General features: G+C 70.6%; 53 protein-coding genes and 2 tRNA genes. 19 read left to right on the top strand and 36 right to left on the bottom strand.

Annotated elements, in window-relative coordinates:
- Positions 1 to 213 precede the first annotated feature (213 nt).
- Positions 214 to 298, top strand: a tRNA-Leu gene (locus Hbl1158_RS12700).
- Positions 299 to 609: 311 nt separating this feature from the next.
- Here Hbl1158_RS12700 and Hbl1158_RS12705 read toward each other — a convergent pair.
- From Hbl1158_RS12705 to Hbl1158_RS12720, 4 genes are all read right to left on the bottom strand, one after another.
- Complete coding sequence (locus tag Hbl1158_RS12705; protein ID WP_234297625.1) at positions 610 to 1,119, bottom strand: cytochrome b N-terminal domain-containing protein; 510 nt, start codon at positions 1,117 to 1,119, stop codon at positions 610 to 612.
- Positions 1,120 to 1,504: 385 nt separating this feature from the next.
- Positions 1,505 to 2,857, bottom strand: a complete 1,353-nt coding sequence (locus tag Hbl1158_RS12710; RefSeq protein WP_234297626.1) for an LLM class flavin-dependent oxidoreductase — start codon at positions 2,855 to 2,857, stop codon at positions 1,505 to 1,507.
- 271 nt (positions 2,858 to 3,128) lie between these two features.
- A complete protein-coding gene (locus Hbl1158_RS12715) occupies positions 3,129 to 4,037 on the bottom strand; it encodes an FAD-dependent oxidoreductase (RefSeq protein ID WP_234297627.1) in 909 nt (302 codons plus the stop codon).
- Positions 4,027 to 5,172: an ABC transporter substrate-binding protein gene (locus tag Hbl1158_RS12720; RefSeq protein WP_234297628.1), complete on the bottom strand. Its 1,146-nt coding sequence runs from the start codon at positions 5,170 to 5,172 to the stop codon at positions 4,027 to 4,029. The genes Hbl1158_RS12715 and Hbl1158_RS12720 overlap by 11 nt, the downstream gene beginning before the upstream one ends.
- A gap of 194 nt (positions 5,173 to 5,366) precedes the next feature.
- Here Hbl1158_RS12720 and Hbl1158_RS12725 point away from each other — a divergent pair, with 194 nt between their 5' ends.
- From Hbl1158_RS12725 to Hbl1158_RS12735, 3 genes are all read left to right on the top strand, one after another.
- Positions 5,367 to 6,392 carry a DUF1611 domain-containing protein gene (locus Hbl1158_RS12725; RefSeq protein ID WP_234297629.1) on the top strand — a complete coding sequence of 342 codons (1,026 nt, stop codon included), beginning with the start codon at positions 5,367 to 5,369 and terminating at the stop codon, positions 6,390 to 6,392.
- Complete coding sequence (locus tag Hbl1158_RS12730) at positions 6,389 to 7,456, top strand: dipeptide epimerase (RefSeq protein WP_234297630.1); 1,068 nt, start codon at positions 6,389 to 6,391, stop codon at positions 7,454 to 7,456. Before Hbl1158_RS12725 ends, Hbl1158_RS12730 begins: the two co-directional genes overlap by 4 nt.
- A 63-nt stretch (positions 7,457 to 7,519) precedes the next feature.
- Positions 7,520 to 8,290 (top strand): class I SAM-dependent methyltransferase, encoded by a 771-nt coding sequence (locus Hbl1158_RS12735; protein ID WP_234297631.1) that lies wholly within the window; start codon positions 7,520 to 7,522, stop codon positions 8,288 to 8,290.
- A gap of 9 nt (positions 8,291 to 8,299) precedes the next feature.
- On the opposite strand, the gene Hbl1158_RS12740 is transcribed toward Hbl1158_RS12735, so the two are convergent.
- Together Hbl1158_RS12740 and Hbl1158_RS12745 are read right to left on the bottom strand one after the other, a co-directional pair.
- Positions 8,300 to 8,845, bottom strand: a complete 546-nt coding sequence (locus Hbl1158_RS12740) for a hypothetical protein (protein ID WP_234297632.1) — start codon at positions 8,843 to 8,845, stop codon at positions 8,300 to 8,302.
- A 62-nt stretch (positions 8,846 to 8,907) separates the two neighbouring features.
- Positions 8,908 to 10,092: an Lrp/AsnC family transcriptional regulator gene (locus Hbl1158_RS12745; RefSeq protein ID WP_234297633.1), complete on the bottom strand. Its 1,185-nt coding sequence runs from the start codon at positions 10,090 to 10,092 to the stop codon at positions 8,908 to 8,910.
- A gap of 147 nt (positions 10,093 to 10,239) precedes the next feature.
- Between Hbl1158_RS12745 and Hbl1158_RS12750 the strand changes: the two genes are divergently transcribed.
- Together Hbl1158_RS12750 and Hbl1158_RS12755 are read left to right on the top strand one after the other, a co-directional pair.
- The gene (locus Hbl1158_RS12750; protein ID WP_234297634.1) at positions 10,240 to 11,349 is read left to right on the top strand and encodes an anthranilate phosphoribosyltransferase; all 1,110 of its coding nucleotides are present in this window, start codon (positions 10,240 to 10,242) and stop codon (positions 11,347 to 11,349) included.
- Between the two features lie 235 nt (positions 11,350 to 11,584).
- A complete protein-coding gene (locus Hbl1158_RS12755) occupies positions 11,585 to 12,109 on the top strand; it encodes a hypothetical protein (RefSeq protein ID WP_234297635.1) in 525 nt (174 codons plus the stop codon).
- Positions 12,110 to 12,154: 45 nt separating this feature from the next.
- Here the strand turns inward: Hbl1158_RS12755 and Hbl1158_RS12760 are convergent, their stop codons facing one another.
- Positions 12,155 to 13,177, bottom strand: coding sequence for a succinylglutamate desuccinylase/aspartoacylase family protein (locus Hbl1158_RS12760; RefSeq protein ID WP_234297636.1), 1,023 nt, complete (start codon positions 13,175 to 13,177; stop codon positions 12,155 to 12,157).
- Positions 13,178 to 13,238: 61 nt separating this feature from the next.
- Entirely contained in the window at positions 13,239 to 13,886 is a 648-nt protein-coding gene (locus Hbl1158_RS12765; RefSeq protein ID WP_234297637.1) for a metal-dependent hydrolase, read from the bottom strand.
- Between the two features lie 213 nt (positions 13,887 to 14,099).
- Between Hbl1158_RS12765 and Hbl1158_RS12770 the strand changes: the two genes are divergently transcribed.
- Positions 14,100 to 14,651 (top strand): peptidylprolyl isomerase, encoded by a 552-nt coding sequence (locus tag Hbl1158_RS12770; RefSeq protein ID WP_234297638.1) that lies wholly within the window; start codon positions 14,100 to 14,102, stop codon positions 14,649 to 14,651.
- 54 nt (positions 14,652 to 14,705) lie between these two features.
- Here the strand turns inward: Hbl1158_RS12770 and Hbl1158_RS12775 are convergent, their stop codons facing one another.
- From Hbl1158_RS12775 to trpD, 5 genes are read right to left on the bottom strand one after another with little or no spacing between them, the layout of a single operon-like run.
- On the bottom strand, positions 14,706 to 15,992 hold the full coding sequence (locus tag Hbl1158_RS12775) for a hypothetical protein (RefSeq protein ID WP_234297639.1): 1,287 nt from the start codon (positions 15,990 to 15,992) through the stop codon (positions 14,706 to 14,708).
- A gap of 57 nt (positions 15,993 to 16,049) precedes the next feature.
- On the bottom strand, positions 16,050 to 16,643 hold the full coding sequence (trpG, locus tag Hbl1158_RS12780) for an anthranilate synthase component II (RefSeq protein WP_234297640.1): 594 nt from the start codon (positions 16,641 to 16,643) through the stop codon (positions 16,050 to 16,052).
- Positions 16,640 to 18,568, bottom strand: a complete 1,929-nt coding sequence (gene trpE, locus Hbl1158_RS12785; RefSeq protein WP_234297641.1) for an anthranilate synthase component I — start codon at positions 18,566 to 18,568, stop codon at positions 16,640 to 16,642. The genes trpG and trpE overlap by 4 nt, the downstream gene beginning before the upstream one ends.
- Positions 18,565 to 19,224, bottom strand: coding sequence for a phosphoribosylanthranilate isomerase (locus tag Hbl1158_RS12790; RefSeq protein ID WP_234297642.1), 660 nt, complete (start codon positions 19,222 to 19,224; stop codon positions 18,565 to 18,567). Before Hbl1158_RS12790 ends, trpE begins: the two co-directional genes overlap by 4 nt.
- Positions 19,224 to 20,222, bottom strand: a complete 999-nt coding sequence (gene trpD / locus Hbl1158_RS12795; protein ID WP_234297643.1) for an anthranilate phosphoribosyltransferase — start codon at positions 20,220 to 20,222, stop codon at positions 19,224 to 19,226. The genes Hbl1158_RS12790 and trpD overlap by 1 nt, the downstream gene beginning before the upstream one ends.
- 44 nt (positions 20,223 to 20,266) lie before the next feature.
- Between trpD and Hbl1158_RS17195 the strand changes: the two genes are divergently transcribed.
- Positions 20,267 to 20,389 carry a hypothetical protein gene (locus Hbl1158_RS17195; protein WP_255764094.1) on the top strand — a complete coding sequence of 41 codons (123 nt, stop codon included), beginning with the start codon at positions 20,267 to 20,269 and terminating at the stop codon, positions 20,387 to 20,389.
- A gap of 30 nt (positions 20,390 to 20,419) precedes the next feature.
- On the opposite strand, the gene Hbl1158_RS12800 is transcribed toward Hbl1158_RS17195, so the two are convergent.
- Entirely contained in the window at positions 20,420 to 20,872 is a 453-nt protein-coding gene (locus tag Hbl1158_RS12800; protein ID WP_321169941.1) for a hypothetical protein, read from the bottom strand.
- Positions 20,873 to 20,927: 55 nt separating this feature from the next.
- A complete protein-coding gene (locus Hbl1158_RS12805; RefSeq protein WP_234297644.1) occupies positions 20,928 to 21,818 on the bottom strand; it encodes a Rieske 2Fe-2S domain-containing protein in 891 nt (296 codons plus the stop codon).
- A 253-nt stretch (positions 21,819 to 22,071) separates the two neighbouring features.
- Here Hbl1158_RS12805 and Hbl1158_RS12810 point away from each other — a divergent pair, with 253 nt between their 5' ends.
- A complete protein-coding gene (locus Hbl1158_RS12810) occupies positions 22,072 to 24,816 on the top strand; it encodes a phosphoenolpyruvate carboxylase (protein ID WP_234297645.1) in 2,745 nt (914 codons plus the stop codon).
- Between the two features lie 33 nt (positions 24,817 to 24,849).
- On the opposite strand, the gene Hbl1158_RS12815 is transcribed toward Hbl1158_RS12810, so the two are convergent.
- Positions 24,850 to 25,290: a hypothetical protein gene (locus Hbl1158_RS12815; RefSeq protein ID WP_234297646.1), complete on the bottom strand. Its 441-nt coding sequence runs from the start codon at positions 25,288 to 25,290 to the stop codon at positions 24,850 to 24,852.
- Positions 25,291 to 25,385: 95 nt separating this feature from the next.
- Positions 25,386 to 26,207 carry an aldo/keto reductase gene (locus tag Hbl1158_RS12820; RefSeq protein ID WP_234297647.1) on the bottom strand — a complete coding sequence of 274 codons (822 nt, stop codon included), beginning with the start codon at positions 26,205 to 26,207 and terminating at the stop codon, positions 25,386 to 25,388.
- A 183-nt stretch (positions 26,208 to 26,390) separates the two neighbouring features.
- On the opposite strand from Hbl1158_RS12820, the gene Hbl1158_RS12825 reads away from it, so the two are divergent.
- The gene (locus tag Hbl1158_RS12825) at positions 26,391 to 26,762 is read left to right on the top strand and encodes a DUF5802 family protein (protein ID WP_234299536.1); all 372 of its coding nucleotides are present in this window, start codon (positions 26,391 to 26,393) and stop codon (positions 26,760 to 26,762) included.
- A 76-nt stretch (positions 26,763 to 26,838) separates the two neighbouring features.
- Positions 26,839 to 27,744, top strand: a complete 906-nt coding sequence (locus Hbl1158_RS12830) for a Vms1/Ankzf1 family peptidyl-tRNA hydrolase (protein ID WP_234297648.1) — start codon at positions 26,839 to 26,841, stop codon at positions 27,742 to 27,744.
- A 546-nt stretch (positions 27,745 to 28,290) separates the two neighbouring features.
- Here the strand turns inward: Hbl1158_RS12830 and Hbl1158_RS12835 are convergent.
- The gene (locus Hbl1158_RS12835) at positions 28,291 to 29,544 is read right to left on the bottom strand and encodes a carboxylate--amine ligase (RefSeq protein ID WP_234297649.1); all 1,254 of its coding nucleotides are present in this window, start codon (positions 29,542 to 29,544) and stop codon (positions 28,291 to 28,293) included.
- A gap of 159 nt (positions 29,545 to 29,703) precedes the next feature.
- Here Hbl1158_RS12835 and Hbl1158_RS12840 point away from each other — a divergent pair, with 159 nt between their 5' ends.
- Positions 29,704 to 30,294: a DUF5813 family protein gene (locus Hbl1158_RS12840; RefSeq protein WP_234297650.1), complete on the top strand. Its 591-nt coding sequence runs from the start codon at positions 29,704 to 29,706 to the stop codon at positions 30,292 to 30,294.
- Positions 30,295 to 30,363: 69 nt separating this feature from the next.
- On the opposite strand, the gene Hbl1158_RS12845 is transcribed toward Hbl1158_RS12840, so the two are convergent.
- Both Hbl1158_RS12845 and Hbl1158_RS12850 read right to left on the bottom strand, forming a co-directional pair.
- Positions 30,364 to 30,594, bottom strand: a complete 231-nt coding sequence (locus Hbl1158_RS12845; protein WP_234297651.1) for an Lrp/AsnC ligand binding domain-containing protein — start codon at positions 30,592 to 30,594, stop codon at positions 30,364 to 30,366.
- Positions 30,595 to 31,299 (bottom strand): TrkA family potassium uptake protein, encoded by a 705-nt coding sequence (locus Hbl1158_RS12850; RefSeq protein WP_234299537.1) that lies wholly within the window; start codon positions 31,297 to 31,299, stop codon positions 30,595 to 30,597.
- A gap of 81 nt (positions 31,300 to 31,380) precedes the next feature.
- Here Hbl1158_RS12850 and Hbl1158_RS12855 point away from each other — a divergent pair, with 81 nt between their 5' ends.
- Positions 31,381 to 31,617: an Lrp/AsnC ligand binding domain-containing protein gene (locus Hbl1158_RS12855; RefSeq protein WP_234297652.1), complete on the top strand. Its 237-nt coding sequence runs from the start codon at positions 31,381 to 31,383 to the stop codon at positions 31,615 to 31,617.
- 30 nt (positions 31,618 to 31,647) lie between these two features.
- Here Hbl1158_RS12855 and Hbl1158_RS12860 read toward each other — a convergent pair whose 3' ends face one another.
- Positions 31,648 to 32,697, bottom strand: a complete 1,050-nt coding sequence (locus Hbl1158_RS12860) for a thiamine pyrophosphate-dependent enzyme (protein ID WP_234299538.1) — start codon at positions 32,695 to 32,697, stop codon at positions 31,648 to 31,650.
- A 181-nt stretch (positions 32,698 to 32,878) separates the two neighbouring features.
- Between Hbl1158_RS12860 and Hbl1158_RS12865 the strand changes: the two genes are divergently transcribed.
- The gene (locus Hbl1158_RS12865; RefSeq protein WP_234297653.1) at positions 32,879 to 33,196 is read left to right on the top strand and encodes a hypothetical protein; all 318 of its coding nucleotides are present in this window, start codon (positions 32,879 to 32,881) and stop codon (positions 33,194 to 33,196) included.
- Between the two features lie 100 nt (positions 33,197 to 33,296).
- On the opposite strand, the gene Hbl1158_RS12870 is transcribed toward Hbl1158_RS12865, so the two are convergent.
- The 4 genes from Hbl1158_RS12870 to Hbl1158_RS12885 all read right to left on the bottom strand — a co-directional run bounded on the left by Hbl1158_RS12870 (position 33,297) and on the right by Hbl1158_RS12885 (position 36,165).
- Positions 33,297 to 34,139, bottom strand: coding sequence for a hypothetical protein (locus Hbl1158_RS12870; protein WP_234297654.1), 843 nt, complete (start codon positions 34,137 to 34,139; stop codon positions 33,297 to 33,299).
- Positions 34,140 to 34,146: 7 nt separating this feature from the next.
- A complete protein-coding gene (locus Hbl1158_RS12875) occupies positions 34,147 to 35,199 on the bottom strand; it encodes a hypothetical protein (protein ID WP_234297655.1) in 1,053 nt (350 codons plus the stop codon).
- A gap of 42 nt (positions 35,200 to 35,241) precedes the next feature.
- Entirely contained in the window at positions 35,242 to 35,844 is a 603-nt protein-coding gene (tmk, locus tag Hbl1158_RS12880; protein ID WP_234297656.1) for a dTMP kinase, read from the bottom strand.
- 102 nt (positions 35,845 to 35,946) lie between these two features.
- The gene (locus tag Hbl1158_RS12885) at positions 35,947 to 36,165 is read right to left on the bottom strand and encodes a hypothetical protein (RefSeq protein WP_234297657.1); all 219 of its coding nucleotides are present in this window, start codon (positions 36,163 to 36,165) and stop codon (positions 35,947 to 35,949) included.
- Positions 36,166 to 36,565: 400 nt separating this feature from the next.
- Here Hbl1158_RS12885 and Hbl1158_RS12890 point away from each other — a divergent pair, with 400 nt between their 5' ends.
- Together Hbl1158_RS12890 and Hbl1158_RS12895 are read left to right on the top strand one after the other, a co-directional pair.
- On the top strand, positions 36,566 to 40,855 hold the full coding sequence (locus tag Hbl1158_RS12890) for an LAGLIDADG family homing endonuclease (RefSeq protein WP_234297658.1): 4,290 nt from the start codon (positions 36,566 to 36,568) through the stop codon (positions 40,853 to 40,855).
- 126 nt (positions 40,856 to 40,981) lie between these two features.
- A complete protein-coding gene (locus Hbl1158_RS12895) occupies positions 40,982 to 41,848 on the top strand; it encodes an alpha/beta hydrolase (protein ID WP_234297659.1) in 867 nt (288 codons plus the stop codon).
- A gap of 86 nt (positions 41,849 to 41,934) precedes the next feature.
- Here Hbl1158_RS12895 and Hbl1158_RS12900 read toward each other — a convergent pair whose 3' ends face one another.
- On the bottom strand, positions 41,935 to 43,794 hold the full coding sequence (locus tag Hbl1158_RS12900) for a histidine kinase N-terminal 7TM domain-containing protein (protein WP_234297660.1): 1,860 nt from the start codon (positions 43,792 to 43,794) through the stop codon (positions 41,935 to 41,937).
- A 329-nt stretch (positions 43,795 to 44,123) separates the two neighbouring features.
- Between Hbl1158_RS12900 and ilvD the strand changes: the two genes are divergently transcribed.
- Positions 44,124 to 45,911, top strand: a complete 1,788-nt coding sequence (gene ilvD / locus Hbl1158_RS12905; protein WP_234297661.1) for a dihydroxy-acid dehydratase — start codon at positions 44,124 to 44,126, stop codon at positions 45,909 to 45,911.
- A gap of 131 nt (positions 45,912 to 46,042) precedes the next feature.
- Entirely contained in the window at positions 46,043 to 46,894 is an 852-nt protein-coding gene (locus Hbl1158_RS12910) for a class I SAM-dependent methyltransferase (RefSeq protein ID WP_234297662.1), read from the top strand.
- A 60-nt stretch (positions 46,895 to 46,954) separates the two neighbouring features.
- Here Hbl1158_RS12910 and Hbl1158_RS12915 read toward each other — a convergent pair whose 3' ends face one another.
- Complete coding sequence (locus Hbl1158_RS12915; RefSeq protein WP_234297663.1) at positions 46,955 to 48,157, bottom strand: lycopene cyclase domain-containing protein; 1,203 nt, start codon at positions 48,155 to 48,157, stop codon at positions 46,955 to 46,957.
- Between the two features lie 179 nt (positions 48,158 to 48,336).
- Between Hbl1158_RS12915 and Hbl1158_RS12920 the strand changes: the two genes are divergently transcribed.
- The gene (locus Hbl1158_RS12920; RefSeq protein ID WP_234297664.1) at positions 48,337 to 48,900 is read left to right on the top strand and encodes a type IV pilin N-terminal domain-containing protein; all 564 of its coding nucleotides are present in this window, start codon (positions 48,337 to 48,339) and stop codon (positions 48,898 to 48,900) included.
- Between the two features lie 170 nt (positions 48,901 to 49,070).
- On the opposite strand, the gene Hbl1158_RS12925 is transcribed toward Hbl1158_RS12920, so the two are convergent.
- From Hbl1158_RS12925 to Hbl1158_RS12965, 9 genes are all read right to left on the bottom strand, one after another.
- Positions 49,071 to 49,141: transfer RNA gene (locus tag Hbl1158_RS12925), tRNA-Pro, on the bottom strand.
- 85 nt (positions 49,142 to 49,226) lie between these two features.
- On the bottom strand, positions 49,227 to 50,327 hold the full coding sequence (locus Hbl1158_RS12930) for a succinylglutamate desuccinylase/aspartoacylase family protein (protein WP_234297665.1): 1,101 nt from the start codon (positions 50,325 to 50,327) through the stop codon (positions 49,227 to 49,229).
- 100 nt (positions 50,328 to 50,427) lie between these two features.
- Complete coding sequence (locus Hbl1158_RS12935) at positions 50,428 to 51,345, bottom strand: RNA-guided pseudouridylation complex pseudouridine synthase subunit Cbf5 (protein WP_234297666.1); 918 nt, start codon at positions 51,343 to 51,345, stop codon at positions 50,428 to 50,430.
- 3 nt (positions 51,346 to 51,348) lie between these two features.
- On the bottom strand, positions 51,349 to 51,927 hold the full coding sequence (cmk, locus tag Hbl1158_RS12940; protein ID WP_234297667.1) for a (d)CMP kinase: 579 nt from the start codon (positions 51,925 to 51,927) through the stop codon (positions 51,349 to 51,351).
- A gap of 119 nt (positions 51,928 to 52,046) precedes the next feature.
- The gene (locus Hbl1158_RS12945; protein WP_234297668.1) at positions 52,047 to 52,880 is read right to left on the bottom strand and encodes a hypothetical protein; all 834 of its coding nucleotides are present in this window, start codon (positions 52,878 to 52,880) and stop codon (positions 52,047 to 52,049) included.
- 414 nt (positions 52,881 to 53,294) lie between these two features.
- Positions 53,295 to 53,939 carry a molybdenum cofactor synthesis domain-containing protein gene (locus Hbl1158_RS12950; RefSeq protein ID WP_234297669.1) on the bottom strand — a complete coding sequence of 215 codons (645 nt, stop codon included), beginning with the start codon at positions 53,937 to 53,939 and terminating at the stop codon, positions 53,295 to 53,297.
- A gap of 26 nt (positions 53,940 to 53,965) precedes the next feature.
- On the bottom strand, positions 53,966 to 54,442 hold the full coding sequence (locus tag Hbl1158_RS12955) for a hypothetical protein (protein WP_234297670.1): 477 nt from the start codon (positions 54,440 to 54,442) through the stop codon (positions 53,966 to 53,968).
- A gap of 46 nt (positions 54,443 to 54,488) precedes the next feature.
- Positions 54,489 to 54,725 carry a helix-turn-helix transcriptional regulator gene (locus tag Hbl1158_RS12960; protein ID WP_234297671.1) on the bottom strand — a complete coding sequence of 79 codons (237 nt, stop codon included), beginning with the start codon at positions 54,723 to 54,725 and terminating at the stop codon, positions 54,489 to 54,491.
- Positions 54,722 to 55,156, bottom strand: coding sequence for a DUF2178 domain-containing protein (locus tag Hbl1158_RS12965; protein ID WP_234297672.1), 435 nt, complete (start codon positions 55,154 to 55,156; stop codon positions 54,722 to 54,724). The genes Hbl1158_RS12960 and Hbl1158_RS12965 overlap by 4 nt, the downstream gene beginning before the upstream one ends.
- Positions 55,157 to 55,258: the final 102 nt, after the last annotated feature.

Below are 55,258 nucleotides of genomic sequence, written 5' to 3' on the forward strand. Positions count from 1 at the left end.
CAGTCGTTCAGGCTGACGGGCTCCTCACCGGCCAGCCGCGGGTCGATCCCGGAGACGGTGTGGGGACGGAACCCCTCGACTGCGTCCCGCGCGCCGAAGCTGTTCTTGAGGTTGTACGCCGGAAATGAGATGGGAATTGATCCGCCGTTCGCCGCAGAGTTGTCCGCGGGCGACCGAAATCCACTTGCACCGTCCGGCGAAACGGCGATCCGCGCGAGGGTGGCTGAGCTTGGCCAAAGGCGGCGGACTTAAGATCCGCTCCCTCAGGGGTTCAAGGGTTCAAATCCCTTCCCTCGCAGTCACGAGGAGTGTAACGACGAGTGACGAGTAGGAGGGGTTTGAAGCAGGGAGGAGCTTCGCTCCGACCGTGGTTCAAATCCCTTCCCTCGCATGAGTGGGGCCGAAGGCCCCCGAATCGTTCCGGAAAATTTGAACTATGCCGGACGCGCGCAGCGCAGCGAGCACGTCCGGATGTGGTTCAAATCCCTTCCCTCGCAGTCACGAGGAGTGTAACGACGAGTGACGAGTAGGAAGGATTTGAAGCAGGGAAGAGCTTCGCTCCGACCGTGGTTCAAATCCCTTCCCTCGCAGTCGCACGTCTCGCCACGTTCACGCCGGATCGATCGCGTCGCGCCGCCGGACTAGCACCACGGCGCGCGCGAGGAGGGCGGCTCCGGCGACGGCGACCAGGCCGTAGTGTATCACGAACGCGCGCTCCAGCGTCGCCTGTGAGAGCGTGAACCCACCGAACAGAGCGGTCGCGAGCGCGGGTCCGAGCGCCGGTATCGACAGGGTCGCCTCCACGCCGATCTGTCCGAGGGAGAACGACAGTCGCGTCCACGGAAGCAACAGTCCCGTGTAGGCGTACAGCCCCGCGACTGGTACGCCCAGCGTCGCGAGGGCGACGGCGGCGGGACGACAGGTCGCGACCGCGACGGCGATCCCGAGGGTCGCGGCGACGAGCGCACCGACCGCGAGCGCGACGCGGGTCGTCTCCGCGACGCCCGCCGGGATCACGTGCGCGGCGACTGCGAGGTCGCCGAGGGCGACGGCGGCCACGACGATCAACAGCGCCGGTTCGAGCGCGTCGGTCGGGTCGTCGATCGGCTCGGAGGGCACGCCCGCCGCGTTCGATTTCCTCGGAGGTAGTGGTTTCGGGTATCGGGCGTTTGCAGTCGCCCCGGTCTCCGCGGTCGCCGCCGACGGCGACTCGATCGCCGTCGACTCGTGGGATCCGGTCTCGACGGTCGTAGCAGTCGCTGTGTCGTGTGAAACGTGGGCCGAACGCGCGCCGGTGAAAAGAGCGGCGCGCGTTCCGCCCTGAATTGGTCCCCGCTGACGCTTCGGCCCTCCAGACGAAGCGTCACCTGACTCAAACGGGTGTGACCACTTAACGATGTTGGCGTCGGCCGTACCGGCCCCGACCGGAACCGGCGGCCGTGCGCGTCTCGCACTCGAGTGCGGCGGTTCTGTTCGAGTATGAACGGACAGAGACCGGATCCGGCTACCGTCGCGCCGGATGCGACGCGGACAGGCGCGGGCCGTCCCCGAGCAGTCGCTCGCGCAGCGTCTCGTCGGGGTCGGGCTCGGCGAGGAGGTCCCGCGCGCGCAACTCGGGGACGACGAGGTCGACGAAGTCGTCGAGGCTCCCCGTCCGCAGCACCTCCTTCACGTTGAAGCCGTCGACGCCGACCTCCTCGTGCCAGCGGGCGAGCTCGTCGGCCACCTGCTCGGGCGTGCCGACGACCACGGGCGAGGTGGTGCCGAGCCCGGAGAACTGCGCGACCTCTCGGACGGTCCACTCGCGGTCGGGGTCGGACTTCGTGAACGCGTTCATCGTCCCCTGGATCGCGTCGGTCTCGATGTGCTCGATCTTCTGGTCCGGGTCCAACTCCGAGAGGTCCATGTCGAGAAAGCCCGACAGCAGCGCGAGCGTCGCCTCCACGTCGACGGTGTCGAGGAGGCGCTCGTACTTCGCCTCGGCGGCCGCCTCCGTCTCGGCGACGACGGGGACGACGCCCGGGAAGAAAGCGAGGTCGTCGGGGTCTCGGCCGAGGTCGGCCGCGCGCTCGCGCAGGTCCTCCATGTACTCGCGGACGCCGGGTTCGGTGGGCTGCGAGCAGAACACCGCCTCGGCGTTGGCGGCGGCGAAGTCGCGGCCGCGATCCGAGGATCCGGCCTGGAAGATCACGGGCGAGCGCTGGGGCGACGGCTCGCAGCCGTGCGGCCCGGGCACGTCGAAAAACTCGCCGTCGTGGTCGATCTCGTGGACGCCCGCGGGGTCGCTGAAGGTGCCGGACTCGCGGTCGCGGACGACGGCGTCGTCGTCCCAGGAGTCCTCCCACAGCGCGTAGCAGACGTCCATGAACTCGTCGGCGCGGTCGTATCTGGTCTCCTTGTCCATGCGCTCGTCGAGCCCGAGGTTCCGGGCGGCGGACTCGAGATACGAGGTGACGACGTTGAACGCGACGCGGCCGTCGGTGAGGTGGTCGAGGGTCGAGAACTCCCGCGCGAGCTGATACGGGTGGGTGTAGGTGGTCGACTTCGTGACCGCGAACCCGAGCGAGTCGGTGACCTCGGCCATCGCGGGCACGAGGTAGCCGGGGTCGTTCGACGGGGTCTGCACGGCGCGCTCGATGGCCGTCTCGCGGTCGCCGCCGTACACGTCGTAGATGCCGCGCACGTCCGCGAAGAAGACGGCCGCGAAGCCGCCGCGCTCGGCGGTGCGGGCCACGTCCGTCCAGTACTCCCTGTCTTTGTACTCGGCGGATCGATCCGCGGGATGCGTCCAAGAGCCCGGGGAGACGTGCTCCACGGAGTTCATCGTGAAGAGGTTGAGGTGGATGCCGTCGCTCATTACGTCGTGTTCGGAGTCGGAGGGTGGTAAGAGGCGGTGGAATCGGCCGGGCGTGCCTGTACTCGGAGTAGTGAGTGGTGTCGCTGATGGAGTCGAGACTGACGACGTCGGTCCCGGTTGCACGAGGGTATCATAGAACAGTTCATACGCTTCGTTGACCGCTCCGTGAATCGGTCAGTACAGACCGTATACTCACCGCTGTTTCACTTCCCCACGATGTCGAATGAAACCGGCGATACGGCCTGAACCGCCACTCATCCTCGAATTGTTCCTACTGCCCGATTCCGGAGTTCTCGTCCAAATACGCTTGAATTTCCTCGTCGCGTATCGCATCGAGAACCGCGTCCGTGCCGAGATGCTCGACCAGGCGACGGTGCCCCCGATCGCGTCGGGCGGCGATCTCCTCGGGCGAGAGCTCCGTCTCGAACGCCCGGTCGATGTACCGTTCGCGGAGCGTGGCCACTTCGTCGTCGGGCAGGTCGGTCTCGCCCATCTCGTTGTCGAACCACTCCCGCCAGCGTTCGCGGTCACCCCAGTCGCCGCTGAACTCGCTCTCCGGGCGGAGCCAGTCGTAGTGCGGCGCGACCTCGCCAGCGAGCCCCTCGTCCCGCCGGTGGTCTTCGAGCAGCGTTCGTGCGACGTGCGCACCGTGGCCGGTGGCGATCGCCACCTGTGCGTTCCGACTGTCCGTCGGTGCGGCGACGTAGAGCCCGTCGATGTGCGTCCGCCCGTCGGCGTCCGGCACGTCCCGGTCGAGTTGCTCGCGGTCCTCGCCGTGGTGTTCGTGGACCTCGAACATCTCACCGTCCTCGTCGAGGGGGTCGAGATATGACGCATCGTACCACGCGGCGGCGACAACACACTGCGCGGTGACGGGCTCTCCCTCTGCGGGCGTAACCCGGAACCCTTCGTCGTCGCGTTCAACTGCGTCAACGACGTCGGGCCGAAGCGTCGCACCGACTTCGTCGAGGTGGTCGTGAAACAGCGCGGTCAGGGTCTCGGTGTCGATACCACCGGGGAACCCGGGGTAGTTCTCGACGTAGGCCGCGCGGGCGAGGGCGGCGTTCCCGCGGTCGTAGACGGCCGTGTCGAAACCGTAGCGAGCGGTGAACACGGCGACGCCCGTGCCGGTGGGTCCGCCGCCGACGACGACGACGTCGTGGTCGCGTTCATTCCCCATCGGTCACGATCTCCGCAATCCGCTCACGGTCGAACAGCTGTTCGTCGCCGAACTCGTCAGGGTACAGTCCCTGTGCGGCTCGCTCCAACTGGAAGAGGTGGATGATCGGTCCCTGGTAGGTGACTCCGCCGTAGATCACGCGGTCGTTCTGAACGGCGCTCAGGTCACTTGCCACGTCGTGGTCCTCCAGGTGCGAGCGGATGTTCTGATCGAAGTACTCCTCGGAGACATCGCCTTGCAGCCGAATGGCGAGCACGTCGGGGTCTATCTCCAGCAGCGTCTCGAAGTCGATCCGTCCGCCCCCGGCCTGTGCATCGGTGACCCCGTTCGCGGCTAAGGCGTCGTTGACTTGCAGGTCTCGCCAGTGTCTCGACTGGGTCCCTTCGCCGACGAGATAGGGGAAGAACGACTCGGGCGGTATCCCGGCCGGGTACAGCACGGCGACGTCTGGCGACGCCTCGGGAGTCCGGCTCTGAACCTCGCCCACCACCTCGTCGTGGTACGTCTTGAACGCCTCGTAGCGAGCCCGCTCTTGGAACGTCTCTGCCAGCACCTCGAACGCCTCGTAGATCGAATAGTAGCGGTAGTTGTGCCAGTCGTAGACCTGTGTGAACGACGTGTTCCCGAGGAACGGCGCGACGTTGTCGACGACTTCCTCCACGTCGCCTTCGCTCCACTGAAGCCTGTTGATCATGAAATTCGGGTCGATGACGTGCAGATCCGCGTCGACCTCGTAGAAGATCTCCTTGTCGACGCCATCCTGGTAGAGCTGAGGGAGCTCCTCCTTGTTCACCGAGACACCCGGGAGTTCCTCGTAGAGGTGCGCCGCGTACCGTGCGCGGATCCCGATGCCCGCCAACCCGTCGGCCTGCCCCAGCGCGACTCCGATGTCCGCGTAGTCGCCGGTGAACGGGACCCAGCGCTCGGGCGGTTCCTCGAACTCTACCTCGCCGACCGGTTCCATGGTCACCGACTGTCCCGAGTCGGTTTCCGTCGGTGTGTTCGTCGATGTCGCAGAACTCGTCGGGGTCCCCGTCGAAGCGTCCCCGCTACAGCCGGCGAGCAAACCGATGCCCACGGCGGTTCCGGTTCTGAGTACGTCACGTCGCGTCGGTATGAGGTCGGTTTCAGCCATGCGATTTTTTGGCTGACCTAAATTATTAGTCCTTCCGATTCTCCGTCCGCCCGCAGGGTGGGGCTTGCGCGGCCGCCACCACGCCTGTCGCCGCCGCTGTCCTGATCTCAGCGATGGATTCGGCGCACCCACGGTATCCGGCCGATCCAACCGGGTGGGTCCGATTTATCACCCGCGCTCACACACCTTCGCACATGCCCGACCGCGTCGCAGTCCTCGCCCACGAGAAGTTTCCCGACCGCTCGAAGACCGCAAACGGGATCATCCGCTACGCCGACTACGAGGTCGCCGCGGTCCTCGACCGCGACCGCCCCGGCGAGCGCGTCGCCGACCACCTCCCGGCCGTTCCGGACGCGCCGATCGTCGCCTCGTTCGCGGACGTGCCCGACGACGTGGACGCGCTCGTCATCGGGATCGCCCCCATCGGCGGCGGCTTCGACGAGTCGTGGCGGCCGGACGTGGAGGCGGCCATCGAGGCCGGCTGCGACGTGATCTCGGGGCTCCACTACTTCCTCAACGAGGACGACGACCTCGCCGCGCTGGCGGCCGAACACGGCGTCGACCTGTGGGACGTGCGCCGCCCGGACCCCGACATCGGCGTCGCCGAGGGCCGCGCGGCCGAGGTCGACGCGGACGTGGTCCTGACGGTTGGCACCGATTGCTCGGTCGGGAAGATGACTGCGACGATGGAACTGGTCGAGGCCGCCCGGGAGGCCGGCGTCGACGCCTGCGCGATCCCCACGGGCCAGACGGGGATCATGATCGAGGGATGGGGGCATCCCGTCGACCGCGTCGTGAGCGACTTCACCGCCGGCGCGGTCGAGGAGATGATCCTCGAGAAGGGCGACAATCACGACCTGCTCGTCGTCGAGGGCCAGGGCAGCATCGTCCACCCCGCGTACTCGGCGGTCACCTGCGGCATCCTCCACGGCGCGATGGCCGACAGGCTGGTCCTCTGTCACGCCACCGGCCGCGAGGCGATCCACGGCTACGAGTCGTTCGACCTCCCGCCCCTGCCGGAGTACGTCGACCTCTACGAGTCGCTCGCAACGCCCGTTCACGGGGCGGAGGTCGTCGCCGGCGCGCTCAACACGGTCGACATCGCCGACGACGCGGCCGCCGAGGCCGCAGTCGACGACTTCGCCGACGCCGTCGACGCGCCGGCGACGGACCTCATTCGGTTCGGGACCGACGAGGTGCTGGAGGCGATCCGCGGATGACGGCCCCGTCGTCGTCTCTCACCACCTCCTTCGAGCGCGTCTCCCTGCCGCTGGAACACGACTTCACCATCTCGCGGGGCACCACCGTCGCCGCCGAGAACGTGATCGTCCGGATCGCCGACGAGGGCGGCATGGTCGGCGTCGGCGCGGCCGCGCCCTCGGCCCACTACGGCGAGACCGCCGACACCGTCGCGGCGGTGCTGCCGGACCTGCTCGCGGCGGTCGAGACCGTCGGCGACCCGCACGCGATCGCGGCGATCGAAGCGCGCATGGAGTCGGTCGTCTCCGACAACCCCGCGGCCCGTTGCGCGGTGAGCATCGCGCTGCACGACCTGGCCGCCAAACGCCTCGGCGTCCCGCTGTACCGCCTGTGGGGGCTGAACCCGGCCGACGCGCCGACCTCCTCGTTCACCATCGGCATCGACGACACCGCGACCATGCGTGAGAAGACGCGGGAGGCGGTCGACGCGGGCTACTCGACGCTGAAGCTGAAGCTCGGCACCGACCGCGACCGCGAGGTCGTCGAAGCGGTGTGCGAGGAGGCGTCCGACGCGACGCTCCGCGTCGACGCCAACGAGGCGTGGACGCCCAGAGAGACCGCCCGCAAGAGCGAGTGGCTGGCGGATCTGGGCGTGGAGTTCATCGAGCAGCCCCTCCCCGCGAGCGACCCCGCGGGACTGAAGGACGCACACGAGCGCTCCGTGCTGCCGATCGCCGCCGACGAGTCGTGCGTCACGCTCTCCGATATTCCGCGGATCGCCGACCGCTGTGACATCGCGAACCTGAAGCTGATGAAGTGCGGCGGCCTGCTGGAGGCCAAACGGATGATCCACGCCGCCCGCGCACACGGGCTGGAGGTGATGCTCGGCTGCATGGTGGAGTCGAACGCCGCCATCGCCGCCGGCTGTCACCTCGGGCCGCTGCTCGATTACGCGGACCTCGACGGGAGCCTGTTGCTCGCCGAGGACGCGGACCCGTTCGAGGGCGTGGCGATGCCGGAGGGGCGGATCGAACTGGGCGCGGTCGAGCGAAACGGGACCGGCGCGGTCGAGCGGTCGGAGTGACGCCCTGCGGCTCGTCCCCACACCGGCGGAACGCTGATACCGTCTCCCCCGACCACGTCCGTCGTGAGCGATCACCGACAGGAGAACCGTCGGCTGTGGGACGAGTGGAGCGACGAGTTCCAGTCGTACTGGAACGCGAACACCGCCGACGGCGACCTCCCGCCCGCGCCGTCGCCGTTCGACACGGACCGACCCGGCGGGATGGACCCCGACCCCCTGGAGTCGGTCGACGGGACCGACTACGTCGAACTGGGCTGCGGCGGCGGACAGGGGAGCGTCGGCACCGCCCGCATGGGAGCCGACACCGTCGTCGGCGTCGACTTCTCGCGCGAGCAGCTCCGGCACGCGCGCCGGCTCCGCGACTTCTACGGCGTCGACGCGCGGTTCGTCCAGGGGGACGCGGCCGACCTCCCACTCCCTGACGACGCGTTCGACCTGGCCTCCTCGGAGGCGGCGTTCCAGATGGTCCCCGACCTCGACCGGGCGCTCGCGGAGGCCCGCCGCGTCCTCCGCGAGGGCGGCGTGTTCGTGCTCAGCCTGCCGCACCCGCTGTACGAGGCGCTCGACGCCGAGACGCGGACGCTGGAGGGGAACTACCTCGATCCCGGCCCCCGCGAGGTCACGGTCGACGAATCGTTCGAGTCGACGATGGTCCTGTTCGATCGTCCCGTCGCGCAGGTGTACAACGCGCTCCGCGAGGCCGGCTTCGAGGTGACGCGGATGCGAGAACACGTGAACGACCCGATCGCCGACGCGGACCCGGCCGAGAGCGACCGCCCGGACGTGCTGTGGGAGGTGCCGCGGAGCGTGCGGTTCCGGGCGGTCGCGCGGTGATCCCCAATCTCAAAACGGCGTCGGAACCCTCGACAGCGGTCCGCACCCGAGCGTCGTCGTGATATGGCTCGTCTCGACGGTCGCGTCGGGACGGATCGCGGCCTCGTAGCTCGTCTCGTTGCAGTCGAAGTCCGCCTCGGGCACGTCGGCGAGCACCGTCACGTCGTCGCCGTCGACCCACAGGAGCCGATAGTCGTCCGGTTCTCGGAGGTCGACGGTCACGGCCGCACCGGACGACACCGTCGCCGTGCGGTCGAACACTACCCCGCTGTCGTCCGCTTCCAACCGGAGCCGGACCGTCCGGGCATCGCCGGTGTCGTTCCACACCCGAGCGGCGACCGGCAGGTTCGCGGCCGCCGCCGGGACCAGTCTGCGGTCGCCGACGGCGACGACGAGGGACGAGGAAGACGGGAACCCCTCGATCGCGCCGGCGAGGTACGAATCGCCGTCGACCTCGCGCACCGGCAGGTCGCGGCCGGCCGCCGTGAGACAGCCACCGGTAGCGGCGAGCACCGTGGTTCCAAGCATCGCGAGGAGCCGGCGTCTGGAGGGCATCGTCCCGACTCCGACGATGCACGACAAGTGCCTTGTGGACGGGCGGGGGACGACCGAGCCGCCTACGCCCCGTCGCCGACCAGTTCCTCGTACTGCGCCCCGGTCTGCTTCAGCGTCGCCGTCGAGTAGAGGCGCTCGTGATCGAAGGGGAGGTACTCGGCCGCGAGTTCGTCGATCTTCGCGTCCACCGCCTCGGCCTTCCGCCCGTGGACCATCGTGAAGAGGTTGTACGGCCAGTCCTGCTCGGGCCGACGGGGGCGGTGGTAACAGAGGGTGACGTACGGCAGTTCGCCGACGCGCTCGCCCACCTCGTCGAGGCGGTCGTCCGGCACGTCCCACACGACCATGCAGTTGTTCCGGAAGCCCGTGACGACGTGGTTGACGACGCAGCCGATCCGCTTGATGCAGCCGTCGTCGAGCAGGCGCTCGACGGCCGCGAGCACGTCGGCCACGTCGGCGTCGACGGCGTCGGCCACGTCGCGGTACGGCGTCGCCGACAGCGGGAAGCCGTCCTGGATCTCGACGAGGAGCCGACGGTCCAGACCGGAGAGGTCGCCGGCGGCGTCCTCGGAGATCCGGGTCGCGCTCGCCTCCGTCGAGTCCAGCGCCGCTCGCGGTTCGTCACCGTCTTCTCGCGGGCTACGCCCGCTCGAATGGTCCGCGGAACTCCGTTCCGCGCTACTCGCGGATTCCGTGGCGCTGCGCGCCACGCCCTCTCTAGCGAAGGCGTCGTCGTTCCACACCGGGAACTCCAGGTCGATGTAGTAGTCCGTCAGCATCGGGAGGTTCAGCACCTCGCAGCCGGTTCGCTCCTCGATCTCCGCGAGGATCCGGTCGCGCGTCTCCCGGGTGGCGGCGGTGACGACGAACCACTGGTTCCACTCGTGATCGCGTCGGTAGTTGTGGTTCACCTGCCGGTAGCCGTTGACGATCTCCGCGACCGCCTCGAATCGCTCCTCGGGGGCCGAGACGGCCGCCAGCGTCGACGAGCCGATCACGGGGGGGTTGAGCACCGCCCCGAACCGGCGGAAGACGCCGCGCTCGCGCAGGCGCGTCACCCGCTCGAGCGCCTCCTCCTCGTCGATCCCGAGGTCGTCGGCGACGGCCCGAAACGGCCGCTCTGCCACGGGGAAGCCGCTCTGGTAGTCGTCGATCAGCCGCGCGTCGACGGCGTCGAGTCCCGCGCGCCAGCCGTCGCTGTCGCCCCCGTCGACTCCCTCGGCGTCGTCGCCCTCGGCGCTACTCATTGACCGTCGTAGGGACCGGCGGCACCTACCGGTTTCGCTCGCGACCGTCCTCCATCGGACGGTCCCCCGGGACGACCTGGTGATTCGATCACCCGGACCGTCCGGGTAACCGGGTGGTTTTTGCGGGGAACGCCCCTCGGATCGCGTATGGCGAAGGCGACCTCCGAGGCGGACGAGACGTTCGGCGAGTGGCCGCTCAAGCGGCTCATGACCGAGGTGTGCGGCTCCGGCCCGAAGTCGGCCGACGACATGACCCGCGACCAGGCGAGCGAGGCGATGCGTCGGATCTTCGCGGGCGAGCCGGACCGCACCACGCTGGGGGCGTTCTGGCTCGCGAACCGCTGGAAGCGCAACAACCCCGAGGAGCTGGCGGCGTACGTCGACGAGATGTGCGCGCGCGTCGAGTACGCCGAGCCAGACGCCGACCCCGTCGACTGCGGGGCGAACTACGACGGCAAGGGCGAGACGGCGATCCTCGGTGCGGCCGCGGGCGTCGTCGCCGCCGGCGCTGGCACGCCCGTGGTCGTCCACTCGGGCGACCGCGTTCCCACGCAGAAGCAGGACGCCTACAAGCACGTGCTCGACGAGTTGGGGATCGCGACCGAGCTGACGCCGCGCGACTCCGCGGAGATGGTCGACGAGACGGGCTTCGGCTTCTACTACCAGCCGGCGTTCAATCCCGCGGTCGACGACCTGTTCGAGCGCCGCGACATGATGGGCGTGCGCTCGTTCGTCAACACGATCGAGACGCTGGCGAACCCCGCGGGCGCGTCGACGCACCTCGGCTCGTTCTACCACCTCGCGTTCGCGAAGAAGGTCGTCGACACGTTCGTCGAGAGCGAGTTCCACGACCTCGACCGCGTCATCATGTTCCAGGGGATGGAGGGGTACGACGACATCCGACCCGGCTACACGAAAGTCGCTGAATGGAACGCGGGGGGCGGCGCGGACGGCGAGGCCGGCAGCGAGAGCGACGAGTTCGTCGACTACGAGATCGAGACGCCCGAGTACGGCATGGACTTCGAGGAGGCCGATCTCGAGGTGGACGACGTGGCCGTCGACTCCGCGACGCTCACGGAGGAGGTCGTCGCCGGCGAGCGCGACGACCACTGGGTCGACGCTGTGGCGCTCAACGCGGCGTTCCGGATCTACGCCGGCGGCGACGCCGACAGCGTCGAGGAGGGACTCGAACTCGCGCACGAGGCGATCGACGACGGCTCCGCGGCGGCCGTCCTCGAGGACCTCCGCGAGTTCTGAGAAGCGCGCGGCCGAAGGAGCGCGAGGGCGAGCGACAGCGAGCCCTCGTCGCGAACGGCGAACGGAGTGAGCCGTGAGCGGGCGAAGCGAGCGAGACCGCCGAACACGACGGCGCGATCCCGTACCGCTCCGCCGGCAACGGACTTCGACCGCCGGTGCGACCGACTCCGACGTTCTCACGCCTGAGACGCGGCGGGCCACGCTTTTGTACCGCGACCCGGCTCGTTCACCAAGGATGGCCGTGGGACCGGCGAGTCTGTACCAGCTGTTCTTTCTCTCGGCCAGCGCCGCCGTCGTTCTGCTCGGGCTGTCGACGTACGTCCTCGGACGGCTGATCGGTCACGACCGCGCGCTGGGCGCGATGCTGGCGCTCGTCGCCGTCTTCACCGGCGTCGGCGCGGGCTTCGGCCTGCCGCCCGACGCCGCGCGGATCCCGGTGGCGCTGGGGTTCGCGTTCCTCTACGTGCCGGTCGGCGTCGGCGGCCTGGTGGCGAAGGGGGTGTCGGTCGCGCCGTGGCGGGAGGTGTGTCGCCTCCTCATCGGCGGCTGGATGGCCGCGCTCGTGGTCGCGCTCGTCACCCAGGCGGCCGGCGCGTCATTGCCGGCGCTCATCGGCTGGACGCCCGGGCTGTTCGGGCTGGAGTGGTACGTCGGCTTCCTCGCGTACATGGCGCTGTTGGGCGTCGTCGCCGGCGCGGTCACGCTCGCGCTGCTCGCGCGCGACGGCCGCGGGGAGGCGACGGTCGTCGCCGGCGGCTGATCGTCGACGCCGACGGCTGATCGCGTCCGGTCGCGGTCGCGCCCGTCACTCGCTCCCGCGCTCCTCGTCGTCGAGGCGGATCGCGATGCCGACGAGCGTCTGGCCCGCCGTGACGGTCGCCTCGCGGGCGACCGAGTAGACGATCCCCGAGCGGTCGGCGGTCGCCTCCTGGCGAACCTCGTAGGTCGTCGGGTCGTACACCTCCCCGACGTACTTCCCCTCGACGACCTCGTCGCCGATGGCGAGGTCGGCGGCCGCGCGGAACAGTCCCGACTCGCCGGCGGTCACCCGGCCGAGGTGGTTTCGCGCGCGAACGCCGTCCCACCGGGGAACCCCTCCCCGGTCGTCGAGCACGCCCGCGTGTCGGAGCGCCCGCTTCGTGCCCGCGACGCCGGTCTCGATGGCGTCGTCGACCAGCTCCTTGTTGTGGGCCAGCTCCGGGGTGATCGAGGGGATCCCCTCCCGCGTGGCCGCGACGCGGAGCTTTCCGCCGAAGTTGCGGCTGGCCCACTCCTCGTCGGCGTCCTCGCCGGCGGACTCCGCCAGCAGGAGGTCCGTCCCGAACGCCTCCGCGAGCCGGCGGCAGTCGTCGTCGCCCCGGAGGTACACCGTGTGAGTGAGCATGTCCCGGCTGCCGGTGTGGAGGTCGACGATGAAGTCCGCGTCGCCGGCGTACCCCCACAGCGTCGCCGCCATGCGCTCGTGCAGGGTGCCGTCGTCGTCGCCGGGCCAACACCGGTTCATGTTCGGGTTCACCGAGTCGTACGCCTCCGGCGTGGTGTACGAGACGGTGTCGAAGGTGAGCGGGTCGGCGACGGGGACGACGTGAACCGTTCCGGCGAGGTCGGCGGCGACGAGGTCGTCGTGCAGTCGACGGCACACGGCCGCGCCGTTGATCTCCCGGCCGTGCTGGGCCGCTTGGACGTAGACGGTCGGGGAGTCGTCGCCGCCGGGGTCGCCGTCGCCGGCGTCCGCGTCCTCGGGCGTGTACGTGTGCACGGTCGTCTCGATCGCGACGCCCGAGGGGAGTCGCGCGAGGGTCACGCGCTCGGCTTCGTGGCCAGCCATGCGTCAGCTTCCGTCGCCGGCGGCTTGTAGCTGTGGCCCGAACGCGGGTCGTCGACTCGACTCACCGCCGAAGCCGTCCCTCGACCAGCCGCGCCGACACGACGCAGGCGCTCGTAGCCATGAGCAGGAGTCGCTCTCCGCTGCCGACGATCCACAGCTTCCGTTCGACGTCCTCCGGCTCGTCGTCGGGAGCCGGGTCGACCGCCGAGGGGTGGTGGGTGTTGTTGGTCGTCTCGGCCGGCTCGCTCGACCCGCCGCCCGGCGGCTCGGGCGACAGGTCCACGAACGTTTGGACCACGCCGCGCTGGTCGGAGATCAGGAGGTGTCCCTCCAGCGTGTAGAACCGGTCGTGAAGCGGGTACAGGAGGTTCGCGCCCGTGTGCGCCACGTCCGGGAGGATCCCGGCGAACACGAGCGCGACCAGCGAGACCCACCCGACCGCGACGCCGCGGTCGCCGAACCGCCGCCGGACGAGCGACCGATCGCGCCGGAGGTCGTAGACGAACAGCGCCGCGAGCGCGACGGGCACCAACAGGGTGTGGAGCGCGGCGCGGTGAGCCCCCTCGAACACCGGCGAGAGGAACGCGTCGAGGTCCGGGATCGCCGTGACCGCGAGGACGGCACCGAGCGACCGCACGTCGAACTCGTCGTGGAGCAGCGTTCCCGCGATGAGGCCGGCGACGGCAAAGTGAACGAGCGTGGACGGCATCCGAGGTGTGCCTGGGCGTGACGACGCATAAACGTGTCCGGGATCCGGGTCATCGACGGCGTCGCCGGCGCGGTCGCCGCATCTCGGGATCCACGCCCCGTGGTCGACCGCGCCCCGAACACGTCGGGGGCGGCCGCCGCCTCGGCCGGGTCGCGCCCGGCCCCGCGGCGGGAAGTCGAACGACTTTCCCCCCTCCGCCGCGAGGCTATCGGTATGAGCGACGACCTGCCGCACGTCACGCTGCACACGAACCACGGCGACATCGAGATCGAACTGTACGCCGACCGCGCCCCCCGAACGGTCGAGAACTTCCTCAACCTCGCCGAGCACGACCCCGCCGCCAGTGACGACCCCGCCCCCGACACGACGACGTGGGAGGACCCTGAGACGGGCGAGGTCCGCGGCGACTCGCTGTACGAGGGCATCGTCTTCCACCGGATCATTTCCGACTTCATGATCCAGGGCGGCGACCCCACCGGCACGGGCCGCGGCGGCCCGGGCTACGAGTTCGACGACGAGTTCCACGACGACCTGACCCACGACGGCGCGGGCGTCCTCTCGATGGCCAACTCCGGCCCGAACACGAACGGCTCGCAGTTCTTCATCACGCTGGACGCCCAGCCCCACCTCGACGGCAAGCACGCGGTCTTCGGCGAGGTCGTCGACGGGATGGACGTGGTCGAGGAGATCGGCTCGGTCCCCACCGGCCGCAACGACCAGCCGCGCGACGACGTGACAGTCGAGCGCGTCACCGTCGACCGGTAAGGCGACTCCGGCGCGGGCGACGCCGACGCTCGCGTCGATCGGCGACGACGCCGTTCACGCTCGGTCGACGAACCGCTCGAACACCCGCGGATACTCCTTCAGCTTCATCCGAGCGACCAACGCGTAGCAGTAGGCGTCGACGCGGTCGCGCCAGATCGGTCGCTCGTAGCTCCCGGCGAATCCGACCTCTGCCACGTCGATGTCCTCGCCGGCACGCTCGGTCAGGATCGACAGCAACGGGGCCGGGGAGTCGCCGACGACGCGCCGGAAGCGCCGCATCGCGGCGCGTTTCTCGCGGATCACGTGGCCCGAGTCGAACGACCGCGGGCCGTCCGGTTCCATCACGAGCGCGTCGACCGCGCGGTCGTGAGCGCGGCGCTGAGCGAGCGCCTGCGCGGCCTCGACGGCGTTGAGAAGCGAGAGGTCCTCGTCCCAGTCGGCGACGAGGTAGTCGGTGTCGTAACACCACATCGAGAGCTTCCAGCGCGCGAGCGCGTACGGCGTCCCCTCGTCGAGGGCGCGCACCTCCTCGCGGACCGTTTCCCGACTCGGGAACCCGTCGATCGCCTCGCGAACGCGCCCGTCGACCCGGTCGACCCGGTCGGCCCACTGCTCGGCGTCGTCGCCGACGCGGTCGCGAAGGCGCTCGTGGAGGTACTCGGCGTCGCGGACGCGCTGCTCGGCTCGGAGGTTCCCTCCGTACATCGTCCCGATGTCGCGGGCGTCGTACGTTCGATCCCGGTCGGGGTCGCGCTCGTGGGCGTCGAGCCGCGCGAGCCGGATCCGCCGCTCGATCTCGTGGTACCACCCGAGGTCGCGTCCGGGGTCGGCGACGGGGTAGTCGGCGACGGCCTCGGCGACCGCCGTCGCGCGCTCGAGGATCGCCTCGCCGCGCTCGGCGAGTCGTTCGGGGTCGCCCCCGTCGCGGTCGAGGCGCGCGAGGGCCACGCCCACGTCCTCGCCGGCGAACTGCATCCCGTAGGTCGCGCTGAACAGCGCGCCGCGGTGGTCGCCGGACTCGAGGTCGTCCCTGGCGCTGTCCAGGTGGCCGCCGGCACCGGTGAACCGATCGTCGTCGTCGTCCAACTCCTCCCACAGCTCGCGCCCGCGCTCGACCTCGTCGGCCAGTCGACCGACGGCCTCGCGGGCGTGCGCCTCGCTCACGGGGGGGTGCCACCGGTGGTCGGTGGGATCGGGAAGCCACTTCGACGCCTGATCGGTCACGGGGTCCGGGAGCGCCGTCGGCCGAGTCGCGCCGACGCCGACGGTCGCGCCGGCGAGCGCGAGCCCGGCGCTCGCGAGGAGGCTTCGCCTGCTCGGGGAGGGGAGGTCGGGGACCATACGCGTTCGGTGGTCGCCCCCGGCTGAAATGTCTTGTCGTGCGTCGGGTCGACCGGCTCAGACGCCGCGCAGGAAGTTCTCGATCACGTCGTGACCCACCGCCGTCAGCACCGACTCCGGGTGGAACTGCACCGCCTCGATCGGGTGTTCGCGGTGGCGCACGCCCATCACGAGATCCTCGCCTGCGTGGTCGGTCGTCGCGCTCACGTCGAAGCAGTCGGGGACCTCGGTGGCGACCAGCGAGTGGTACCGGCCGGCGCGAAAGCCCTGCTCCAGCCCCGCGAACACGCCCGCGCCGTCGTGGTCGACGGGGAACGCCTTCCCGTGGATCGGCTCGGGCGCGTGACCGACTGTGCCGCCGTACTCGTAGACGGCGGCCTCCAGCCCCAGACAGACCCCGAGCGTCGGGACGTCGGGAGAGAGCTCCCGGAGGACGGGCATCGTCACGCCCACGTCGCGGTCGTTCCTCGGGTGGCCCGGCCCCGGGGATATCAGGACCGCGTCGGGGTCGGTGTCGCGGACCGCCGTCAGCGACGCGGCGTTCTTCAACACGGTGATGTCGGGGGTCTCGCCGCCGATCCGGAGGTCCGAGACGTACTCCACGAGGTTGTACGTGAACGAGTCGTAGTTGTCGACGACGGTGACGTTCACTCGCCCACCTCCGGGTCGTCGCTGCCGTCGTCCGGGTCGTCGCTGCCGTCGTCCGGGTCGTCGCTGCCGTCGTCCGGATTACCGTCGCCGGCGGCGTCGCCGACGCGGATCCGGTCGACGGCGTCGAGGACGCCCGCCATCTTCTGTTCGGTCTCCTCGTACTCCGCGGCGGGATCGGAGTCGGCGACGACGCCCGCGCCGGCGCGGACGGAAAGCGAGTCCGACTCCGCCTCGTCGGCTCCCCCGCCGTCTCGCGGCTCCGCCGCTCGACTTCCCGTGCCGCTTCGCGCCACGCCGTGCTCCACGGTCGCGGTCCGGATCACGATGGCGAAGTCGGCGTCGCCGGTCCAAGAGTAGTAGCCGACGCCGCCGCCGTACACGCCCCGCGGCTCCAGTTCGAGGCCGTCGATCAGCTCCATCGCCCGCACCTTCGGCGCGCCCGTGAGGGTGCCCGCTGGGAAGGTGGCTCTGGTCGCGTCGAAGGCGTCGGCGTCGGCCGCGAGGGTGCCGGTGACGGTCGACTCGATGTGCTGGACGTGGCTGTACTTCAGGACGTTCATGAACTCCTCGACGCGGACGCTTCCCGCCTCGCTCACGCGACGCACGTCGTTGCGCGCCAGGTCCACGAGCATCGTGTGCTCGGCGCGCTCCTTCCCGTCGGCGAGGAGTTCGCCCGCCAGCTTGCGGTCCTCGACCGGGGAGGTACCGCGGCGGATCGTGCCCGCGATGGGGTTGGAGACGACGCGGTCGCCGTCGACGGAGACGAGCGTCTCCGGCGACGCGCCGACCACCGAGCGGTCGCCGTGGCGCAGGAGGTACATGTACGGCGAGGGGTTCACCTCGCGCAGCGACTCGTAGAGGCCGAGGTCGTCGACCTCGCCCTCCAGCGTCCGGGTGCGGGAGATGACGCCCTGGTACACCTCGCCGTCGAGGACGGCCTCCTTCGTCTCGCGGACGGCGTCCTCGTACTCCTCGCGCGGGCCGGCCGTCTCGCGGTCCACGGCAACGCCGCCCGTCTCGGGACGGTCGGCGTCCCGGAGCGTCGCCTGCACGTCGGCGGCCTCGGTCGCGAGGCGGTCGTACACAGCGCCCGGGTCGTCGTCGGGGGCGACGATCGGCGTGAACACGAGCGAGACGCTCCCCTCGCGGTCGTCGAACGCGAGCGTGCGGGTCGTGAGCACGAACTCGGCGTCGGGCACGACCGGGTCCGGGCGGTCGACGCCGACCTCCTCGAGCCAGAGGTCGTACACCGCGTCGTAGGCGAGAAAGCCGACGAGCCCGCCGTCGAGCGTCTGGCGGTCGTTGTCGGGGAAGCCGACGCGGTCCACGTCGGGGAGGGCCCCGCGCACGCGGTCCACCGTGTCGCCGGCGGCGGGGCCGCGCACGTCGACGTAGTCGGCGGCGGGGCCGAGGCGTTCGATATCGGTGCCGTCGTGGCCGACCGCGATCACCGCCTCGGGGTCGTAGCCGACGAACGAGTAGCGCGCGTGCCGCTCGGCGTCGCCGCCGGCGTCGGCGGTACCACCGGTCCCGCCGGCGTCGCCGTCGCTTCGGTCGTCGCCGCGGCGGCGCGCACTCGGGGCGAACGCGCCGTCGGGGTCGCTGGAGGCGACCTTCTCGGCGCTCTCCAGCAGGAACGAGTGGTCCGACCGGTCCGCCAGCGCGGCGTAGGCCGTGAGCGGTTCCACGTCGGCGTCCAGCGTCGCCGTCGCGTGGACGACGCACGGCCGGTCGGCGTCCTCGACGAGGTCGACGAACTCGGCGCGTGAGCGAGAGAGGGGGGTTCCGCCCCGCTCGTTGGTCGCCTCGCTGTCTCGCGGGTCGCTCCCCTCCCCGCTCGACGTTTCGGGGCGCTCGCTGCGTTCGCGCCCCGCTCCGCTCCCCGGTCGCGTCGAGGACTCGCTGCGCTCGCCGTCCGGGCTCACTCGTACACCTCCTCTGCCTCGCCGAGCGCGCGCCCGGAGTTGCGGACGAACCGCGAGACAGCGGCGTGGTCCTTCGCGCCGGGCGAGCGCTCGACGCCGCTGGCCACGTCGACGGCGAACGGCTCGACGGTCGCGGCGGCCTCGGCGACGTTCTCCGGGGTGAGCCCGCCCGCGAGGATCACCGGCGAGACCAGTTCGCGGCGGAGCGCGGCGGCCGCCTCCCAGTCGCCCGTCTCGCCGGTGCCGCCGCCGCCGTCGTCGCCGGTGGAGTCGACCAGCAGCGCGTCGGCCGCCTCGTCGAGGTCGCGGGCGCGGTCGGCCTCGTCGTAGTCGACGACGGGGACCACCTTGGTGTCGGTCTCCGCGCGGATGTAGCCGATCTCGTGGGGGGTGAACTCCCCGTGGAGTTGGACCACGTCGGGCGCGACCGTCCGGACGGCGTCGACGGCGTCCTCGGCCGTCTCGGGCATCGTAACCAGCACAGTAGTCAACAGCGGCGGGGCCATCGACGCGAGGTCGGCCGCCTGCGCGAGGTCGACCTCGCGGGGGGTGTCGACGCTCACCGCGGAGATTACCCCGACCGCGTCCGCGCCCGCGTCGGCGACCGCCCGGAGGTCCGCCCCGTTGGTCACGCCGCAGATCTTCGCTCTGACCATCAGCCCTGCAGCGCCGCGAGCGTCTCGACGGCGTCGCCGTCGTCGATGGCGTTCGCGGCCGCCTCGACGCCGTCCTCGATCGAGTCCGCGAGGCCGGCGACGTACACCGCCGCGCCCGCGTTCGCGAGGATCACGTCGCGCTTCGGCCCGGTGACCTCGCCGGAGACGATCCCCCGGAGGTCGTCGGCGTTCTCCTCGGGCGTGCCGCCGGCGATGGCCTCGACCGGGGCCGAGTCCAGTCCGAGGTCGGCGGGCGTGAGAGTGAACTCCGTCACCTCGTCGCCGTCGACCTCGGCGACGGTCGTCGGGCCGTGCAGCGCGATCTCGTCCATGCCGTCGCCGTGGACGACGAGCGCGCGCTCCACGTCCATGTGCGTGAGCGACTCGCCGATGACGGGCACGAGGTCGTCGTCGTACACGCCGAGCACCTGGGCGTCAGCGCCCGCGGGGTTCGTCAGCGGGCCGAGGACGTTGAAGATCGTCCGCATCCCCAGTTCCTTGCGCGGGCCGATGACGGCCTTCATCGCGGGGTGGAACACCGTCGCGAGCATGAAGCCGATACCGTCGCGCTCGATGGCGTCCTCCACCGCCGGCGGCTCGGCGTCGACCTCGACGCCGGCGACCTCCAGCACGTCGGCCGATCCCGACGACGAGGAGACGGAGTAGTTGCCGTGCTTGGCGACGGTGACGCCCGCGCCGGCGGCGACGATGGCCGACGTGGTCGAGACGTTGATCGTGTCGTGATCGTCGCCGCCGGTGCCGCAGGTGTCGACCAGCGGCTCGCGGTCGGGTTCGATCGTCCGGGCCGCCTCGCGCATCCCCTGCGCGAACCCCGCGATCTCCGCCTCCGTCTCCCCCTTGGCGCGCAGTCCCGCGAGCAGCGCGCCGATCTGTGCCTCCGTCGCCTCCTCGAACACGAGCGTCGACGCCTCCCACGCCTCCGCGACGGTCAGGTCCTCCCCCTCGGCGACGCGCTCGATGTATCCTTCCATACTCATTGTGAAACACCTGTGTCGGTGTTGGTCGTACAATGTACGAATGTGTGCATCAAGATAAGGCTGTCGCGGGCGCGGAACTCGCGGTCCCGATTCGGCGGTCGGCGCTGTTGTGGTCGCCGACGCTGTTGTGGTCGCCGTCGCTATTGTGGTCGCCGACGCTGTTGTGATCGCCACCGATCGCCGGCGCGTGGTCGCCTCTACTCGCCGGTCACGTCGTCGGTACCGTCGTCCGGGTCGTCGCTGTCGCCCGGATCGTCGCCGTCGCCGGCGCGGTCGCCGTCGCCGGCGCGGTCGCCGTCGGCCGGAAGCTCCTCCACCCCGCCGGCGAGGCTGGCGGCGTCGGCGGCGACGGTGGCGTAGTCGACACCGGCCTCGTCCGCGACCGTCCGCAGGTGTGACGCGAGCAGCGACAGGGCCTCGAGTCCGCCGCGTTCGCCGCCGCTCCGGCGGGCCGTCGTCGTGTCGACGCGGTCGCCCCGCACCGCGCCGACGTGGATCGCGGTGAGGTCGTCGGCGTCCTCGAGGAGGGCGCGGGCGGCGGCCAGTTCCCGCTCGAACGTCCGGTCGGCGGCCGCGTCGTCGGATGCGTCGGAGGCGACATCGGACGCGTCGGAGGCGTCATCGGCTGGGTCGGGAGAGTCGTCGCTCACGGGCCGGTCGTCGCGTGCGACGAGGAAAAGCGGTCGGGTGCGGGTCGGGGCGGGGCTATCCGTCGGGCCGCGGGCGCGCGGTGAACAGCGTCGGGACGATGCTGAACGGCTCGTACACCGACTGGTGGCACGGACAGTACACCTCGTTCGAGGCGTTGAACTTCACGCCGCCTTCCGCCTTGAACGCGGGGACACAGCAGAAGTGGGTGCACTTGTTGAGCCAGGCCATCACGCCCTGGCTGGTGGACGCCTGGAGCCACTGCTGGACGCTGTCGGTCACGGTGTACGGCTCGTTCTGGTCGGGCGCGGGTGCCTGACCGTTCGCCGCGAGCTGCTCGATGACGGGCGAGCGGAGCACGTTCACCGGGATGGTGTCCTCGGTGTCCTGGGACCGCCAGTTCGCCGTCCCAGGCTTGCCGATCCCGTCGACGCCGATCCCGTTACCCCAACTCTCGTAGTCGTCGAACATGTCAACGTTGAGGGCCGTGCCCGCCTCGATGTCGCTTTGCCACTCGAAGCCGGGCGCGGAGCCCACGTAGAAGACGTTGTCCGACTCGTACTGCGGCTGGATCCCCTCGTAGGTCTCGACTCCGCAGTACTGGTACCACTCCGAGGAGTAGGTCACGCCGCCCAGATCCATCTCGGCGACGTTGACGGTCTGCCCCTGAACCGTCTCCTGGGACACCTCGGGCCAGACGCCCTGGATCGTCCCGTCGCTTTGGATCTCGATGGGGATCTGCGGCATCCCCCGGGGGGCCGGCCCCGCGGTGTTTTCGATGGCCATCGCCTCGGTCGCACCGCCCCCGGCTCCCGGAGAGGTGGTGAGGCTGTTGACGCTGGCCGAGCCGGTGGCCCCGACGCCCGCGAGGGCCGCCCCGCCCACGACGCCCTTGACGAACCGGCGACGGCCGGACTCGCCCGGGTACTTGTCGTCGTCTGCGCTCATAACTCGCTCTCGGGGGGCGCGACGCAAAAGCCTGACGAAAGGGTGAACCGGCCGTCTTCGGCCGATTCCGATCGGTCGCGTTCCCGACCCATCCCGGCGCTCGGTTCGCCGGCTCCGCGTCCGCGTTCGCGTCCCCCTCCGGCGGTGCGACACGGTCACCCTCGTCGGATATCTGGTACTCGAAACCGAGACAATTCTCGCGAGTTTTCCCACTACCGGAACGGTTGTGACCCGTGCTACCCCTTGTGATCCCATGTCATTCGACGAGCGGGACGTCGGCCGCGACGTCCGCGAGCTCGCGGCGTTGTTGGGGGAGGTGATGGAGCGACAGACCTCGCGGGCGGACTTCGACGCCGTCGAGGATATCCGGCGGGCGTCCATCGACTACCGCGCCGGCGACGCCCCCTCGCGAGATCCGGTCCGCGAACGGCTCGAAGGGCTGGACCCCGAGACGATCCGGACGGTCGCGCGGGCGTACGCCGCCTACTTCGAGCTGGTGAACGTCGCCGAGGAGCGCGAGCGCGTCCGCGCCATCCGTCGGGGACGCGAGTCGGGCGACCTCGGCGACGGCCTCGACCGGACCGCCGAGGCGCTGGCGGACGCCGACGCGGACACTGTGCGACGGGTGCTCGACGACGTGCGCGTCGTTCCGACGTTCACGGCCCACCCGACGGAGGCGCGCCGCAAGACGGTGAAGGCGAAGCTTCGGCGGGTCGCGGAGGTGCTCCGCGACCTCGACGAGCGTCGGCTCACCGACGGGGAGTTCGCCGAGTTGGAGCGCGACCTGGAGTCGGAAGTGGAGACGCTGTGGTCGACCCGACAGGTCCGTCCCCGGCGACCGACCCCGACCGACGAGGCGCGCGACGTGCGCTGGTACCTGGAGCACACGCTGTTCGACGTGGCCGCCGACGCCGAGGCCGCGCTCGCCGAGCGCGTGACCGAGGCGCACCCCGAACTGGACGCGACGGACGCCGAGGCCGCCACCGGGACGCTGGAGTTCCGGTCGTGGGCCGGCTCCGACCGCGACGGCAACCCCTTCGTCACCCCCGAGGTGACGACCGAGACGCTGTCGGCCCAGCGCGAGGCCGTGCTCGACCGGTACCTCGACGGACTCGACGCCGTCGCGGGGGCGTTGAGCCACGAGGGCGATCGCCTCGACCACACGGAGGCGTTCCGCGAGCGCGTCGCCGCCGACAGCGAGGCGCTGCCCGGCGTCGCCGAGACGCTCGCCGAGCGCTACCCGGAGGAGCCGTACCGCCGTGCGGTGTCGCTGATGCGGGCCCGCGTCGAGCGCGTCGACGACCTCCGGCCGGGCGGCTACGACGACGCCGAGCCGTTCGCCGCGTCGCTGCGGGCGCTCGCGGCCGACCTCCGCGCGAACGGCTACGACGCCACGGCCGCCGAGCACGTCGACCCGCTGGTGCGGCGCGTCGAGACGTTCGACTTCTCGCTCGCGGCGCTGGACCTGCGCGACCACCGCGAGAACCACACCGAGACCGTCGCGGACCTGCTCGCGCGTGAGGGCCTGGACTACGAGGCGATGGACGAGGACGAGCGCGTCGCGACGCTCACCGAATCGATCGTCGGCGACGCGCTCGGGAGCCTCGATACCGACGCCGCCGCCGGCGACGGCGACGACCTCTCGGAGACGACCGAGCGCGTCTGCGAGCGCTTCCGCGCGCTCGCAGACTGGCACCGCGAGTACGGCGAGGCGGCCATCGACGCCTACTGCATCTCGATGACCGAGGAGCCGTCCCACGTCCTCGAAGTCCTCTACCTCGCCGACCTGGCGGGCGTCGTCGACCTGCCCGACTACTGCGGACTGGACGTGGTTCCCCTGTTGGAGACGGCGTCGGCGCTGGCGAACGCCCGCGACATCTTCGGGACGCTCGTGAACAACGACGCCTACGGCGCGGCGCTGTCGGCCCGCGGCGACGTGCAGGAGGTGATGCTCGGCTACTCCGACTCCAACAAGGAGAACGGCCCGCTGGCGGCGGCGTGGGATCTCCACCGGAACGCCCGACGGCTCGCGGAGGTGGCCGCCGACCTGGGCGTCGAACTGCGGCTGTTCCACGGTCGCGGCGGCTCCATCTCCCGGGGCGGCGGCCCGATGAACGAGGCGATGCTGGCGCTGCCGCCGGAGACGGCGACGGGGGAGATCAAGTTCACCGAGCAGGGCGAGGCGATCGCCGAGAAGTTCGCCAACCCCCGCGTCGCCGAGCGCGAACTGGAACAGATGCTCGACGCCCAGGTGCGCGCCCGCCTCCGGGCGCTCCGGGGCAACGCCCCCGATCTGCGGCCCGAATGGGAGGCGGCGATGGACGCCGCCGGCGAGGGCGCGCGCGCGGCCTACCGCGACCTGCTCGACACCGAGGGGTTCGTCGAGTTCTTCGAGACGGCGACGCCCATCACCGTGATCGAGGACCTCAACATGGGCTCGCGGCCGGCGTCGCGCTCGGGCGAGCGCACGGTCGAGGACCTCCGAGCGATCCCCTGGGTGTTCTCGTGGACCCAGAGCCGCGCGATCCTCCCCGGGTGGTTCTCGACCGCCGCGGGACTGGACGCGTACCTCGACGGCGACGCCGCGGACGCGCCCGACGGCGGCGGCGACCTCGACACGCTGCGAGAGATGTACGAGGAGTGGCCGTTCTTCCGGACGACGATCGATCACGTCGCGCTGTCGCTGGCGCGCACGGAACTGGAGATCGCCGCCGAGTACGCCGACCTCGCGCCCGAGGACCTCCGCGAGGAGTTCTTCCCGCGGATCGAGGCCGAGTACGAGCGGGCCGTCGAACTGGTGCGCGAGATCACCGGACGCGAGGACCTGGTGCGCCGCGAGTGGCTCGCCGAGAGCCTCCGGCGACGCAACCCGTACGTCGACCCGCTGAACCTCCTGCAGGTCGACCTGCTCTCGCGGACCCACCGCACCGACGCCGAGGAGCGCGCGCTCCGCCTGACGGTGAAAGGCATCGCCGCCGGGATGAAGAACACCGGCTGAGTCGCGTCGATCGCCGGGGGCGACGCGCTCGCGTCAGCGCCCTCCCCCGCCCAGCGCCGCCCGCACGGCGTCGCCACCGAACAGCACGGCACCCGCGGCGATCACTATCGTCGCGAGCGCCGTCCACAGCGCCGTCGCCGGCGCGTCGACGGTCGCGACCCGGACGAGCGCGCCGCCCAACACCGCGAACAGCACAGCGACCGCGAGCAACTCCCGGGGGGTCGCGTCCGCGGTCGCGTGCGACGCGTCCCGCCCGCCGAGGGCGTCGCCACCGCGGGGGGCCGCGTCGTCGGCGGCGGTGCTGTCGCGGTCGCCGATGCTGTCGTGGCCCGTGCCGCCGTCGCGGTCATCGATGCCGTCGCGGTCGGCGGTGCTGTCGCGGTCAGCGTTACGGTTGATGCCGTCGCAGTCGCCGATGCCGTCGATGCCGTCGATGCCGTCGTGGTCGCCGGTACCGTCTCTCGATCGCGTCATCGCGGTCCATCCGACGGCGCGTTCAGGGATAACTAACGGCCTTGTCCGCGGTGAAAGTAATATGCTCGAGGCGTCGAGTCGGCGTCTCCTCGGATTCAGTCGGCGTCCGCTCGGGCGTCGACCTGGTTCCAGGGGGCCTCCTCGAAGTCGACGATCCGGTGCTCCTCGGCGAGGTCGTCGATGGCGGCGACCTCCTCGTCGGTCAGCTCCAACTCCGTGGCGGCGAGGTTGTCGCGAATGTGGTCCTCGCTCGTTGCCTTCGGGATGGCGGCGAGTTCGTCGTGCGCGAGCAGCCACGCGATCGACACCTGTGCCGGCGTCGCGTCGTGGGTCTCGGCGATCGCGACGATGTCGTCCACGTCGGCGACCTGATTGCGGGCGATCGGGCAGTACGCGACGAGGTGGTGGCCGTCGTCGCGGGCGTACTCGCGCAACTCTCGCTGCTGGAGCATCGGGTGACACTCGACCTGATGGGCGAAGACGTCGACGTCGAGGTGCTCGCGCGCCTCGTCCAGTTGGTCGGGCCGGAAGTTCGAGAGGCCGACGCGGTCGACGGTGCCCTCGGCGACCAGGTCGTTCAGCGCCCGACACGTCTCGGGGGCGTCGTAGCTGTTGATCGGCCAATGGACGTACAGCAGGTCGATGGAATCGACCCCGAGGCGCGCGGCGGACTCGTGCGCCGTGTCGTAGGCGTCGTCGTAGCTGAGGTTGTCCGTCGTGAGCTTCGTGGCGACGAACAGCTCCTCGGGGTCGCGCCCGGCCGCCTCGATCCCCTCGCGGACGAGCGCCTCGTTCTGGTAGCCCTGGGCGGTGTCGATCGCCTCGTAGCCGGCCTCGACGGCCGTCTCGACGCTGTCGACGCACTGCGGGCCGGTGAGCTGGTACGTGCCGAGTCCGAACCGCTGGAAGTCGGTCATGCACCGGCGTTCGGTCGCGCGGGCCCTCAAGTCGTCGGTGTCGGCGAGCCGTCGGTACCCCTCGGCGCGGTCGTTCGGCGTCGAGTTCTCACGGAGGAGAACCGGCGCTGTCGTTCGGCGGTCGCACAAAAGGGTTCCCGACAAGGCTTATCATGACCACCGTCAACGACTAGCATGCACAGCATGTTCGAACGGTTCTCACACGGCTACTACCTGGGCGAGATGTACGTCCAACCCAGGTCCGAGGAGGCGGCGGCGATCAAGCGATCCGATCACGAGCGCGTGAACGAACAGCTCTACGCGGACGAGGAGGGCATCGCCCGACTCGACAACCCGCTCGTCATGAAGGTGGGGACGACGCACTTTCCGGTCGTCGGCGACGACGACGTGCCTTCCGGAACGCTCGCGCTCCCGGAGGAGGGCGTCCCGGACGACCTCGAGTTCCGCCTGCCGGGCCGCAGCGAGGTGTTCCTCGCGAACGCCGACCGCGCCCGCGACCTGATCCGCTTCACCGGGTGGGAGGGCGACACCGGCGATCCCGCCGAGTACGCCTGACGGGCCGCGCCACCGCTCTCGGTACGGCCCGGTCGATCCCCGCATCGTTTTTGCCCCGGCCCGCGCCGGCTCCCTCATGCTCGACAGACTCCTCGGCAGGAAGCGACTCAAGGAGCGGATCGCCGAGTTGGAGGGGGAGCGCGACGACGCTGTGGCTCGGATGGAGGCCGAGGAGCAGCGCCGCGGCGAGGCGGCGCGCAAGCGCCAGAAGGCCGAGAAGCGCGTCAACGAGTTGGAGACGCGGATCACGGAACTGGAGGACCGACTGGAGCGCGCCGAGGCCCGGGAGGAGGACACGACCGTCGACTTCCGCGGGGTCGAGACGCTTCGGCCCGACCGCCGCGACGAGGTGCTCGCGCGGCTTCGGAGCCTGGAGACCGGCCCGGAGGGCGCGCTGTCGGCGTTCGTCGCCGCCGGCGGCGACGTGCCAGACGCCGTGAGCGAGGCCCTGGGCGACCGTGCGACGCTGGTGCGCCGGGCCGCGCCGACACTGGTGTACGTCGACGACGCGGGGCTGGTCTCGTGTACGCTGGAACCGGCGCTCGACCCCGATCCGTTCTGCGAGTGGGACGACGGCTTTCGGGTCGAGGGAGCGTGGTTCCGGCCGACGGGTCGGTTCGCGTTCGGGGTGGCCCGCTCCGACACGTTCGCCGTCGGCGTGTACGAGGGCGACGAGCGCGTCGCCCTCGAGACGGTGCGGACGGACGTGATGGACGAGCACGACAAGGGCGGGTTCTCGCAGGCGCGGTACGAGCGCCTGCGCGAGGAGCAGATCGACGAGCACCTCGAGGAGTGCCGGGCGGCGCTGTCCGAACTGCCCACGGACCTCGATCGGGTCGTGCTGGTCGGCGAGCACGGGATCGTGAAGCGGCTCTCGGAGTTCGCCGACTTCACCGCGGCGAGCGACGCGACCGGGAAGCCGGAGACGGCGCTGGAGGAGGCGTTCTCGGAGTTCTGGACGGCGCGGTTGCGGCTGGTCTGAGCGCGGCTATCTCGCGAGCGGGCGGGCCTGCTCGCTCAGTCGCAGTCGGGGGTGGATCGACCGTCCTCGTTCCGAGTTCGACCGAAACGTCGCCGGATTCGGTGACGTGTGCCCGCACGTACTCGTAGTCGTCGCAGGACGCGATGTCCCACTCCACGCGGTCGCTAGTGCCGTCCGCCAGCGACGCCGTGACTCGGTACGTTCCCCGTGTGTGGATGGGGTTGTCGAGTCGAACCACCTCGCCCGGGTCGAGGGTCCGCTCGACGTCGAGGAAGGCGTCTCCTCCGCCCCGGACAGTCACCGAGAGCGCGTGTCGCTCGTCGTGATCGTTCCAGACGACGAACTCCCCGAGGTGGTTCGCGGACCCGGACCGAGCCCCCGCTACGGTTGGCGACGGCGTGCCGGATGGCCCGCGCGCCACGCACCCAGCAGCGGCGAGCGCGGCCGTCGAAACGAGGAAGCCTCGGCGATTCATATGCTGACGTGTACGGCTGGAACAAAAGCCCCATCGGAGAGTCACACAGCGACTTCACCGTCGACCTCGCGTCAGCAGGAGCAGTAGTACTCTCGATCGGTGAACTCGCCGGTGAGGTACTTCACCGCCGGCCCGGGGTCGCTCGGGCGGTACAGCCCGGTCGTCAGCTCCCCCTCGCGCTCGAAGTCGCCCGAGAACAGGCTGGCCCAGTCGTCGTCGGAGAGCACGTCCCAGAACGCCTCGTCGGTGAGACACCGCTGGACGTAGTCCGGGAGGTACACCCAGCGCGTGTCGCCGCGGTCCTCGGACTCGTACTCGACCGTCGCGTCGGTGCCGGCGACGGCGTCGGCGTAGGCGGCCATCGGGAGGTTCGCGCCGGCGGCGACGGGCATCGAGACCCACTTCCACGGTCGCGTGTTCACATCGAGGAGGACGTACTCCTCCCGGTCGGCGTCGTACACGAACTCGGACTCGCTGATGCCGTGGTACCCGGTCTCCTCCAGCACAGCGAGGGCGTGCTCGCGAACGGCGGGCTCCTCGACGCGCTCGACGAGACAGGAGGTACCGAACTCCGGGTAGCGCACGGCGGCGTTGCCGACGACGGCGAGGGGGTCGCGGTCGGCGGATCCCGGCGGCATGTAGCTCGCGAGCGAGGTGTCGCGGCCGGCCTCGACGGGCACCTTCTCCTGGGCGAGCACCGTCGCGCCGTGCTCTTCGGCCTCCGCGACCACGTCCGCGAACTCCCCCCGGTCGGCGACCTCGACGACGTTGGTGCCGAACGCCTCCTCGAACTTGCGCTTGTGCGCGGGCTTGACGACGAATGGGAACGAAAGCGTCTCGACGATCTCGTCGATCCCGTGCTCGCCGACCTCGTACGTCTCGGGGTACGGCACGCCCAACTCCTCACACAGCGCGTAGAGGTTCGACTTGTCGAGCACGCGCTCGATCCCCGCGAGATCCGAGAACGGGAGGCGGACGCCCGCGGGCTCGGTCTCGGCGAACCCGCGCACCCACTCGTCCATGCAGGCGAACGCGACCGGCTCGAACTCGAGGGCGTCGGCGATGCGCTCCACGTCCGCCCGGAAGCCGTCGGCGTCGTCCAGCGGGTAGGTGACCTGCCCGGCGTAGTCGACGGCGTCGGAGGGCGGCGCGAGCCCCGAGTCGGTGCGGTCCAGCGCGATCACGGGCACGTCGTGCGCCGAGAGCGCGCGGGCGACGCTCGCGCCGGTGATGTGGGCGTTGGCGACGAGGGCGGGCGGTCGGTCGAAGTCGGCCGCCGCCAGCGCCGAGACCAGCGCGTCGGTGTCGTGGAAGGTGTCGGCCATGCCCCGAGGTTCGCCGCCGCGGGCTAAAGCCCCCCGTTCGCCGGCGTCGACTGCCGCCGCCGGTGACGATCGGAACGCATCGACCGCGGCCGGACGCGCCGACGCCGACTCCCGCCGGCGAGCGCGCCGCTTATCCGGCCGCCGACCCTCCGAACGGCCATGAGCGACACCGACGACGCTGCCGCCGGCGACAACGTCGTCGCCGGCGACGACGCTGACGGCGACGACGCTGACGGCGACGAGGACTCCCTCCCCGGACGCGTCCGCCGCGCCGTGGGCGACCACGACGCCGTCGCCGACGGGGGTCCCGCGGGGACGGTCGCCGTCGCATCGACGCCGTTCGACGCCGCGGTGGCCGTCGACGAGGCGGACGACGGACGGATCGAGTTCGACGTGACCGTGACGGTGCCGACGCTCTCGGCGGTCGTCGAGGGCGACGTGGCCGACGTGGTCGAGGACGGCTGGCTCGACACGTTCGAGCGCCGGATCGACGCCATCGGCGACGTGACCGCCGCCGGCCACGACCTCGACCCGGCCGTCGAGCGCGACGGCGACGAGGTGACCGTGACGGAGTCGGTCCGCGACCTGAACGAGCGACGCGGCCTCGACGACGCCGTCGCCGTCGTCGACTTCGTCGAGGGGACGTACGTGCAGGGCGTGATCCCCGGCTACGAGTACGGCGAGCCGGTCTCGGGGCTGATCAGTCGCGCCCGCGCCGCCGGCGGCGACGAGGGCGCAGGCCCGTTCTGAGGGCGGGAACCGGGGAACCAGGAAACCGGGGAGCGCGGGAACGCCGAGGGACTGACGACCGGGGGTCGCTCACCCCATCGCGATGTACGTGCGGGTGTCCTCGACGCCGTCGATCGCCTGGATCCCGTCGGCGGCGACGCGCTTCACGTCGGCGGGGCCGCCCACGTCGACCTTCACGACGAAGTCCATGTCGCCGGCGACGATGTGGGCCTCCTCGACGCCGTCGAGCCCCGCGATCGCCGTCCGGATCCGGTCGGCGTCGCCGGAGGTGGCCTTCACCATCACGTACGCGACGACCATTCAGACACCACCCCCGCTCCTCGCGGCCGACGCCAGCGTCTCGTCGGCGTCGTCGCCGACGAGCAGTCTGCGCACGTCGTCGAGCACGGAGAAGTCGGCGAGGACGGCGACGCGGTCGCCCGCCTCCAGCGACTCGTCGGGGAACGGGAGCCCCATGGGCTCGTCGGCCTTGCCGAACGCCAGCAGGCGCGCTCGCGAGGGCAACTCGACCTCCGAGAGGGTGTACCCTCGCATCGGCGACCGGTCGGTGATCGTGACCAGCACCACCTGGAGGTGCTCGGCGATGTCGGCGATCGCGCGGATGTTCCCGCCCAGGAGGGCGTTCTTCGCGCCGATAGCGCCCAGTCGCTCGGGGTAGACGACCTCGTCGACCTCGTCGGCGTACTTCTGGTAGATCTCCTCGCGGTAGTCCTCGTCGATGCGCATCACCGTGCGACAGCCGTGGTGCTTGGCGATCATGCACGCCGCGAAGTTGACGTTGAGATCGCCGGTCAGCGCACCGACGGCGTCGGCGCGCTCGACGGCAGCCTTCGCCAGCACGTCCTCGCGGGAGCCGTCGCCTTCGACGACCGCGAACCCGGCCTCCCGCGCGCGCTCGGCGCGCTCGTGGTCGCGCTCGACGACCGTCACGTCGTGGCCCTCCTCGCGTAGCACGCGCGCTGTGCGCAGTCCGACCCGTCCCGATCCGATGACGATGAACCGCATGTGGTACCAGTTGACACGGGAGACCATAACAATACTCCCCGTCCGGGGAACGCTTTTGATAGTGGGACGTGATACCACACCATGGTCCACGCGTTCGTGATGGTGAAAGTGAGCGGAGACGCGGACACCGCCGGGATCGCGGACGCGGTCGCCGGGATCGAGTCGGTGTCCGAGTCGCACGTCGTCGCCGGCGACTTCGACGTGGTCGCCGAGGTCGACGCGCCGGACATGTACACGGTCCTCGACACGGTCGCCGACGCGGTCCGCGGCGTCGAGGGCGTCGTCGACACCCGCACGTACGTGTCGATGACGGAGTGAGGCGCGAGTCGACCCCCGTCGGCCGCGCCCCTACCGGTCCAGTTCGTAGCTGTCGGGGTGATCGTCGGCGACCGCCCCCGCCTCCTCGCGCTGGCGTCGCACGTTCGGCGGGAGGTCCTCGTACGCGGCGTCGAACAGCTCCTCGGGGTCGGGTCGGGGCACGGACTCGGCGGTCTCGACGGCCTCGGTCAGTTCCTCGTCTGCGGCCTCGGTGGCCGCCTCGACGAAGTCGCCGTCGACGATCCCCCGGTCCTCACACCACTCGGCGAACCGATCGAGAGGGTCGCGCGTCCGCCACGCCGGCAGGTCCGGGTCGCCGTCGCGGTACTGGCTGGGGTCGTCGGCGGTGGTGTGCGCCCCCCGGCGGTACGTGAGCGCCTCCACCAGCACCGGGTCGCCGTCGCGGGCGCGCTCGAGCGCGTCAGCGACGACCGCCCGCGTCGCCAGCGGGTCGTTGCCGTCGACGCGGACGCCCTCGATCCCGTACGCTTCCGCCTTGATCGCGATCGACTCGCTGGCCGTCTGTCGCCGTTCTGGCAGGGAGATGGCCCACCCGTTGTTCTCGCAGAAGAAGACCGTCGGCGCGTCGAACACGCCCGCGAAGTTCAGCCCCTCGTGGAAGTCGCCCTCGCTGGTCGCGCCGTCGCCGAAGCACACGAGCGACGCCCAGTCCTCGCCGCGGTAGTTCGCAGCCATCCCCGCGCCGGCGGCGTGGGGGATCTGACTGGCGATGGGGACCGCCTGCGGGAAGACGGGGACGTCGTGGTCGGAGTGGTACTCGGGGAACCCCCGCCTGAACAGCAGGATGTCGCTCATCGGGACGCCGCGGGCGATCTGGAGGGCGTTCGACCGATACGTCGGGAACAGGCGGTCGTCGCCGCGCATGGCGTGGGCCGCGCCGACCTGAGCGGCCTCCTGTCCCTCGAACGGCGGGTAGCCGCTCATCCACCCGCGCCGCTGGAGGGCGAGCGCGCGCTCGTCGAACCGACGGGTGCGGACGATGTCGCGCAGGGCCGCGCGGGCGTCCTCGGCGTCGAATCGCGTCGCGTCGAGGTCGCGCTCCCCGACGATCCGCGTCACGTCGTCGCTCATGTCCGCACCTGCCGCGGCATCCGGCATAAATTGCGGCGGGACGGCGACGCGATGGCGACTCGACAGGACGGCGCTTCGACGCGATGGGGAACGCGCCCGCGACCCGGCTACGACGCGCCCGCATCGCCGCCCCCGACAGGCCAAAGACGGCCCGGTCCCAAGACGGCGCATGGTCTCTGCGCTCGCGCTCGGGCTCACCGTCGTCGCGCTCGCGGTGAACACCCTCGTCGTCGCCGTACTCTCGCGCTTCTTCCGTATCCGGCTGAAGACGCAGTGGGGGTGGGTCGTCTACACGCTGCTCGTCTCGCCGGTCGTCCTGTTGGTCCTCGGGCTGATCCAGGGCGCGGTCATCCCGTCGCCGCTGTTCGCGGGCGCGGCCGGACTGTTCCTCGCGGTGTTCATCGGCGTCCCGCTCGCGCTCGGGTTCACGATCGAGCTGCTGTACGTCCCCCCGCCCGAGGAGTACGACCTCCCGGCGACGGAGTAGCCCGTCGTTCACGAACTCAGTCGGTGGGTGCCGTCATTCAATCGGTGGGTGCCGTCACTCAGTCGGTGGGTGCCGTCACTCAGTCGGTTGCCACCGTCATTCAATCGGTGGCCGTCGTCACCCAGTCGGGTGCCGTCGCCGTGGCGTCGCCGACGGTCACCCGGAAGCGCTCGGTCGTCGTCGCCGTGACGGGACCGGACTCGGTGTCGTACGTCGCGGTGTACCGGAGCCTGTACTCGCGGACGACGCCCTCGTCGGTGACGTACAGCGTTCCCGAGACGTTCCGCAGGGGCCGCCGGTCGGTCCGGTTCAGCCGCTCGTGTTCGACGCGGAGCACGGACAGTTCCTCGCCGTCGACGGCGGTGGCGTTCACGAGGCGGGGTTCGGTTCCGGCGAACGCGTCGATCAGCAGGTCCTCGCCGCTGTCGTCGGGGGTGTCGTCCGTCTCCGGGAGGCTCGACACCTCCCACGAGGACGCGTTGCCGGCGTCGTCGACGGACTGGACGACCGTGACGCTCCCGTTCGTCCAGAACGCGAACGAGGCGAACCCCGGCGGCGACGACCCCGGGGGCGCTCCGTCGACCTCGACGCGGTAGCGGACGCGCTCGTCGTCGCTCTCGGTGACGCTCCGGCGGGTGGCAAGCGTCGTCCCGTTCGCCGCGACGACGGTCCGAGAGAACCGGACCGCCGAACTCGTCCGCCACAGCGCCTCGTTGTGCTCGGCGATCAGCGTCTCCACGTCGACGCCGTCGGCGTCGACCCCGGGCGGGTACGAAGGGGCGGGCGTCGGGGTCGGCGAGGCCGTCGGCGTCCCCGCGAGCGCCGGGTTCACCGTCGCCCTATCGTCGACGTCGCCGCCCGCGACACCGCCGCCCGCGACACCGCCGCATCCGGCCAACAGCGTCGCGCACGCGACCGCGAGGACGACCGTGCGACGGTCCATGGGATCGTCAGGGCCGCCCGCCGGATAAGTCAGCCCCTCGAGTCGACGGCGGGAGGCGCGGGGCCGACGGCGTCGCGGTGGCGGTTTCGTTGTCGGTCGGCGTCGCGGTGGCGGTTTCGTTGTCGGTCGGCGTCGCGGTCGCGGTGGCGGTCGCGAGGGCCCGGTCCACCCAGTCGGGGCGCGGAACGGTCGTGGCTCCGAGCCGGGTCGTCGCGACGGTCACGCGCTCGACGGCCCCCTCGTTTCCGAGCGAGATCCGATACCGGAGCGTCACCGACCGGACGAGCCCCGAGTCGGCGACGCGGGCGGTGAGACGGACCTGCCGCCGGTCGGGCGACCCGAACTGCTCGACGCGCCCGGCGCTCGCCTCGACGACGGCGACGGACCCGTTCGGCGTCGACTCGGTGGCGACGTAGGTCGCGTCCAGCCCGCGGAGGACCGCGGTCAGCCAGTCCCCGCCGGTGGTGTCGAGCCCGCGGCGGCCGTCGCCGTCGGCCGGCCGGCCGACGAGCGAGGCGTTCCCGTCCCAGTCGACCGTCCGACTCGCTGAGGCGGTGCCGTTGCTCCACCGGACCGAACGCAGCCGGGCGTCCCCCCGGACGCGCTCGACCGTGTACAGGCGATCGCTCCCGTTCACGCGGACGCGGGCGCTGGCCCGTTCGATGGTCCCGTCGGGGCCCGCTATCCGCCGGGTCAGCGTCACCGTCCACGAGCCGTTCGCGGCCGCTCCGGTCGCGAGCGCGTCGCGGTGGGCGGCGACCAGCCGCTCGGCGTCGACGGTGCCGTCGGCGGCGACGCCGACCGGATAGCCGCCCGCCGGCGTTGCCTCCGGCGTGGGCGTCCCCGCGAGCGCCGGGTTCACCGTCGGACCGTCGCCGGCGTCGTCGCCGGCGACTCCGGGGAGCGCGCCGGCACATCCCGAGAGGACGAGGACGACCGCGAGGGCGACGGCGACGGCTCCTGACCCCCGATCGGACCCGGAGCGTTCGGAGCCGGGATGGTCGGATCCGAGGCCTTCGGAGTCGCGGTGATCGGACCTGGAGCGATCGCGGCGAGCCACACGCGTGTCACGGGCTCTGCGGGCAAAAGAAGGTCGACGGGATCAGTCGCCGTCGCGGTGCGCCTCGACCAGCCGGTCGACGGTGTCCTCGACGGCGTCGATCACCGCCTCGGGCGAGCGCGTGGCGTCGACGCGGACGAAGCGCTCCGGCTCGGCGTCGATCAGGCGCTCGTAGTTCGACTGCACCTCCGAGAGAAAGGACGCCCGCTCGTACTTGTCGGTCGCCCCGGCGCGCGCGGCCGCCGTCTCGGGGTCCACGTCGAGGTAGATGGTCGCGTCCGGCTCGCGGGTGAACGCCCCGTGGATGCCGCGAATGTACTCCAGCGGGCGCTGGAGGTCGCTGTCGGCGAGGGTCGCGGCCTGATAGGCGTATCGCGAGTCGGTGTAGCGGTCGGAGACCACCAGGTCGCCGTCGGCGAGCGCGGGGCGCACCACCCGCGAGAGGTGGTCCGCGTGGTCGGCGACGAAGCAGAACAGGTCCGCGAGCGGGTCGGTGTCGTCGTCGCCGAGCGACCGGCGGACCGCCTCGCCGTACCACGAGTCGGTCGGTTCGCGGGTGAACGTCGCCTCGGGACGATCGTGACGTAGCGCCTCCCAGGCGGTGGTCTTCCCGCTCCCGTCGAGTCCTTCCAGCGTGAGGAGCATCGTTCTCGTTCGCGGGTGACGGGCCGGAGGCTTACCGCTTGCGTGTCGGCGACCGACGAACGGGTCGCCGCGACCCTCGCCGATCAGCGGGGACGTTCGACCCTACAACAGGAACGTCGTCACCAGGAGAAACGCCCCGATACCGACGGCCGCCAACAGCGCCAACTTCCAGGCGAAGCTGAGCAGGACCCGTCCGACGGTCAACACGACCAGGAACGCCACGAGCGCCAGGAACACCTTGCCCAGCGTCGTGTCGAGCGGTCCGGGGAGCTGTAGCAGGGCGCTCGATGCGACCGTCGCCGCCGTGAGTGTGGCATCCATGGCCCGCCCTTCTGCGGCATCCGTTATACCCCTTGTCCCCGAGACGGACGACCGCGGTGCGGAACGAGCGACTGCGGTCCAGGGACGAGCGACCGCGGTCCGGGGACGAGTGCCGGTGCCACCGATCGCGTCGTCGAATGATCACTTTCACCCCGGTCTGAACACCCTTATAGTGTCGGTCGTTGTACGGTGATACGGACCGAATCCGACGCGTTCGGGCTCACACCGATAAGCCACGGCTACATCAAGTGAGTTTGAACTAATACAACCCTACCGGAACCCACGCCGTTTATCTGCGTGGGTCCGGTACCGAACGTCCGTCCGATAGCACCATGGAACACCACTACTCACTCACCGACCGCCGCGTCACGACCGGCTCTCCCGGGGAGGTCCGCGACGAATGAGTCGCGCGGACCTCGGCGCGGACGAACTCGAACTGCCGATCAAACGCACCGACGGCGACACGCTCCGCGAGCGCCTCACCGACAACGCCTACGACAACATCCTGCCCGCGCGCTACCTCCGCAAGGACGCCGACGGCGAGTTGACCGAGTCCCAGGAGGACCTGTTCGTTCGCGTCGCGCGCAACGTCGCGCTCGCGGAGGCCGTCCACGCGGCCGACGACCCCATCACCGTCACGCCCGACCAGCTCAAGCCCGATCACCCGCGTCGCGACGAGCTCGCCGCCGAGGTGTTCGGCGCGGGCGTCACGGCCGACGCGAACGCCGAGACCGAGCTGACCGTCCACAACGTCAACAAGTTCGCCTACGAGACGATCGTCCCCGAACTCCCCGACGACGTCCGCGCGCACGTCGAGGAGACGGCCGACGAGTTCCGGGAACTGATGGAGCAGCTCTCGTTCATGCCGAACTCGCCGACGCTGATGAACGCCGGCGACGAGCTCCAGCAGCTCTCGGCGTGTTTCGTCGACTCGCCCGCCGACGACATCGACGACATCCACCAGACGGCCAAGGAGGCCGCCCAGGTGTTCCAGTCCGGCGGCGGGATGGGGTACGCCTTCTGGAAGCTCCGCCCCTACGGCGACGCGGTCGGGAGCACGGGAGGGATCGCCTCCGGCCCGATCACGTTCATGCGGACGTTCGACCAGATGTGCGAGACGATCGCACAGGGCGGCGCGCGCCGCGGCGCGCAGATGGGCGTCATGCGCGTCTCCCACCCCGACGTCATCCAGTTCATCCACGCGAAGAACAAGGACGTCTCGCTGGCGAACACGCTCCGCCTGAACGACCCCGACGACTACACGCACACGAGCTTCAAGGAGGCGCTCGACGAGGCGCGCGATCTGATCGACGACGACGGGAAGGTGCCCAAGCACCTCCGCAACGCCGTCGAAGGCCACCTCTCGAACTTCAACATCTCCGTCGGCGTCACCGACGACTTCATGGACGCGCTGGAGAACGGCGAGGAGTTCACCTTCACCAACCCCCGCACCGAGGAGCCGCACGTCGCCACCCCCGAGACGAAGGAGCTGTACGAGATGTTCGGCCTCGGCGAACACGTCGAGGTCGGCGAGACCCTGTCGGTGCCGGCCCAGGAGGTCTGGGACCACATCGTCGAGGGTGCCCACGAGAACGGCGAACCCGGCGTCGTCTACCTCGAACGCATCAACAAGCTCCACAGCTTCGACGTGGAAGAAAATCCCGAGCACCGCATCCTCGCGACGAATCCGTGTGTTACCGGCGACACGCTCATCAGTACCGAGAACGGACTCGTTCCGGCTGAGGAACTGTACGAGCAGGGCGTCGCACGCGATGTCGTCGTCGACGGGCGTCTCAGCGACGAGACGGTCAAGGAAGCCAGTAGCGTCTACAGGACCGGCGAGAAGGACGTGGTCAAGCTGACGACCGAGGAGGGGTACGAACTCCGGCTTACTGCCGACCACCGCGTGATGACCGAAGACGGCTGGGTCGAAGCTGCCGACCTCGACACAGGTGACACGGTACACATCCAGAACCGGAAGGGGTCGTTCGGCCAGCACGGTTCGGCCGAGGAGGGACGCGTGCTCGGCTGGCTTGTCGGTGACGGCCACCTGAAACACGGCGAGGAGCGAGCGGTCCTCAACTTCTACGACGGGGACAGCGAGGTCTCCGAGGCGTTCGCCGCGGACGTGAACGACGTGGTTCGCGAGCCGGCGGGGAACGCCGACTACGAGGTCGGCGTTTCTGACATATCCCGCGACGACGACTACCGCGGCGCGCAGGCGATCGAACAGCGAGTCCGGTCGACCCGGCTGTATGAATACGCCGAGGAGGCGGGGCTCACGGAAGAGAAACTCCAGGTACCCGACGCCGTGATGCGTGGCAGCGAGGAGATGGCCCGTGAATTCCTGCGTGCGCTGTTCACCGCCGACGGCGGCGTGCAGGGAACACAGGAGAAGGGTAACTCGGTCCGCCTCACGAGCACGAGCACGAGTCTCCTGAAGGAGGCACAGCAGCTTCTGTTGAACTTCGGGATCGCGAGCAAGATCTACGAGGAGCGCCACGAGGCGGGCGAGCACGAGCTGCCCGACGGGAACGGCGGCACCGCGATGTACGAGCGTCAAGCCGATCACGACCTCGTCGTCGCCAAGGACAACCTCGTTCGGTTCCGCGAGGAGATCGGGTTCCTGCTCGACTCGAAGAACGATGCGCTCGACGAGCGGCTCGAGGGCTACGACCGCGGACCGTACGCCGAGCGCTTCGAGGCGACTGTCGAGTCGGTCGAGTCCGACGGACACGAACCGGTGTACGATCTGACGGAACCGGAAACGCACTCGTTCGTCGCAAACGGGCTCGTGGTTCACAACTGCGGCGAGCAGCCGTTGGAGGAGTACGAGGCCTGTAACCTCGGCCACATCAACCTCTCCACGCTCGCGGACCTGGACGCGCCCGACTGGCGCGTCTGGAGCGAGGAACACGCCGACGAGTACGACTCCGAGGACGCCGCGGTCGCGGCGTTCCTCGAAGAGGCCATCGACTGGGAGGCGTTCGACCACCGCATCGAGATGGGGACGCGCTTCCTCGAGAACGTCGTCACCATGTCGGACTTCCCGGTTCCGGAGATCGAACGGAAGGTCCGCGACATGCGGAAGATCGGCCTCGGCGTCATGGGGCTGGCACAGCTGTACATCCAACTGGGCGTCCGCTACGGCTCCGACACCGGCAACGCGATCGCCGAGGAGCTGATGACGCACATCAACCACGAGTCGAAGGCCGCCAGCCACGACCTCGCCGAGGAGCGCGGCGTCTTCAACGACTGGGAGGACTCGAAGTACGCCGACCCCGTCCGCTACGCCGACTGGTTCGAGCAGTACGTCGGCGAGGACCCCCACGACTGGGAGGACGGCTACCCGATCCGCAACCACAACACGACGACGATCGCGCCGACGGGCACCACGTCGATGGTGGGTAACACCACCGGCGGCTGCGAGCCCATCTACAACGTCGCTTACTACAAGAACGTCTCCGACGACGTGCAGGGCGACGAGATGCTCGTCGAGTTCGACGACTACTTCCTGCGCACGCTGGAGGCCAACGACGTCGACGTCGACGCCGTCAAGCGCGAGGCGCAAGAGCAGATGGCGGCCAACGAGTTCGACGGCGTCGACGGCCTCGACACGGTCCCGGACGCCATCGGCGAGCTGTTCGTCGTCACCGGCGATCTCACCGCGAAGGACCACGCGGGCGTGCAGGTCGCCTGCCAGACGGGCGTCGACTCGGCCATCTCGAAGACGGTCAACGCGCCGAACGACTCCACGCTCGAGGACGCACAGGAGGTCTTCGAGTACATCTACGAGCACGGCGGCAAGGGCGTCACCTACTACCGCGACGGCACCCGCTCGAAGCAGGTGCTCACCACGCGCGCGGACAACGCCGACTTCGCCGACGAGAGCGAGGCAGCCGAGGCGCTCGTCGCGCAGATCTCGGAGGTCTTCGGCGGTATCGAGGGCTTCCTCGAGAACGAGGACGTCCAGGCGGCGCTCGACGAGGAGGTGTCGGACCTGCTGGAGGCCGCCGACGAGAAGACGGTCCACATCGACTACACCGAGAAGCGCGCCCGGCCGGACTCGCTGCGCGGGGTCACCCAGCTCATCGAGACCGGCTACGGGAAGATGTACATCACCATCAACGAGGACCCGAAAAGCGGCGAGCCGTTCGAGCTGTTCGCCAACATCGGCCACTCCGGCGGCTTCACGAACTCCTTCACTGAGTCGCTGGCGAAGGTGATCTCGACGGCGCTGCGCTCGGGGGTCGATCCCCGGGAGATCGTCGACGAACTGCAGGGCACCCGGAGCCCGAAGATCGCCTGGGACAAGGGCGAGCAGATCCAGTCCATCCCCGACGCCATCGGCACGGCGATGCGCCGCTACCTCGACGACGAGGTCGAGAAGGGCTACCCAGAGCAGACCAGCCTCGACGAGGTCGGCACCGACGCGGACGCCGACGCCGCGACTCCCGAGTCCGACGGCGGCACCGCCGTCGGCGGCAGCGCCTCCGATCCCGGCGAGCCGTCCGTCGACGCGGGTACGCCCGGCCCGGAGGACGCCGGCGCGGCCGAGCGACAGTCGGACGCGGTGGACGAACTCATCGCCAACGGCGAGTCGCCCGAGTGTCCCGACTGCGGCAGCATGACGCTGTACTACTCGGAGGGCTGCAAAACCTGCGAAAGTTGTGGGTGGAGCGAGTGCTGAGCCGGACCTGACGCCGGTCGCCGCGCTCCCCTCCCGAGTTCGAATCCCCGTTCGGTCCCGATCGTCGGCTCCCGTGTTCGTGTTTTTCGAGCAACAGGTATCCTCTCGGGGCGCGTACGCGTTCACATGCCAACCGTCGTCACCGACGACATCGAGACGTACTACGAGCGCCGCGGCGACGGGCCGCCGGTCGTGTTCGTCCACGGCGCTATCGTCGACCACGCGCAATGGAAACCGCAGTTCGACGCGCTCGCCGAGGGGTACACCGTCGTCGCGTACGACGTTCGCGGCCACGGCCGGACGGGCGGCTCCGACCGCGGGACCTACACCGTCGACCTGTTCGCCGACGACCTCGCGGCGCTGATCGACGCGCTCGACCTCGACCGGCCGGTCGTGTGCGGGCTGTCGATGGGCGGGTGCATCGCGATGACGTTCGCGGCGCGGTACCCCGACCGGCTGTCGGGACTGGTGCTCGCCGACACGTTCGGGCCGGTTCCGCTGACGCTCGGTGAACGGGTGCAGCGCGCGGCGTTGCGACTGACGATCCTGCCGGCGCGGCTGGTCGGCTACGAGCGCGTCGAGCGCGCGATGGTGTGGCTCCAGCGGCGGGTCTCCGGCGAGGGCGTCGCCGGCGACTACGAGCGGATCGAGGCGATCCGCGACCGGGGACCGACGATGTCGACGGCGGAGTTCGCGAAGGTGATCCGCGCGCTATCGTCGTTCGGGCGCACCCGAGTCGACCTCCGGGCGATCGCCGTGCCGACGCTGACGATGTACGGCGAGCACGACGCCGGGTTCGTGCGGCGACAGACGCGCGGCCTCGCGGCGCTGATCCCCGATGCCGACTGTCGCGTCGTGCTCGGTGCAGGCCACGCCGCGTCGCTCGACGAGCCGGAGGTCGTCACCGCGGCGATCCGCGGACTGCTCGCCCGCGTCGCGGCGACGGAATCGAGAACGGGGACCGGGACGACCGATTCGGCGACGTCCCGGTAGCCGGAGGCGGTTCGGCATCGGCGCACGGAACTCCCGGAGCGAGACGGCAGCCGATCGGCGCGCCGGATCTCCGACCGACGCGCGGATCAGGCCGCCGAGTCGCTCGCGGCGTCGACGGTCGACGCCGCGAGCGGAAGCGTCACCGAGACGGCCGTCCCGCCGCGCCTGCTGGGTTCGACCGCGATGTCGCCGCCGGAGAGCCGGGTGATCCGGTTGATCAGCCACAGTCCGAGTCCGTTCGCCCGTTCGAGCGACGGCTCGCGTCCCAGGAGCACCTCGCGGTCGTCGTCGGGGATCCCGGGACCGTCGTCGGCGACGCGGATCGTCGCCGTCGACTCGGAGCGCTCGACGGCGACGGAGACGGCGAGCCACGGGCGGTCGGAGTCGGCGTGTTCGATCGCGTTCTCGATCAGGTTGTCGACGACCGAGGGGAACACCGACAGCGTCGCCACCGTGACCGGGTCCTCCGGGAGGGTCGTCTCCAACCGAACGTCCGGGTGCTCCACGCGAACCTGCTCGCAGTGAGACCGAACGAGCGCGACCAGGTCGGTCCGCCGGACCTCGGGGTCGCCGTCGACGAGTCGCTCCGCGAGCGCGGCCTGTTCTGTGACCGCGAGCATCCCCTCGGTTCTGGCCGACAGCACCGACAGCGCGTCGCGCACCGTCTCGGACTCCCGGTCCGACGCCTCGAGTTCCGTCTTCAGGAGGCTCAGGTAGCCGTCGATCACGGAGATGTCGTTGCGAAGGTCGTGGCGCAACACGCGGTTCAGGATCGTCACTCGGCGTTCGGCCGCCCGCCGCTCGGTGATGTCCCGGAACACGAGCACGGCCGCGTCGGTGTCCTCGAGCGGGCCGACCGACGTGGTGAACGTCCGGTGTTCGGGCGACTGGACGGTGTCGCCCACCGGGGGGTCGTCGGGGTCGCCGACCGAGGTGTCGTCGGGGTCGTCGGTAGAACGGGCGTCGGTGAGGCCGTCGCCGCCGTCCGCTCGGCTCCGGCGGGTCTCCCAGTCGACCGTCACGGTGACCGCCTCTGCGTTCGTCCCGGAGGTCGCCCGGATCGCCTCGACGAGATCCGGGTGCGCGCCGAACGCGTCCCCGACTGCCGCCCCGACGACGCGCTCGTCGCCGAACAGCTGCCGGGCGGCCTCGTTCGTCGCCCGGATCCTCCCGTCGTCGTCGACGATCACGACCGGATCCGAGAGGTGGTTGACGATGTGGTCCTGCGCGACCGCGATCGAGTCAAGCAGTCGGTAGCGCGTGATCGCGACCCCCGTGAGCACGGTCGTCACCGCGAACATGACCGGGGTGAAGTCGATCGGCTGCCCGTCACCGGGGAACAAGAAGATGCTCACCAGTCCCGCGAGCGTCGGCAACAGCCCCGCCGCGAGGACGGCCAGTCGCCTCGATCGGAGCGTTCCCGTCGTCCCTCGGACGCTTCGCACGAGTCGCCAGAGCACGTAGACGTTCACCGTGTACGACCACAGGACGAACGCCAGGTACCCGATCCCGGGCGTCACGTCCGATCTGGTCACCTCGCCGGCGACGACGGTCGCGTCCGCGTAGATCAGGTGGTGTGCCGGGTTCGAGACGGCCAGCGCGGCGAACGCCAGCGGGACGCCCGAGACGACCGCGATCCGGCGACGGGTGAGCCAGCAGTCGTCGCCGGCGACGGCGAACGCGAAGACGGGCCACGACGCGCCGACGAGGCCGGTGCCGATCCAGAGGAGGTTGTTGTACGCGAGAATCACCGACAGCGAGTCGGCGCGCAACTGGAGCGCGTACGACCACGTCCAGAGCGTCGCCCCGAGCGCGAGAGCCACGAAGCCGACGATCTCCGGCCCCCCGAGCGTCACGGGTCGACGCCACAGCACCGCGACCAGCATCGCGGCCGAGACGACTCCCCCGAGCAGCAACAGCGGAACGACGTAGGTGACTACACTCATCGTGCGATGGCCTCCGGTACGGGCGCGTCCGTGCGAACCGGCGTTCCCGGCGACGGTGTGCGACCACGAGTCCGCGAGTGGACCACCGATGGAACGAACAGCGCTTAAAAATACCGTCAGCCGCGTAGTGTTGCGATATACGTAGTGTTCCTATGACACGTCTGTCCGGTCGTCGATCGTCGGTCGGTGTCGGTTCGACCGTCCGCGTCCGCATCGGTTCGGCCGTCCGCGTCCGCATCGGTCCGCCCGTCCGCGCCCGCACCGCCGACCGCGACAGCAACATCTGTTCGTGTACGGCAGTTTATGAGGGCGGACGCCGACCTGCGGACATGAGCAAGCAGGAGCCGCCCGACCGCGCAGGCGACGCGGCCGACGACGCCGCCGACGCCGACGCGTTCGCCGGCGAGAAGGACGAGTCCCTCCGGAGCCGCGAGGTGACCGCCGGGGCCGAGCGCGCGCCCCACCGCGCGATGTTCCGCGCGATGGGATACGACGATCAGGACCTGTCGTCACCGATGGTCGGGATCCCGAACCCCGCCGCCGACATCACGCCGTGTAACGTCCACCTCGACGACGTGGCCGACGCCGCCCGCGAGGGCATCGAGGAGGCCGAGGGGATGCCCATCGAGTTCGGCACCGTCACCATCTCCGACGCCATCTCGATGGGGACCGAGGGGATGAAAGCGAGCCTCGTCTCCCGCGAGGTGATCGCCGACTCCGTCGAGCTGGTCTCCTTCGGCGAGCGCATGGACGCGCTCGTCACGGTCGCCGGCTGCGACAAGAACCTCCCCGGGATGCTGATGGCGTCCATCAGAACCGACCTCCCGTCGGTGTTCCTGTACGGCGGATCGATCAGACCCGGCGAGCACGAGGGCCGCGACGTGACCGTCCAGAACGTCTTCGAGGGCGTCGGCACCTACGCCGAGGGCGACATGAGCGCCGACGAGTTGGACGAGATGGAGCGCCACGCCTGCCCGGGTGCGGGCTCGTGCGGCGGGATGTTCACCGCGAACACGATGGCCAGCATCTCGGAGGCGCTGGGGATGGCACCGCTGGGGTCGGCGTCGCCGATGGCCGAGTCGCCCGAGCGCTACGACACCGCCCGCCGCGCGGGCGAACTCGCGCTGGAGTGCGTCCGCGAGGACCGCCGCCCCTCGGACATCCTGACGAAGGAGTCGTTCGAGAACGCCATCGCGGTGCAGGTGGCGATGGGCGGTTCGACCAACGCCGTGCTCCACCTGCTCGCGCTGGCGGCGGAGGCGGACGTCGAGTTGGGCATCACGGAGTTCGACGAGATATCCCGACGCACGCCGAAGATCGCGAACCTCCAGCCCGGCGGCACGCGCGTCATGCAGGACCTCGACGAGGTCGGCGGCGTCCCGGTCGTGATCCGCCGGCTCATCGAGGGCGGGTACATGCACGGCGACGCGATGACGGTGACCGGTCGGACGATGGCCGAGGAGATCGCCCACCTGGAAGAGACGGGCCACCTCCCGGACGACGAGGACATCGACGCGGACTTCCTGTACACGGTCGACGAGCCCTACACCGAGGAGGGCGCGATCAAGATCCTGACGGGCAACCTCGCGCCCGACGGCGCGGTCCTGAAGGTGACCGGCGACGACGCGTTCCACCACGAAGGGCCGGCCCGCGTGTTCGAAGCCGAGGAAGACGCCATGGAGTACGTGCAGTCGGGAGAGATCGAGTCGGGCGACGTGATCGTCATCCGCAACGAGGGCCCGCGCGGCGGCCCCGGCATGCGCGAGATGCTCGGCGTCACCGCCGCGGTCGTCGGCGCGGGCCACGAGGACGACGTGGCGCTCCTGACCGACGGGCGCTTCTCGGGCGCGACGCGCGGGCCGATGATCGGCCACGTCGCTCCCGAGGCCGTCGAGGGCGGGCCGATCGGCCTCGTCGAGGAGGGCGACACGGTGACGGTTGACATCCCCGAGCGCGAACTCTCGGTGGACGTGGACGATGCGGAACTGGCCCGGCGAGCCGAGGCGTACGAGCCGCCGGAGCCGCAGTACGCGGGGGGCGTCTTCGCGAAGTTCGCCCGTGACTTCGGGAGCGCCGCCAACGGCGCGGTCACGAATCCGAGGGCGAAGCGCGACTGATCGGGCGCTCCGTCCCGACGTGCCGCCGGTTGCGATCGTCGGATCGTCGGGTTCCGGCCGAAGTGTGGACCGTCGGACAGAAACGACGTTCGCGGAACGGCCAAGTATCGTGCCGGCGACACCTCCGGCGTATGAACGGTGACGACGACGGGGCCGACGACGGCGACGGTTCCGGCCGGGCGCTGTCCGCGCGCTTCGAGGCGAACCGCGAGCACTGGGAGTCCATGGTCGAACCGGTCTCGGCGACGGACGGGACCGACGAGATCGAGGCGTTCCTCGCAGGGGAGTCGGCGCTGCTTCCCGTCCAGCGGGAGGAACTGGGCGACGCCTCCGGGTCGCGGCTGCTGGACCTCCAGTGTTCGATCGGGACACGAACGCTCTCGTGGGCGCGCGAGGGGGCGACGGTGACCGGCGTCGACATCTCGGCCGAAAGCGTGCGCGTGGCGCGAGAGATCGCCGACGAGGCCGGGTTGGCGGACCGCGCCGAGTTCGTCCGCTCGAACGTGTACGACCTTCCCGACGACCACGACGAGCGGTACGACACGCTCGTCACGAACTTCGGCGTGCTGTGTTGGCTCCCCGACCTCGACCGCTGGGCGGCGGTCGTCGCCGAGTTGCTCGAGCCCGGCGGGACGTTCTACCTCGCCGAACACCACCCGATCGCGACCGCGCTCTCGGACGATCTCGGGGCGGGTGAGGACCCGATATCGGTCGAACATCCGTACTTCTCGAGCGACGCACCCGTATCGGCCGCTGACGGGTCCACGCACAAGTGGATACACGGACTCGGCGAGATCGTGACCGCGCTCGCCGACGCCGGGATCCGGATCGAGTTCGTCCACGAGCACCCGTTCTCGCCGATCCGGCGTTCGCCGCAGATGGTCCAGGACGACCGCGGACGGTGGCGGTTCGAGGGCGACGCGTCCCTCCCGCTACTGGTGACCGTCAAAGGCGAACTGCGATCGGACGCGCCGGGAGCCTGATCGACGCTGCCGGGCGAGTCGTGACCGGACGGCCGACGGCTGGACGCGCCGACGCCGACTTCAGGCGTCCTCGTCGGCCGGTTCCGCGTCGCGTCGTGCGTGCACGGTCTCGTGGATCCCGAGTACCAGCGCGGGGACGACGAGCATGAACAGGTGCTCCTCCAGCGGAATCGCCAGCAGTTCGATCCCGGTCCGCATCGGGATGGAGAACACGCCGACCTCCAGCGTGTACCAGTCCCAGACGTACGCGACGGGGTAGAGGAGGGCTATCGTCGCGGCGGCGCGGCGGGTCGCGTCTCGCCCGGCGCGGACGAGCAGCGCGAGCGCCGCGGTTCCGAAGACGACCTCGGTCGCGAGGTAGGTGTACGGACCGAGCACGGTGATGTCAGGGAGCGGCGCGTCCGCGAGCGGCCGGAAGAACGTCGCCACGAGCAGCCCAGCGAGAAAGAGGTAGGCTCCGCGCACCAGCAGCATCGTCGCGGTCCCGGAGTCCTTGCGAACGGCGACCGCGACGACCCCGCCGAACGCGAGGCTCGCGGCGGGCGCGCTCGCCGGGAGAACGCGCGCGATCGCGAGGGGGACGACCGCGAACAGTCCGACCCCGAGCGCGACGGTCGCGAGGCGACGGGCGCGCCGCGGTCCCAGCGTGACAGCGACGGTCCGCTTGTCGATGGAGCGGTCGTATTCGTAGTCCTGCGCGTCGTCGATCACCTTCACCCCGGCGAGGGTGACGACGAGCACGGCCGCCAGCGCGATCGGTGCGGCCGCGATCCGCCCGGTCTGTGCGGCGTACCCGCCGAGCAGACACAGCCCGATTCCCACGGGGTACCCGAGCGTCGTCGTGACGGGATTGGTGTCGAACTGCGGCGCGTGGAGGTAGCCGATGACCCACGTCGGCGTCACGAGCGCGACGGCGAGCGGCGTCGCCGTCGACTCCGCGAGGACGGCCACCCCGGCCAGACACGCGAGGAATCCCAGCGTCGCGCCGACGAGTCCGAGCCGACAGCCCCGCTCGGTCATCGGGTGGTCGTCGTCCTCGCCGCGACGGTGAAAGTCCACGTACCCGTCCTTCACGTGGGCGGTGTAGACGGCGAAGAAGGCGGTTCCCGCGTGGACGAGCGCGAGCGCGGGGTCGAACTCGCCGGCCAGGGCCGCTCCGAACAGCGCCGTCGCCACCGGCGGGAGCATGAACACCGGGTGGACCTGTGACGCGTACGCTCGCGCGACTGCCCCCGGGCCGCGGCCGTGGCGGGCGATCGCCATGTTGCGTGCTAGGACGGAACGCGATTAAGTGATGCGCCGACCCGGGTCGCGGAGATTTCGCTCCGCTACCTCGATCCGTCTCGGCCGCGGCGACGGCGTGGGTCGAACCTCCGTCCGTCGTTCCGCGTAGTTCGTGGCCTCCAGTAGATTAAAGACCAGTCAACAGAGAGGAACGTTTCGTGGTGCACTCGGACGAACGGGCCGCATCCTCGGTCATCGGCGTCGTGATCCTCGTCGCGGTCACGGTCATCCTCGCCGGTACCGCCTCGGTGTACGTTCTCGGCATCGCCAACTCCGTCCAGGAACCCCCACCGAGTAGCTCATTCGAGTTCGACTACTCGCAGGAGGGTGACACGGCCAGTTACCTGCCGGGCGACCCGGATCGGGGCTCCGACAACCTCTCCGTGTCGTTCGTTGGCGGCGAGACGATCCGGGCCGACCGGATCAACGTGACCGTCACGGGGGCGAAGGAGATCGATCAGAACGGGAACGTGATCGGGACGGACCTCACCTTCGAGCCGAACTACGCGGGGGGCGGCAACCTCTTCGGTAATACGGGCGAGGTGAGCGCGGGTGACAGCTACACGATTAGCGACCTCGATTTCGTCTCGAACGACGGCTCCGGGAACCTGGGTAGCCTTCGAAAACTGGACCTCTCGGACGCGACTGTTCGTGTCTACTGGCTCAGCGAGAACGGCGAGACCGGGTCCGTGATCGCCGAGTGGACGTACGCGGGTGGTTGAATCGAGAGTCCGCTCCCGCTATCGGATCGGGACGTGTGTTCCGCCGGTTTCGAGGACGAACGTGGTCGTAGCCAAACCGGTATCGGCCGGAACGACCCGTCACCACGGCTTCGCCTCCTGCCGTCCGGTGATAGATTCGCCAAGTTGTATCGATCGCGTCGAAAACGATATGGGACCGCCGAGATTCGAACTCAGGTCCTACGGACCCCATCCGCAGAGGATACCACTACCCTACGGTCCCGTACCCGGTGAGAAACGAGCGTCGGGGTTAAGCCCTTCGTTTCGAACGGCTACTCCGTCGTGCGATCACACGGCGCGACGCCGACTCACGCCCCGTCGGCGTCGCGCGGGACCACCAGGTCGCCGTCGTCGCGGACGGCCATGCTCGCGACCGCCTGGCCCTCGTAGACGGCCACCCCCTCGGCGCGGCCGATGACGTAGCCGTCGCGCTCGCTCTCGACCGCCTCCAGAACCTCGCCGTGGGGAGTCACGACGTCGGCGACGACCTCTCCCGCCTCGACCGGTTCGCCGACTGCGACGCGGTGGCGGACCACCCCCGCCGTCTCGGTACGGGGGCCGACGAACCGCCGGACGGGGTACTCGACGGGCGCGTCGGGTACCCCGTCGCCCGCGGCCGCAAGGCTCGGCGGTCGGTCCGCCAGGAGGCCGAACTCGACGGCCGCGGCGACGACGCCCGCGACGCCGGCGCGACGGGCGTCGGCCTCGACGACGCTGTGGCCGCCAAGCTCCGCCGTGACCGCCGGGATCCCGGCGGTGTTGAGCACAGCGCCGGCGGTCGAGCGCTGGAGCGACTGCTCGAGGTACTCTTCGGCGGGGTATTCAGTAAGCACGGGAAGTCCCAGCGCCCCGGCAAGGCGGTCCAGATCCTCGGCGAGCGCCTCGGCCTCAGCCTCCGTTCGCTCCTCGCCGTGGAGCACGCGGTCGCGGATGGTGAACGGCATCGACCCCACCTGCGCGGTGTGGCAGTCGACGAGCAGGTCCGCGGAGTCGGTCAGCGCCTCGAACAGCCGGGTGGCGATCCGCTCTTGCGTCTCGGGCGGGCGCGACGACTCGCGCTCGGCGTCGGGGAAGTATCGGTTCGGGTCGTCGCCGCCGTAGTAGGAGGTACGTTCGTTACGGCGGAGGCCGGCCGGACTGACCACCGGCACGGCGACGACCGCGCCCGCGAGGTCGTCGCGCACGTCCGCGAACGCCGCGGCCGCGTCCTGCGCGACGGCGACGCCGGTCGCCTCGTCGCCGTGGACGCCGCCGGTGACCCACAGCGTCGGCCCCTCCTCGGCACCGTTCACCGCGATCACGGGCAGCCGTTCGTCCCCGCCGGTCGGGAGCGGCGTCGCCTCGATCCAGCCGTCGGCGCGCTCGCCGGGCTCCGCGACGGCGGAGCCGACCGCGAGTGTGACGTCCATGGCGAGGGCTGGGTGCCGGGGTGCAAAAATGCCCGATCACCGGCAGTCGACGCGGCCGCCGATCAGTATCGGTCGGCAGGAGCATGTCGGTCGTATCGGCTCAGACCAACACGCGCTCCAGGTCGACGACCTCGCCGGCGTCGGCGTCGGGGTCGCCGACGAGCCGGCCGAGACAGACGGCCGCTCCGTCGGGCGTGTAACACGCCAGGAGGTCGCCCTCGGCGGGCGCGCCGGAGCCGGTATCGCCGGCGGCGACCACGCCAGGCGCGTACACGGGCGCGCCCTCGGCGACCTCGCGGGCGGCGGAGTCCGCGATCGTCAGCGACGGGAGCCCGGTCAGCGCCTCCTCGGCCGGGCGGAGCACCTCGCGCAGGAGCGACTCGTCGGGCGCGCCGGCGTCGGTGTCCCGGCCGCCGACTGCGTCTTCCCCCTCGGCGAACGCGACGCCGTCGATCAGGTCGTGGAGGGTGTGGAGGTCGCGGTCGTCGAACGGGTCCGTCGCCGTGCGGCGGAGGTGGCCCATGTGGCCGCCGGTGCCGAGCGCGAGACCGATGTCGTGACACAGCTTCCGGACGTAGGTCCCCGACTCACAGCGAATCCGGAGTAACACCTGCCGGTCGGTCCGGTCGAGCACGTCGAGGTCGGACACCTCGCGGGTGCGCAGGCGACGCGTCACCGCCGACTTGCGCGGCGGCTTCTGGTAGAGATCGCCCTCGAACTCGGCGATCACGCGCTCCAGATCCGTCGGCGCGGGCGCGTGGAGTTCCAGCACGGCGACGTACTCCTTGGTGCCCTCGAGGAACACCTGCGCGAGCCGGGTGGCGTCGCCCGTCAGGGTCGGGAGACAGCCGGTCACCTTCGGGTCGAGCGTGCCCGCGTGGGCCGCCCGGTCGACGTCGAGGCGGTCGCGGACCCAGGCGGCGACCTGGTGGGCCGACGGACCGGCGGGCTTGTCGAGGTTGACGACGCCGAAGGCGGCCAACTCCGCGACCGTGCGCTCCTCGGGTGCCGGGCGCACGGCTCAGAAGTCGTAGTCGACGCCCTCGACGGGCGCTTTCCCCTCGTCGCTGTCGGGGTCGTAGGAGTCGACGGCCGTGGTGAGCATCCCGAGCACGCCCTCGGGCGACCAGCGGGCGGTGTTGTACACGAGGTCGTAGATGCTCAGGTCGTCGATGTGGATGTTGTAGTACTCCCGGTAGCGCTTCGCCTCGCTGCTTTCCCTGCGGCGGGTCTCCTCGACCACCCGTTCGAGCGGCTTCTCCTCGCGGTCGACGATGCGCTCACACCGCACCTCCAGCGGGGCGTCGAGCCATATTCGGAGGTCGGCGTGCTCGGCGGCGAGCCAGCCGGCGAGGCGCGACTCCAGCAGCACGTCCTCGCGTTCGATGGCGATACTGCGGAGGCGACGGTCCAGGTCGCGGTCGATCTGGTCGTCCTCCTCGGCGTGTTCGTTGAACTCGACGGGCGTCATGTCGTGTTCGGCGGCGAGCTCCCGGAAGATGTCGCCCCCGGATACGTGCTCGAGGTCGAACGCCTCCGCCAGCGCCGCGGCGGTGGTGCTCTTCCCGCTGCCCGGCGGGCCGGAGACCGTTAGCAACATATCCCAACTGCGCCCGACTGACTCAAAAAGGCGTCCATGTTCCCCCGTGTGTGTCGCGATCGCGTGGTCCGCGGGGCGACGCGATGTGATCGCCGACCGCGTCGGCGACGCGCCGACCGCTACGGCCGTTCCTCGTTCGGAGCGTCGACCTCGTCGCGCCGCTCGCGCACCGTCTCGACGGTCACGGGGTCGGCGCGTTCTCTCGCGCGCTCGACGCGCTCGCGGGCCCACGACACCGCCCTCGGGTCGTCGTTGACCGCGACGCCGGCGACGCCGGTGTCGCTGTAGACGACGACGCCGGCCTCGTCGTCGCGGTCGTCGTGTTCGCCGACCCAGAGGCCGAACTCGACGTCGACGGGGCCGCAGCGGAACTCGAAGGCCCCCTCGCGGAGGTCGGCCACGAGCCGCTCGGGGCGGCGGTCGATCAGGTGATCCAACACGGTTGGGGTGACGACCAACTCCGGCACGGCGTCGCCGGTCGTCGCCGCCGCGTCGAACGTGTCGAGGTGACCCGACAGCGCCGCGGGCGCGACGCCGGTCACCCCGTCGGCCGCACGCACCGACTCGAGCAGGCGCTCGACGACGCCGTCGGGGAGGCTGGGGTCCGGTCGGCTGACCGACGCGCCGGCCAGGAATCTGGCGTCGAGCGCGGTGTCGTCCGGGAGCGCCTCGAACAGCGGCGCTCCCCGCTCGAGGCCGTCGAGGCGTTCGCGGTACCGATCGCGCTCGGCGAGCGCTCGCGCTCCGACCGCGGTCGCGCGGACGCCCCCGTCGGCCCGCCGCGCCAGCCCGGCGTCGACCAGCTCGCGGACCCCGCGGTCGAGCGTCGTCCGCGGTACCCCGAGTTCGTCGACGAGGACCCGCTTTTCGACCGGGCCGTCACACAGCGTCGCGAGGAGTTCGCGCCGCTTGGCGAGCACGCTCGCCATCTCCGCCGCGTCGCCGGTCGTCATTCGTGGGGGGAACGGGCGGCCGGCCAATGGGTGTTCCGTTTCTCGGGAATCTCCCCGATCGGTGGGAAGTCTACTGAACGGTGAAGTAATGTGTGCAACCGCAGTACGGTGATTTGCCCTCAGAGCGTCTCCCCGACTGCTCGGCCCTCACGCGATCGCTCGACGTGTCTCGTCGGTTTCCCGCGTCGATGTCGTCGCTCCTCGACGGGTGACTGCTGTCGCTCGGCTACTCATCGCGCCTTGCTACTTTTGAGGCACTCGGCTCCGCCTCGCGCTCCGGTACTTTCCGGGCGGCGCGTCCGCAAGCTCGCCGCCGTCGGCCGAGGCGCTCGTTCGCTCCCTCCGGTCGCGTTGCTCCGCTCACGACTCACTCCGTTCGCCGTTCGCACCGAGGTCTCGCGGTGCTCGACCTCGCTACTCGCGCCTCGCTAACCCCGCGAGGTGCCCCGCCTCCTCGACGATGATCTCCTCGCTCCCGAGCCGCGCCGCGTTCTCGCTCCCGGGGAGACAGAACACCGGCACCCCGCCGGCGACGCCGGCGGTCGCGCGCGTCCCCACGACCATCGTCCCGATCTCGTCGCGACTCATCGACCGGAACAGCTCGCCGAACCCCGGCAGCTCCTTGTCGAACAGCGGCGTCACCGCCTCGACGGTCACGTCGTCGGGGGTCACGCCCGTCCCGCCGGTCGTCACCACGCAGTCCACGTCGTCGCGGTCGACGAGCCGGTCGACCGTCCCCTGGACCCCGTCGAAGTCGTCGGCGACGATCTCTCTGACGACGACCTCGTCGCCCGCGGCCGCGACGGCCGCCTCGATCGCGTCGCCCGCGGGGTCGTCGTCGTACCCGCGCGAGGACGACACCGTCACGACCGCGTACCCCAGCGCGTCGAGGTCGTGAGCGTGATGCGCGTGGTCGTCGTGCGCGTGACCGCCGTGGTCGTGGCCGCCGTCGTGGTCGTGTCCGCCGCCGTGGTCGTGCGCGTGACCGCCGTGGTCATGGCCGTCATCGTGGTCGTGGTCGTGTCCGCCGTCGTGCTCGTGGTCGCCGCCGTCGTCCATGGGCCCGCCTACCGTCCGCGGGCGCTTCAACCCCGGGCACCCGTGCGTTCGCGCACAGCCTCGGCGACGAGCCGACTCGCCACGACGAGTCCCCCGAGCGCGACGGCGACCACGCCCCCGACGAGCAGCCCGACGCCGACGACCCAGACGGCGACCGAGACCGTGCCGGACGCCAGAAACGCGAGCCCGAGGGCGAACACGAGCCCCACGGCCGCCGCGGCCGCGCCCCCGGCGACGAGTCGGTACTCGCTCGACCGGTCGGCGAGGGGGCCGACGCGGAGCCGTCCCGTGCCCGCCGGAAGCCCGTAGCCGACGACGGCGACGACGCCGGCGACGGCGGCCCCGAGCAACGCGATCGCGAAGCCGAACGCCGAGGGGAGGCCGTCGCCGGTCTCGGGCGGCGGCGGGAGGTCGAACGCGAACGCCGCGACCGCGAGGAGGCCGACGAGGCCGGCGGTGACGACTGCGATCCGGAGGGCCGCGAGGAGGGGGGACCGGTTCACGATCGGTCGTCGCCGACGGCCGATGATGGGCTTTGTGGTGCTCGAATTACGCCGGGTCGGTAGCGTCGCCGTCGGCGTCGGGGTCGCCGTCGCCTCCCGGATCGAACAGCTCCTCGATCCGACACCCGAAGAAGTCGGCGAGCGCGAACGCGAGCTCCAGCGAGGGGTCGTACCGACCCCGTTCGATGCTGTTTATCGTCTGTCTCGTGACGCCGACCGCCTCGGCGAGGTCGGCCTGGCTCAGGTCGCGTCGCTCGCGGCGGGCGCGCACGTCGTTGTTCATCGGTTCCTGCTGACCCAGCCGTACGCGACCGCGAACACGACGAACAACCCGACGTAGCCGTACAGCACCCCGGACACGAACGACGACGCGTCGTAGACTCCGAGCGCGCTCAGCGTTCGCGTGCCGGAGGCTCCGAGCACGAGGACGACCGCCGCCACGACTAACGTGATCGTGCTCGCGCGACGTTCCAACTCGGCGTCGCGCTCGTCGAACAGAGTCACGGGACTGAACGTCCAGACCGCGAGGAACCCGACGATCCCCACCCAGTAGGCCGCCTCCGCCGCGACCGGGTACGAGAGGAACCGCAGCGCGAGGTTCGCGATCACGCCGACGCCGACCGATCCGAACAGGAGCCGCCGGTATCGACGTCGCGTCGCGACGGTCGGAGTCCCGGTCCCTCCGTCCCCGGAGCTGACTCCCGTCTCCGTCATCGCTTCCCTCCCGGTAGCCCGGCCGTGATTCGGGCAGTCGCTTCCGTGCTCCGTCCGTCCGATTTCGTGGCGTGCATGATCTGTCACCGCGAGCTGTAAAGC

Source organism: Halobaculum sp. CBA1158 (genome assembly GCF_021431925.1).
Lineage (GTDB): Archaea > Halobacteriota > Halobacteria > Halobacteriales > Haloferacaceae > Halobaculum.

What these genes read in the sequence shown, in the direction of transcription:
- Hbl1158_RS12710 (WP_234297626.1), bottom strand. Translation starts at nt 2,857, where the DNA reads ATGAGCGACGGCATCCACCTCAACCTCTTCACGATGAACTCCGTGGAG.
- Hbl1158_RS12715 (WP_234297627.1), bottom strand. Translation starts at nt 4,037, where the DNA reads ATGGGGAATGAACGCGACCACGACGTCGTCGTCGTCGGCGGCGGACCC.
- Hbl1158_RS12720 (WP_234297628.1), bottom strand. Translation starts at nt 5,172, where the DNA reads ATGGCTGAAACCGACCTCATACCGACGCGACGTGACGTACTCAGAACC.
- Hbl1158_RS12725 (WP_234297629.1), top strand. Translation starts at nt 5,367, where the DNA reads ATGCCCGACCGCGTCGCAGTCCTCGCCCACGAGAAGTTTCCCGACCGC.
- Hbl1158_RS12730 (WP_234297630.1), top strand. Translation starts at nt 6,389, where the DNA reads ATGACGGCCCCGTCGTCGTCTCTCACCACCTCCTTCGAGCGCGTCTCC.
- Hbl1158_RS12740 (WP_234297632.1), bottom strand. Translation starts at nt 8,845, where the DNA reads ATGCCCTCCAGACGCCGGCTCCTCGCGATGCTTGGAACCACGGTGCTC.
- Hbl1158_RS12745 (WP_234297633.1), bottom strand. Translation starts at nt 10,092, where the DNA reads ATGAGTAGCGCCGAGGGCGACGACGCCGAGGGAGTCGACGGGGGCGAC.
- Hbl1158_RS12750 (WP_234297634.1), top strand. Translation starts at nt 10,240, where the DNA reads ATGGCGAAGGCGACCTCCGAGGCGGACGAGACGTTCGGCGAGTGGCCG.
- Hbl1158_RS12755 (WP_234297635.1), top strand. Translation starts at nt 11,585, where the DNA reads ATGGCCGTGGGACCGGCGAGTCTGTACCAGCTGTTCTTTCTCTCGGCC.
- Hbl1158_RS12760 (WP_234297636.1), bottom strand. Translation starts at nt 13,177, where the DNA reads ATGGCTGGCCACGAAGCCGAGCGCGTGACCCTCGCGCGACTCCCCTCG.
- Hbl1158_RS12765 (WP_234297637.1), bottom strand. Translation starts at nt 13,886, where the DNA reads ATGCCGTCCACGCTCGTTCACTTTGCCGTCGCCGGCCTCATCGCGGGA.
- Hbl1158_RS12770 (WP_234297638.1), top strand. Translation starts at nt 14,100, where the DNA reads ATGAGCGACGACCTGCCGCACGTCACGCTGCACACGAACCACGGCGAC.
- Hbl1158_RS12775 (WP_234297639.1), bottom strand. Translation starts at nt 15,992, where the DNA reads ATGGTCCCCGACCTCCCCTCCCCGAGCAGGCGAAGCCTCCTCGCGAGC.
- Hbl1158_RS12790 (WP_234297642.1), bottom strand. Translation starts at nt 19,224, where the DNA reads ATGGTCAGAGCGAAGATCTGCGGCGTGACCAACGGGGCGGACCTCCGG.
- trpD (WP_234297643.1), bottom strand. Translation starts at nt 20,222, where the DNA reads ATGAGTATGGAAGGATACATCGAGCGCGTCGCCGAGGGGGAGGACCTG.
- Hbl1158_RS12805 (WP_234297644.1), bottom strand. Translation starts at nt 21,818, where the DNA reads ATGAGCGCAGACGACGACAAGTACCCGGGCGAGTCCGGCCGTCGCCGG.
- Hbl1158_RS12810 (WP_234297645.1), top strand. Translation starts at nt 22,072, where the DNA reads ATGTCATTCGACGAGCGGGACGTCGGCCGCGACGTCCGCGAGCTCGCG.
- Hbl1158_RS12815 (WP_234297646.1), bottom strand. Translation starts at nt 25,290, where the DNA reads ATGACGCGATCGAGAGACGGTACCGGCGACCACGACGGCATCGACGGC.
- Hbl1158_RS12820 (WP_234297647.1), bottom strand. Translation starts at nt 26,207, where the DNA reads ATGACCGACTTCCAGCGGTTCGGACTCGGCACGTACCAGCTCACCGGC.
- Hbl1158_RS12825 (WP_234299536.1), top strand. Translation starts at nt 26,391, where the DNA reads ATGTTCGAACGGTTCTCACACGGCTACTACCTGGGCGAGATGTACGTC.
- Hbl1158_RS12830 (WP_234297648.1), top strand. Translation starts at nt 26,839, where the DNA reads ATGCTCGACAGACTCCTCGGCAGGAAGCGACTCAAGGAGCGGATCGCC.
- Hbl1158_RS12835 (WP_234297649.1), bottom strand. Translation starts at nt 29,544, where the DNA reads ATGGCCGACACCTTCCACGACACCGACGCGCTGGTCTCGGCGCTGGCG.
- Hbl1158_RS12840 (WP_234297650.1), top strand. Translation starts at nt 29,704, where the DNA reads ATGAGCGACACCGACGACGCTGCCGCCGGCGACAACGTCGTCGCCGGC.
- Hbl1158_RS12845 (WP_234297651.1), bottom strand. Translation starts at nt 30,594, where the DNA reads ATGGTCGTCGCGTACGTGATGGTGAAGGCCACCTCCGGCGACGCCGAC.
- Hbl1158_RS12850 (WP_234299537.1), bottom strand. Translation starts at nt 31,299, where the DNA reads ATGCGGTTCATCGTCATCGGATCGGGACGGGTCGGACTGCGCACAGCG.
- Hbl1158_RS12855 (WP_234297652.1), top strand. Translation starts at nt 31,381, where the DNA reads ATGGTCCACGCGTTCGTGATGGTGAAAGTGAGCGGAGACGCGGACACC.
- Hbl1158_RS12865 (WP_234297653.1), top strand. Translation starts at nt 32,879, where the DNA reads ATGGTCTCTGCGCTCGCGCTCGGGCTCACCGTCGTCGCGCTCGCGGTG.
- Hbl1158_RS12870 (WP_234297654.1), bottom strand. Translation starts at nt 34,139, where the DNA reads ATGGACCGTCGCACGGTCGTCCTCGCGGTCGCGTGCGCGACGCTGTTG.
- tmk (WP_234297656.1), bottom strand. Translation starts at nt 35,844, where the DNA reads ATGCTCCTCACGCTGGAAGGACTCGACGGGAGCGGGAAGACCACCGCC.
- Hbl1158_RS12885 (WP_234297657.1), bottom strand. Translation starts at nt 36,165, where the DNA reads ATGGATGCCACACTCACGGCGGCGACGGTCGCATCGAGCGCCCTGCTA.
- Hbl1158_RS12890 (WP_234297658.1), top strand. Translation starts at nt 36,566, where the DNA reads ATGAGTCGCGCGGACCTCGGCGCGGACGAACTCGAACTGCCGATCAAA.
- Hbl1158_RS12895 (WP_234297659.1), top strand. Translation starts at nt 40,982, where the DNA reads ATGCCAACCGTCGTCACCGACGACATCGAGACGTACTACGAGCGCCGC.
- Hbl1158_RS12900 (WP_234297660.1), bottom strand. Translation starts at nt 43,794, where the DNA reads ATGAGTGTAGTCACCTACGTCGTTCCGCTGTTGCTGCTCGGGGGAGTC.
- ilvD (WP_234297661.1), top strand. Translation starts at nt 44,124, where the DNA reads ATGAGCAAGCAGGAGCCGCCCGACCGCGCAGGCGACGCGGCCGACGAC.
- Hbl1158_RS12910 (WP_234297662.1), top strand. Translation starts at nt 46,043, where the DNA reads ATGAACGGTGACGACGACGGGGCCGACGACGGCGACGGTTCCGGCCGG.
- Hbl1158_RS12915 (WP_234297663.1), bottom strand. Translation starts at nt 48,157, where the DNA reads ATGGCGATCGCCCGCCACGGCCGCGGCCCGGGGGCAGTCGCGCGAGCG.
- Hbl1158_RS12930 (WP_234297665.1), bottom strand. Translation starts at nt 50,327, where the DNA reads ATGGACGTCACACTCGCGGTCGGCTCCGCCGTCGCGGAGCCCGGCGAG.
- cmk (WP_234297667.1), bottom strand. Translation starts at nt 51,927, where the DNA reads ATGTTGCTAACGGTCTCCGGCCCGCCGGGCAGCGGGAAGAGCACCACC.
- Hbl1158_RS12945 (WP_234297668.1), bottom strand. Translation starts at nt 52,880, where the DNA reads ATGACGACCGGCGACGCGGCGGAGATGGCGAGCGTGCTCGCCAAGCGG.
- Hbl1158_RS12950 (WP_234297669.1), bottom strand. Translation starts at nt 53,939, where the DNA reads ATGGACGACGGCGGCGACCACGAGCACGACGGCGGACACGACCACGAC.
- Hbl1158_RS12960 (WP_234297671.1), bottom strand. Translation starts at nt 54,725, where the DNA reads ATGAACAACGACGTGCGCGCCCGCCGCGAGCGACGCGACCTGAGCCAG.
- Hbl1158_RS12965 (WP_234297672.1), bottom strand. Translation starts at nt 55,156, where the DNA reads ATGACGGAGACGGGAGTCAGCTCCGGGGACGGAGGGACCGGGACTCCG.